The organism is Pseudoalteromonas luteoviolacea NCIMB 1942 (assembly GCF_001625595.1).
GTDB lineage: Bacteria > Pseudomonadota > Gammaproteobacteria > Enterobacterales > Alteromonadaceae > Pseudoalteromonas > Pseudoalteromonas luteoviolacea_A.
The window spans coordinates 1-57671 of sequence record NZ_AUXT01000025.1 but is presented as its reverse complement, the minus strand read 5'-3'; the positions used below and the strand labels follow the sequence as shown (position 1 = coordinate 57671).

51 protein-coding genes (1 of these 51 running past the window's edge) are annotated in these 57671 nt (G+C 43.5%); 21 read left to right on the top strand and 30 right to left on the bottom strand.

The window, feature by feature from the left end; translation table 11 throughout:
• Window positions 1-962, top strand: the 3' portion of a protein-coding gene (locus N482_RS02875; RefSeq protein WP_063375653.1) for a PLP-dependent aminotransferase family protein. Its footprint begins 487 nt before the window's first position; only the last 962 of its 1449 coding nucleotides appear in the window; its start codon lies off the left edge, out of view; the stop codon is at window positions 960-962.
• Between the two features lie 17 nt (window positions 963-979).
• Here the strand turns inward: N482_RS02875 and N482_RS02870 are convergent, their stop codons facing one another.
• Window positions 980-1762 (bottom strand): DUF2884 family protein, encoded by a 783-nt coding sequence (locus N482_RS02870; RefSeq protein ID WP_063375652.1) that lies wholly within the window; start codon window positions 1760-1762, stop codon window positions 980-982.
• A 353-nt stretch (window positions 1763-2115) separates the two neighbouring features.
• On the opposite strand from N482_RS02870, the gene N482_RS02865 reads away from it, so the two are divergent.
• The gene (locus tag N482_RS02865; protein WP_063375651.1) at window positions 2116-2298 is read left to right on the top strand and encodes a PA3496 family putative envelope integrity protein; all 183 of its coding nucleotides are present in this window, start codon (window positions 2116-2118) and stop codon (window positions 2296-2298) included.
• Window positions 2299-2384: 86 nt separating this feature from the next.
• Here N482_RS02865 and N482_RS02860 read toward each other — a convergent pair whose 3' ends face one another.
• Window positions 2385-2837 (bottom strand): c-type cytochrome, encoded by a 453-nt coding sequence (locus N482_RS02860; protein WP_063375650.1) that lies wholly within the window; start codon window positions 2835-2837, stop codon window positions 2385-2387.
• A gap of 363 nt (window positions 2838-3200) precedes the next feature.
• Between N482_RS02860 and N482_RS02855 the strand changes: the two genes are divergently transcribed.
• A complete protein-coding gene (locus N482_RS02855) occupies window positions 3201-7229 on the top strand; it encodes a S8 family serine peptidase (RefSeq protein ID WP_063375649.1) in 4029 nt (1342 codons plus the stop codon).
• Between the two features lie 180 nt (window positions 7230-7409).
• Here N482_RS02855 and N482_RS02850 read toward each other — a convergent pair whose 3' ends face one another.
• Window positions 7410-7877, bottom strand: coding sequence for a DUF2721 domain-containing protein (locus N482_RS02850; RefSeq protein ID WP_063375648.1), 468 nt, complete (start codon window positions 7875-7877; stop codon window positions 7410-7412).
• Window positions 7868-8377 (bottom strand): TlpA family protein disulfide reductase, encoded by a 510-nt coding sequence (locus N482_RS02845; RefSeq protein WP_063375647.1) that lies wholly within the window; start codon window positions 8375-8377, stop codon window positions 7868-7870. Before N482_RS02845 ends, N482_RS02850 begins: the two co-directional genes overlap by 10 nt.
• A gap of 100 nt (window positions 8378-8477) precedes the next feature.
• Between N482_RS02845 and N482_RS02840 the strand changes: the two genes are divergently transcribed.
• Window positions 8478-8903, top strand: coding sequence for a YqaA family protein (locus N482_RS02840; RefSeq protein ID WP_063375646.1), 426 nt, complete (start codon window positions 8478-8480; stop codon window positions 8901-8903).
• Window positions 8904-8934: 31 nt separating this feature from the next.
• Here the strand turns inward: N482_RS02840 and folX are convergent, their stop codons facing one another.
• The 6 genes from folX to N482_RS02810 form a co-directional block, all read right to left on the bottom strand.
• Complete coding sequence (gene folX, locus N482_RS02835; RefSeq protein WP_063375659.1) at window positions 8935-9306, bottom strand: dihydroneopterin triphosphate 2'-epimerase; 372 nt, start codon at window positions 9304-9306, stop codon at window positions 8935-8937.
• 19 nt (window positions 9307-9325) lie between these two features.
• Window positions 9326-9883 carry a GTP cyclohydrolase I FolE gene (gene folE / locus N482_RS02830; protein ID WP_063355864.1) on the bottom strand — a complete coding sequence of 186 codons (558 nt, stop codon included), beginning with the start codon at window positions 9881-9883 and terminating at the stop codon, window positions 9326-9328.
• A gap of 52 nt (window positions 9884-9935) precedes the next feature.
• Window positions 9936-10643 (bottom strand): dihydromonapterin reductase, encoded by a 708-nt coding sequence (folM, locus tag N482_RS02825; RefSeq protein WP_063375645.1) that lies wholly within the window; start codon window positions 10641-10643, stop codon window positions 9936-9938.
• Window positions 10644-10886: 243 nt separating this feature from the next.
• Window positions 10887-11723 carry an ammonia-dependent NAD(+) synthetase gene (gene nadE / locus N482_RS02820; protein ID WP_063375644.1) on the bottom strand — a complete coding sequence of 279 codons (837 nt, stop codon included), beginning with the start codon at window positions 11721-11723 and terminating at the stop codon, window positions 10887-10889.
• A 90-nt stretch (window positions 11724-11813) separates the two neighbouring features.
• Entirely contained in the window at window positions 11814-12428 is a 615-nt protein-coding gene (locus N482_RS02815) for a YceH family protein (RefSeq protein WP_063375643.1), read from the bottom strand.
• Window positions 12429-12534: 106 nt separating this feature from the next.
• Window positions 12535-15864: an ATP-binding protein gene (locus tag N482_RS02810; RefSeq protein WP_063375642.1), complete on the bottom strand. Its 3330-nt coding sequence runs from the start codon at window positions 15862-15864 to the stop codon at window positions 12535-12537.
• A gap of 165 nt (window positions 15865-16029) precedes the next feature.
• On the opposite strand from N482_RS02810, the gene N482_RS02805 reads away from it, so the two are divergent.
• Window positions 16030-18342 carry a penicillin acylase family protein gene (locus tag N482_RS02805; RefSeq protein ID WP_063375641.1) on the top strand — a complete coding sequence of 771 codons (2313 nt, stop codon included), beginning with the start codon at window positions 16030-16032 and terminating at the stop codon, window positions 18340-18342.
• A gap of 15 nt (window positions 18343-18357) precedes the next feature.
• Here N482_RS02805 and N482_RS02800 read toward each other — a convergent pair whose 3' ends face one another.
• Together N482_RS02800 and N482_RS02795 are read right to left on the bottom strand one after the other, a co-directional pair.
• A complete protein-coding gene (locus tag N482_RS02800) occupies window positions 18358-19428 on the bottom strand; it encodes a GGDEF domain-containing protein (RefSeq protein ID WP_063375640.1) in 1071 nt (356 codons plus the stop codon).
• A gap of 97 nt (window positions 19429-19525) precedes the next feature.
• Window positions 19526-20398 carry a DMT family transporter gene (locus tag N482_RS02795; protein ID WP_063375639.1) on the bottom strand — a complete coding sequence of 291 codons (873 nt, stop codon included), beginning with the start codon at window positions 20396-20398 and terminating at the stop codon, window positions 19526-19528.
• Window positions 20399-20682: 284 nt separating this feature from the next.
• Here N482_RS02795 and N482_RS02790 point away from each other — a divergent pair, with 284 nt between their 5' ends.
• Window positions 20683-21066 (top strand): MAPEG family protein, encoded by a 384-nt coding sequence (locus tag N482_RS02790; RefSeq protein ID WP_063375638.1) that lies wholly within the window; start codon window positions 20683-20685, stop codon window positions 21064-21066.
• On the opposite strand, the gene N482_RS02785 is transcribed toward N482_RS02790, so the two are convergent.
• A complete protein-coding gene (locus N482_RS02785) occupies window positions 21055-21774 on the bottom strand; it encodes a pseudouridine synthase (protein ID WP_231100773.1) in 720 nt (239 codons plus the stop codon). The two genes, N482_RS02790 and N482_RS02785, sit on opposite strands and share 12 nt — an antisense overlap.
• A gap of 127 nt (window positions 21775-21901) precedes the next feature.
• Between N482_RS02785 and N482_RS02780 the strand changes: the two genes are divergently transcribed.
• The 3 genes from N482_RS02780 (at window position 21902) to N482_RS02770 (ending at window position 24027) form a co-directional block, all read left to right on the top strand.
• Complete coding sequence (locus N482_RS02780; RefSeq protein ID WP_063375637.1) at window positions 21902-22207, top strand: DUF6482 family protein; 306 nt, start codon at window positions 21902-21904, stop codon at window positions 22205-22207.
• Between the two features lie 149 nt (window positions 22208-22356).
• A complete protein-coding gene (locus tag N482_RS02775) occupies window positions 22357-23196 on the top strand; it encodes a glycosyltransferase (RefSeq protein ID WP_063375636.1) in 840 nt (279 codons plus the stop codon).
• Between the two features lie 117 nt (window positions 23197-23313).
• Window positions 23314-24027 (top strand): hypothetical protein, encoded by a 714-nt coding sequence (locus N482_RS02770; protein ID WP_155730451.1) that lies wholly within the window; start codon window positions 23314-23316, stop codon window positions 24025-24027.
• Window positions 24028-24066: 39 nt separating this feature from the next.
• On the opposite strand, the gene N482_RS02765 is transcribed toward N482_RS02770, so the two are convergent.
• The 8 genes from N482_RS02765 to lptM form a co-directional block, all read right to left on the bottom strand.
• The gene (locus N482_RS02765; protein ID WP_063375634.1) at window positions 24067-25221 is read right to left on the bottom strand and encodes a retropepsin-like aspartic protease; all 1155 of its coding nucleotides are present in this window, start codon (window positions 25219-25221) and stop codon (window positions 24067-24069) included.
• 26 nt (window positions 25222-25247) lie between these two features.
• A complete protein-coding gene (locus N482_RS02760) occupies window positions 25248-26129 on the bottom strand; it encodes a dTDP-4-dehydrorhamnose reductase family protein (RefSeq protein WP_063375633.1) in 882 nt (293 codons plus the stop codon).
• Between the two features lie 374 nt (window positions 26130-26503).
• Window positions 26504-27205, bottom strand: a complete 702-nt coding sequence (locus N482_RS02755) for an HAD-IA family hydrolase (RefSeq protein ID WP_063375632.1) — start codon at window positions 27203-27205, stop codon at window positions 26504-26506.
• An 84-nt stretch (window positions 27206-27289) separates the two neighbouring features.
• On the bottom strand, window positions 27290-28216 hold the full coding sequence (locus N482_RS02750; RefSeq protein ID WP_063375631.1) for a tyrosine recombinase XerC: 927 nt from the start codon (window positions 28214-28216) through the stop codon (window positions 27290-27292).
• Window positions 28213-28839 (bottom strand): DUF484 family protein, encoded by a 627-nt coding sequence (locus N482_RS02745; RefSeq protein WP_063375630.1) that lies wholly within the window; start codon window positions 28837-28839, stop codon window positions 28213-28215. Before N482_RS02745 ends, N482_RS02750 begins: the two co-directional genes overlap by 4 nt.
• Complete coding sequence (gene dapF / locus N482_RS02740; protein WP_063375629.1) at window positions 28836-29666, bottom strand: diaminopimelate epimerase; 831 nt, start codon at window positions 29664-29666, stop codon at window positions 28836-28838. Before dapF ends, N482_RS02745 begins: the two co-directional genes overlap by 4 nt.
• A gap of 46 nt (window positions 29667-29712) precedes the next feature.
• Window positions 29713-30969: a diaminopimelate decarboxylase gene (lysA, locus tag N482_RS02735; protein ID WP_063375628.1), complete on the bottom strand. Its 1257-nt coding sequence runs from the start codon at window positions 30967-30969 to the stop codon at window positions 29713-29715.
• A 3-nt stretch (window positions 30970-30972) separates the two neighbouring features.
• Complete coding sequence (gene lptM / locus N482_RS23980) at window positions 30973-31149, bottom strand: LPS translocon maturation chaperone LptM (RefSeq protein WP_081227678.1); 177 nt, start codon at window positions 31147-31149, stop codon at window positions 30973-30975.
• 132 nt (window positions 31150-31281) lie between these two features.
• On the opposite strand from lptM, the gene cyaY reads away from it, so the two are divergent.
• The 7 genes from cyaY to add all read left to right on the top strand — a co-directional run bounded on the left by cyaY (window position 31282) and on the right by add (window position 38246).
• Window positions 31282-31602 carry an iron donor protein CyaY gene (gene cyaY / locus N482_RS02730; RefSeq protein ID WP_063372123.1) on the top strand — a complete coding sequence of 107 codons (321 nt, stop codon included), beginning with the start codon at window positions 31282-31284 and terminating at the stop codon, window positions 31600-31602.
• A complete protein-coding gene (locus tag N482_RS02725) occupies window positions 31602-32255 on the top strand; it encodes an alpha/beta hydrolase (protein ID WP_063375627.1) in 654 nt (217 codons plus the stop codon). Before cyaY ends, N482_RS02725 begins: the two co-directional genes overlap by 1 nt.
• A gap of 18 nt (window positions 32256-32273) precedes the next feature.
• Window positions 32274-33137, top strand: coding sequence for a DUF2914 domain-containing protein (locus N482_RS02720; RefSeq protein ID WP_063375626.1), 864 nt, complete (start codon window positions 32274-32276; stop codon window positions 33135-33137).
• Window positions 33138-33156: 19 nt separating this feature from the next.
• Entirely contained in the window at window positions 33157-34095 is a 939-nt protein-coding gene (gene hemC / locus N482_RS02715; protein ID WP_063375625.1) for a hydroxymethylbilane synthase, read from the top strand.
• Window position 34096: 1 nt separating this feature from the next.
• The gene (locus N482_RS02710) at window positions 34097-35923 is read left to right on the top strand and encodes a uroporphyrinogen-III C-methyltransferase (protein WP_063375624.1); all 1827 of its coding nucleotides are present in this window, start codon (window positions 34097-34099) and stop codon (window positions 35921-35923) included.
• Window positions 35920-37044 carry a heme biosynthesis HemY N-terminal domain-containing protein gene (locus tag N482_RS02705; RefSeq protein ID WP_063375623.1) on the top strand — a complete coding sequence of 375 codons (1125 nt, stop codon included), beginning with the start codon at window positions 35920-35922 and terminating at the stop codon, window positions 37042-37044. The genes N482_RS02710 and N482_RS02705 overlap by 4 nt, the downstream gene beginning before the upstream one ends.
• A 206-nt stretch (window positions 37045-37250) precedes the next feature.
• Window positions 37251-38246: an adenosine deaminase gene (add, locus tag N482_RS02700; RefSeq protein WP_063375622.1), complete on the top strand. Its 996-nt coding sequence runs from the start codon at window positions 37251-37253 to the stop codon at window positions 38244-38246.
• 16 nt (window positions 38247-38262) lie between these two features.
• Here add and N482_RS02695 read toward each other — a convergent pair whose 3' ends face one another.
• The 3 genes from N482_RS02695 to ubiD form a co-directional block, all read right to left on the bottom strand.
• Entirely contained in the window at window positions 38263-38673 is a 411-nt protein-coding gene (locus tag N482_RS02695) for a CBS domain-containing protein (RefSeq protein WP_063375621.1), read from the bottom strand.
• A 132-nt stretch (window positions 38674-38805) separates the two neighbouring features.
• Window positions 38806-39519 carry an NAD(P)H-flavin reductase gene (gene fre, locus N482_RS02690; RefSeq protein WP_063375620.1) on the bottom strand — a complete coding sequence of 238 codons (714 nt, stop codon included), beginning with the start codon at window positions 39517-39519 and terminating at the stop codon, window positions 38806-38808.
• 137 nt (window positions 39520-39656) lie between these two features.
• Entirely contained in the window at window positions 39657-41132 is a 1476-nt protein-coding gene (gene ubiD / locus N482_RS02685; protein ID WP_063375619.1) for a 4-hydroxy-3-polyprenylbenzoate decarboxylase, read from the bottom strand.
• Between the two features lie 284 nt (window positions 41133-41416).
• On the opposite strand from ubiD, the gene N482_RS02680 reads away from it, so the two are divergent.
• Window positions 41417-44035 (top strand): EAL domain-containing protein, encoded by a 2619-nt coding sequence (locus N482_RS02680; protein ID WP_081227676.1) that lies wholly within the window; start codon window positions 41417-41419, stop codon window positions 44033-44035.
• Here the strand turns inward: N482_RS02680 and N482_RS02675 are convergent.
• Both N482_RS02675 and N482_RS02670 read right to left on the bottom strand, forming a co-directional pair.
• A complete protein-coding gene (locus N482_RS02675; RefSeq protein WP_063375618.1) occupies window positions 44020-44796 on the bottom strand; it encodes a tetratricopeptide repeat protein in 777 nt (258 codons plus the stop codon). The genes N482_RS02680 and N482_RS02675 overlap by 16 nt on opposite strands.
• 86 nt (window positions 44797-44882) lie before the next feature.
• Entirely contained in the window at window positions 44883-46292 is a 1410-nt protein-coding gene (locus N482_RS02670) for a M20/M25/M40 family metallo-hydrolase (protein WP_063375617.1), read from the bottom strand.
• A 224-nt stretch (window positions 46293-46516) separates the two neighbouring features.
• On the opposite strand from N482_RS02670, the gene dbpA reads away from it, so the two are divergent.
• Window positions 46517-47899, top strand: coding sequence for an ATP-dependent RNA helicase DbpA (gene dbpA / locus N482_RS02665; RefSeq protein WP_063375616.1), 1383 nt, complete (start codon window positions 46517-46519; stop codon window positions 47897-47899).
• Window positions 47900-47913: 14 nt separating this feature from the next.
• Here dbpA and N482_RS02660 read toward each other — a convergent pair whose 3' ends face one another.
• The gene (locus N482_RS02660) at window positions 47914-48528 is read right to left on the bottom strand and encodes a DNA-J related domain-containing protein (RefSeq protein WP_081227675.1); all 615 of its coding nucleotides are present in this window, start codon (window positions 48526-48528) and stop codon (window positions 47914-47916) included.
• 67 nt (window positions 48529-48595) lie between these two features.
• Between N482_RS02660 and N482_RS02655 the strand changes: the two genes are divergently transcribed.
• The gene (locus N482_RS02655) at window positions 48596-51445 is read left to right on the top strand and encodes an ATP-binding protein (RefSeq protein ID WP_196765290.1); all 2850 of its coding nucleotides are present in this window, start codon (window positions 48596-48598) and stop codon (window positions 51443-51445) included.
• Here the strand turns inward: N482_RS02655 and N482_RS02650 are convergent.
• The 3 genes from N482_RS02650 to trxA form a co-directional block, all read right to left on the bottom strand.
• Complete coding sequence (locus tag N482_RS02650; protein ID WP_063375615.1) at window positions 51422-52699, bottom strand: methyl-accepting chemotaxis protein; 1278 nt, start codon at window positions 52697-52699, stop codon at window positions 51422-51424. The two genes, N482_RS02655 and N482_RS02650, sit on opposite strands and share 24 nt — an antisense overlap.
• Window positions 52700-52836: 137 nt before the next feature.
• Window positions 52837-54096 (bottom strand): transcription termination factor Rho, encoded by a 1260-nt coding sequence (gene rho, locus N482_RS02645; protein WP_063375614.1) that lies wholly within the window; start codon window positions 54094-54096, stop codon window positions 52837-52839.
• Window positions 54097-54303: 207 nt separating this feature from the next.
• Window positions 54304-54630, bottom strand: a complete 327-nt coding sequence (trxA, locus tag N482_RS02640) for a thioredoxin TrxA (RefSeq protein ID WP_063375613.1) — start codon at window positions 54628-54630, stop codon at window positions 54304-54306.
• Between the two features lie 92 nt (window positions 54631-54722).
• On the opposite strand from trxA, the gene rhlB reads away from it, so the two are divergent.
• Together rhlB and gppA are read left to right on the top strand one after the other, a co-directional pair.
• Window positions 54723-56006: an ATP-dependent RNA helicase RhlB gene (gene rhlB, locus N482_RS02635; RefSeq protein ID WP_063375612.1), complete on the top strand. Its 1284-nt coding sequence runs from the start codon at window positions 54723-54725 to the stop codon at window positions 56004-56006.
• Between the two features lie 30 nt (window positions 56007-56036).
• Window positions 56037-57539 carry a guanosine-5'-triphosphate,3'-diphosphate diphosphatase gene (gene gppA, locus N482_RS02630; RefSeq protein ID WP_063375611.1) on the top strand — a complete coding sequence of 501 codons (1503 nt, stop codon included), beginning with the start codon at window positions 56037-56039 and terminating at the stop codon, window positions 57537-57539.
• Window positions 57540-57671 lie beyond the last annotated feature (132 nt).

The following is a 57671-nucleotide window of genomic DNA, read 5'->3' as shown; positions in this document are numbered from 1 at the left end:
TGCATATGGGCCTCACTATTTCCACAGATGACATTGTGATCACGAATGGGGCGCAAGAAGCGTTAGCCATAGCTTTACAGTGCGTGACAAAACCCGGAGAGGTGGTGGCGATTGAATCTCCTTGCTATTTCGGCATCATCGAGCTTATCGAAAATTTAGGCTTGCGTGCCCTTGAGATCCCTGTCTGTCCAGACGATGGATTATGGTTAGAAGACCTAGAAAAGGCGCTAGATGAGCATGCTGTAAGCGCTTGTATATGCTCAACAAGTATCAACAATCCACTTGGAAGTGTTATGCCCGAGAGCAGGCGTAAAGCTCTGTTAGATATACTGGTGTCTAAAAACGTGACACTGATTGAAGATGATGTTTATGGCGACCTTCACTTCTCTAAATATCGAGGTAAACCAGCGCAATATTATGCGTCAGCTGGTCAAGTCATTACCTGTGACTCCTTTTCGAAAACGGCAGCACCCAGTTACCGTGTAGGTTGGATGGTAGCACCTGGCTTTGTGGCTCAGGCAAGGCGTATTAAACGCGCTTTGAGCTGTTCTTCCTCTTTGATTAATCAGTGGGTCCTAGCTGATTATTTGGCATCTGGAGATTATGAACGTCACTTGCGAAAGCTGAGGCTACGATTGATGGATAACAAACAAAAAATGCTCAGTTGTATTCGTCAATTTTTCCCTCAGGATGTGCGTGTTAGCGATCCGGGCGGCGGATGTGTCGTTTGGCTTGAACTGGGCGTTGGTTTTGACGGTGGTAAATTGTTCTCTCTCGCTATGGCACAGGGGGTTAGTTTAACGCCCGGTCAGTTATTTAGTGCTTCTGAGCGCTTTCAAAATTGCATCCGCATTAGCTATGGGTTGCCTTGGAACGAGCACGTGGAAGCGCATTTAAAAAAGCTCGGTCAGCTAATTGCACAAATGAAAAGTGGCGAGCAACAAATATGTGCCCGCCACTGATTTGGTTGGAAGTGTTGCTAATTTGCTGTGAAGCGCATGAGACTGTAGCTGGATAGCGCCGGAATGGCATGGGATAAAGATGCTTCTTGCTCAGCGATTTGCTCAAAATTATTACACAGTGACTCTGCTCGCTGCTCTAAATGCTCAGCTTGGGCTGTGACTTTTTCTTCTATTTGCTTGCCCATATTTTCCATACGCTGTTCAAAAGCTTGCATGTTGCCATTGTTCATTTCAGAACCAATGGTGACAAGCAAAGAGCCGATGGACTCAAACATGGCGCTTTTCACTGCGCTTTCGATACGCTCTTCGAATTGACGCTCAAAGTTTTCACTAAAGTTGTCAAATGCCTGCTCTCCCATGACAAAGCTACCTTGCTGGTAAAAGGTTGCTTGGATCTCCTGATTGACTTCATCGAGCACTGTGGAGAGCTTGTCTAATCCATCTAAATCAAATGCGATAGCGACTTCATTGAGTGCTACTTCGGCTACTTCTACTGCATCAGTCGCCATTGCTGCGACTTTTGGTAGCTCTACGCGCAATGTATCTGCGTAGAGAGTTAAAGCTCTTTTCTGCTGTTCTGTCACGTCCATTTGCTGGCCATTAATGAAGGTGTGACCATCAGCATCAATGGTGAGTGATTGCGAGCTGGATGTTGTGATGGCAACTTCGGTTGGTGTAATTGCAACATTATTTTGAAATTCAACTTGGCAATTATCGACAGTGAAAGCAATGTGATTGTCATCATGTGCCAGCGCCGGCGTGGTTGATAGAATGGCTGTAACTAGTAGCGCTTGTTTCATTGTGGAATCCTTATACGTTGATGATAGATAAGGAATATCAAGTTCAGTGCCAATATGGCTAATCAATATAAATCAATGGCTTATGTAGCATCCTCTTTTTTTTAGTTGAAACTGGGTATATATATTAACCACTAGTTGGTGATGTTGACTAATAATTAGTCTAATTGGTTTTTTAAATCGTCACGATAAAAATCATTCACTGTCAAAATCGCTTATTTAAGACTAAATAACGTTATGTGTAATAGTGCGCCGATGGGATGAAGTTTGCACTTAATGTGACATTGTGTGCATAGAGTCAATGACAGTGCCAGCCTTTTGGAAGCTGGCACTGTTTGGTTGAATAGGAGTCTATCATGGGTAAAACATATTCCTATGATCCTTTGGACGAAGAATATCAGGCTGAGCTTGGTGCTTTAAGCGATAAAGATGCCAACAAACAGCGACAAAAAGTGCGTAAGAAATTGGATGATTACTTAGAGCAGAAACGTTTGAGGCGTAACTTAGGAGATGATGACTTTGACTACTTTGATGAGTAGTTACCCCAATTTGAACAAGAGAGAAAGGTGTAGACTTTTTACTCTCTTGTTCACGTATGTAACGTACTTTGTCTGTGGGTGTTTATTTAGTCTTTAAATGACTTGTGACAGTCTTTACAGCCCTTCGCCCAATTTCTAAACGCTTTAGCGATCACTTTTTTATCTCCAGACTCAGATGCAACTGCTAATGCTTCAGCGTATTTTGCAAAGTCGGCCGCTTTTTTATCGAATGTAGCTCTATCACTCCATACGGCGGGTAATGCGCTTGTGTCACCTTTGTTTGAATCTGGAGTAAATGCTTCCCAAGGCATTTTGGAGAGTTGAGCTGCATTGTGGGCGCGTTCGGAGAATCGTTTTGTATCAAAAGGAATTTTGCCTTTTAACATGTCACCCATATCACCAATTTGGTAACGAATTAATTGGAAGCTGGCTTTGCGGTATTCAATTGCATCTTTGCTGTTTTCAAACATTGTACTGGCAGCTTGGCTATTGAAGCTGAGTCCGACTAGCAGACCCAACAATGTTAATGGTTTTTTCATAAGTGCCCCTAAATAAATAATTCCACACCTTTTTAAGGGTTTCTGTGTAAATTAGCAAGGGAAATGTGGTTAATGATTGGTAACCATAGATTGTGTAAAAATTGACATGTTGCTAAATGGAATCTTGGTGGTGTACTTTGTTTACAGGAAATTTATTTATCATTCATTTACTTTCTTTTACATTGAATTTTATTCATATAAAACAGCGGTTTATTAATCTGTGAAAAGTTAAATTGCAATATTTGTAACTTAATTGTATTTCTATTATTGCAATTAACCATGTAGTCACATTATATTGATGATTGATTCTACTCTCTAAATATAAATAAACACCAAATTAAACAACAAGTCCTAGGGGAAACTATGGCCAAGTATTCATTTAAAGCGACAGCGGTAGCGATGGCTGTCTCAGGTGCTCTTACAGCAGCGTCAGTAAGTGCTGCATCACTAGAGACCAATACTCGTTCAGTTAACACACAAGCAGCTAGTATTGAGCAATCTGCTAAGCAAGAACATAGAGCTGAAGCCTTTCTAGTTGTACTTAAACAAGAAACTGCTGCAGACCTGATGGTGCAAGGTAACTATTCTACAAGCGATGCACGTGACACAGTAGCTTCTGTTGAGGCAGTTCAATCAGCAGTTAAACGTGAGTTTGCTCAATTAAATGCAAACATTAATGTTGTTGGTTCAACTAAATTACTAGCATCAACGCTTATAGTTGAAGCGTCAGATGCTGCGCTAGAACAAATCAAACAAAATCCTAAAGTTGCTCGTGTATTACCTCTTTACGATTATGAGTTACATGTTGCTGATGCAAATGATTACATCAAGGGCGCGCCAGTAAACTTGGCTGGTTTCACAGGTAAAGGTCAAAAAGTAGCAGTACTTGATACTGGTATTGACTACACGCACAAAGTATTCAACCCTGCGGCGGGAACAAAAGAAGCATATGAAGCTGCTCAAGCAGATCCTACAGCCGTAACATGGCCACAAGGTCAGGTGAAAGGCGGTTACGACTTTATGCGTAACGATGCGGACCCGATTGAAAATGATCCTGAAACCCCAACTGACGATGATGCACCAACATCTCATGGTACATCTGTATCTCACTCTGTAACAGGTATTGCTCCAGATGTTGAGCTGTACGTTTACTCAGTGTGTGGCGGCGGTTGCCCATTCGCTGCGCAGCTAGGTGCACTTGAAGCAGCCATGGATCCAAATGGTGACGGCGATATCAGCGACCGTGTTGACGTAATTAACATGTCACTGGGTGGTGAGTTCGGTTCAACGGACCGTGTAGACGGTACTCAGTTCTTAATCCACCAAGCAGTTAAAATGGGCACAAACGTTGTTATCTCAGCGGGTAACGATGGTAACCACCCATTCCGTATCGGTGGTCCAAGTACAACACCTAATGCACTATCTGTAGGCGCAATGGGTCACCCAACTATCAATGACCTATTCGCACTAGGTACGCTTGATGGTAAGTCTATTGAAGTAGGTACTGCTGGTTTTGGTCCTCAAGACCCGTTCTCATTCTCTAATGCAGACACAGAGTTAGTATACCCTGAATCAAACCAAAATGGTTGTGAAGCATTTGGTGACGATGTTGACTTTACTGATAAAGCGGTATTAATTGACCGTGGTGCATGTGCATTCGTAACAAAAGCATTGAGTGCTCAAGCTAAAGGTGCAAAGTACGTAATCATTGCAAACAACGTTGCTGGTGGTGCTCCAGGCCTCGGTGGTACGAGTGATGAAGTAACTATCCCAACTATCTCTGTTACACAAGATGACGGTGCTGCAATTAAAGCTGTACTTGCATCTGGTCAACAGCCAGTATTTACATTTGGTATCGAGTCTCACCTAGCAATCGATACTGTTGCTGACTTCTCTTCACGTGGCCCTTCTATGGACGGTCTACTTAAGCCAGAAATCACAGCGCCAGGTGTAAACATCCAGGTTGCAGCGACGGGTACTCAAGATCAATTAGCGGGCGCTACTGGTACTTCATTCTCTGGCCCAATCACAGCGGGTGCTGTTGCCCTAGTTCGTGAAGCACGACCAGAACTAAGTGCAGCGCAAGTGAAGGCTGTATTAATGAATACTGCAAACCTAAATGTATTCATGGAGCCTAAGTCAATCAACCCTAATGCAGAACTAGCGCCAATCAGCTTAATCGGTGCAGGTCTAGTAGATGTTGAGAAAGCTGTCGCATCACAAACCGTTGCATGGGTACATCACGGTGACTACGATACTACACAAGCTGCTCTTTCATTTGGTTTCGATGTACTAGAAGAAACAACAACTTACACTAAAGTTGTATTTGTTAAGAACTTCGCAGGTGAAGAGAAAACTTATAACCTTCGTACAGCAGACCGCTATGCAAGCGATACAGCGCTAGGCGCGACAAGCTGGGAAATCCCTGCTTCTGTAACTGTTGGTGCAGGTGAAACAGCTTCTTTCGAAGTTAAGCTAACAATTGACCCAAGTAAGCTGCCTGAGTGGAGCCTAGCTAACCCGCAAAGCGCAAATGACCTTGCTGCACGTGCAGCGTCGCTAACGCTTTCTGAGCTAGATGGTGCGTTAATCTTTGACGACCAATCTACAGCGGATACTGATCACGACATTCACATGGTATACCACGTACTTCCTCGCGCGAATGAAGGCGTAGAAGTGACTGTACTTGAAGAAGGCGATAAGCGTGTTCAGGTAACAAACAATGGTTTCACAACATTTAATGTTGTAACAGACCAGCTTGTTGCCGTAGGCCAAGAAGCATCAGCAGAAGATAAACAATTCAATATCCTAAGTTCTTCATTCAACGTATACGGCAGCAGCACATGTGATTCTGGCGCATTCTTCACGGCGTCAATGGCACTACGTGACGAACTAACTATGCACCGTCAAGCTGGCTACCGTATGGTACTAGATGTTAACTACGATGGCGTATATGACTTCTTCCTACAAAACTACAGCGATGTAGGTCGTAGCGCAGAAGTTATTGGTCGTGCGCGTACGCTAAGTGGTCAAATCGTAGATGGTGAAGACCAGTGGAGATTCCTAAGTGCAATGTTCCACGAAGGTGGTACTAACACAATTACTTTCTCTGGTTGTACTGACTTAATCGGTCTAGATACTTCTAACCTTGGTGATGACATCATGATCCAAGCACAAGTAGGTATCGGTAACTACCAGTCTGGTATCTTCGAAGTAACAGACACTGTAACTGGTCACACAACATTCGCTACAGCACCTGCTTCTCTAGTTGATGCAGATGGTAATGCAGTTGAGTCTCTAGCACCTGGTGCATCTGCATTTGTAGATAGCTACAAGCCATTTACTCTAGCTTCTGATGACCAAATCCTAGCGAATATAACAGCAGACATGTTACCAGCTGTTGTTGTTCCAGTAATCGCTGACGTTGAGTTAGAAGTTTCTGAAGATGCTCAAGCGGGTCATGTAATCGGTCAGCTAGAGCTAACAGAGCAAGACGGTGGAGCTGCACTATCTTCTTTCGAAGTTGTAGCACAGTCTCATGATGGTATCGCTGTATCTACGTCTGGTGAAGTAACAGTTTCTGAAGCTGGCGCGCCTGACTATGACGCAGGTGTTATGTCGGTAGAATTAACAGTAGTTGCTCATGATGAGAAAGGCTTCAAATCAGAAGAAACAAACATCATTGTTGACGTAATGAACGCGGTTGACGAAGAAGCCGAGAAAACGCCAGCTGTTGCTGAAGGCCAAGAGTTTGACGTAAAAGAAAACGTTGAAGCTGGTACAGAAGTTGGCATGCTTGAGTTCATGGACCAAGACAACAATGTTGCTTCATTCAAACTTGAAGGCTCTAGCGTATTTGCAATCGATGCTGAAGGTAAAATCACTGTTGCTGGTGAAGTTGACTTCGACCTAGGTGCAAAACAAGAAGTGATGGTAACTGCGGTTGATGCAGATGGCCTTGAGTCAGAAGCGGTAACAGTTGTATTCAATGTTGAAGAAGATCAGCTTGAAGGCAAGCCAATGATTGAAGAAAGTCAGAGCTTCAACATTGAAGAAAACAGCCCAGTAGGCACTGCAATTGGCACAATTGCATTCTCAGACTTCGACAACGACGTAACTGAGTTTGTAATCACTGGTACAACACTTGTGTCTGTAAATGCAGAAGGTCAACTTGCTGTTGCAGGTAACCTAGACTTCGAATTTGACCGTCAGTTCAGCTTCGACATCATGGCGAAAGACGCTAAAGGCAAGTACTCAGATAAAGTACGTGTTGAAGTGCGCCTAATCGATGTTGCAGAAGACAACGGTGATGACGATGATTCAGGTTCACTAGCTTGGTTAACACTGCTAGCTGCTCCATTTGCTGCACTACGTCGTCGCAAGCAAAAGTAATCTGCTAATCATTAGCAATCACGAATAGAAACACCGGCTGTTGCCGGTGTTTTTTTATGCTCAATACTTTCAGTGAAGGCAACCATGGCGTCATTGAGCGTGAAGCTCCATAAGTGTTAGATGTGATTGTGGGCTACGTTAAGTCTCATTTAGCGCCAACCGCTCTTACAAATGATGAACTCAGCCAATATCTTTAAATATCATTCCACGCCTCATGCTCCTTGTGGCCAGCATGACTTCAGCCAGTAAAGATATAAAAGCACCGATCAGCAAAAGCATTGCTGCAATAAAGCAACTAGAGACTGTGATACCCAGTGACCAGGTATATAAGTGAGAGATAAATAACAGTACTACAACTGCGCAAACCATAAGTGCACTTAATACGCTCATGCTAAAGGCAATGTGGATACAACGAGAGCGTTTTAAAAGTGCTCGCATTTCCTGAGTAAGGGTAAAGTGTAATGCTTCATCTGGGTTAGCATTGAGCTTTCTGTCGAGAAGTCGTGCTCGGTCAGTGATCCTAGCTAATCGGTTAGACAGCACGCCTAAAAAGGCAGCTATACCCGTCAGTAAAAAAACTGGTGCGACGGCCGTTTGAATGACTTTCGCCATAGTAAGTATATTGACGACATCAGAAGTTAGTTCCATGTGATTTGCTCGATGATATTTCCGCTTTCTCCAATTAAAGTTTTGACCACGCGGTTATTTTCATCAAGTAGAATCAGTCGAGGGATACCTTTATTGGCGTACTGACTGTAAATTTTTCGGTCTTCATCAGTGATCAATGGCACGGTGACACGATAGTTTTTGGCAAACTCTGCGAGTGAATTGCTGTTTTCTTCTCTACCTATGGCCAATATGGTGAGGGTATCGTCATTTACAAGCGGTGAGGCATTCAGCTCACTGAATGTACGTTTTGAGTCTGAGCACCATGTAGCAAAGAGAATGATGAGCTTATTACCTGCTTGTTGTGTTAAGTCAATCTTTCTGCCAGAGATATCTTGAAAGTGGGTATGTTTAAAAGTCTCTCCGACACCGATGTAGGTTTCATATGTAGGGTTAGGGGTATTTGATTCCGTCGTTCCACAGGCTGCAATAGAGAGGCAAATTGCGCCTATAAACGCCGTATTTATACGTCTTTTTATCATTGTTATTGTCCTTATGTTAGGCTGAGCATATTTACGCGTATTTTTGGGAACAAGGCAAGTTTTGTCATGTGCTTTGTGGCTAGCGGGCTTTTCTTAACTTATGGTTTATCTGAGTATTTTATTTAGTGCATTTGTCTCAGCAACGCTTTTACCTGCATCGTCAGAGCTATTGCTATCTGGGATGGTTGCAAAACAAATGGGGTCGGTACTAATGTTGTGGGGTTGTGCAACGTTGGGAAACGTGTTGGGTAGTTGTGTGAATTATTATTTGGGCACTCGGGTTGAAGTTTTGAGTCACTATCGCTGGTTTCCCGTATCTGAAAGCAGCTTGTCAAAGGCCAGAAAGCACTATCAAAAGTTTGGTCCGCTAAGCTTATTGTTTGCGTGGTTGCCAATAATCGGTGATCCACTCACTCTTGTGGCAGGCGTATTTAAAGTAAGACTACGTGTGTTTTTACTTTTAGTGACATTGGGAAAAGGACTGAGATACGCGCTTGTTATTGCGTTAGCGATGAAGATGTTTTAGCACGACACCATTTGGCATCGTGCTCAGGCTTTTACTGATTAAGCGCTTTGGTCCACTCCAATGTGAGTGAGACTGAGTCGGCAAAGCGTAGAGCATGGGGTTTGTCTACGCGAACTTTGGCAAAGGTGACAGCTGGATGCTGATGACATTGCTCTAGTATATCCGCGACCAGTTTTTCAAGCAGTAAAAAGTGCCCATCTTCAACTAGTTTAATCACTGCCTTTGTGATGGTCTTATAGTTTAGGGCGTGGTCAACTTCATCCTGTTGCAAGCACTCAGTATCAGCTGGGTAGTGGATTTCAATGTTGATAACTACATCTTGTTTTTTCTCACGTTCTTCTTCATTAAACCCAATAAAGGTTCTTAGCCTGAGATTAGTGATATTGATTATCGCGTTATGCATCATGGCATACCCTTGCAATTTAGCCGTTCTTTACAAGCTGTAAAAACTCGTTTCTTGTTTTTGCATCTTCTCTAAAGTTGCCCAGCATGACAGATGTGCGCATCTGTGAGTTTTGCTTTTCAACACCACGCATCATCATGCACATGTGTTTTGCTTCCACGATTACGCCAACACCGCGTGCGCCTGTAACTTCTTCAACAGCCTTTGCTATTTGATGAGTTAATTGCTCTTGAATTTGGAAGCGACGAGCAAACATGTCTACTATACGAGCAAACTTAGACAAGCCTAACACCTTACCATCTGGAATGTAAGCGATATGACAGCGGCCCACAAAGGGAAGCAGATGATGTTCACACATAGAGTACAACTCAATGTCTTGGATCAATACCATGTCATCGGCATCTGAAGTAAAGACGGCATTATTCGTTATCTCGGATAGTGTTTGCCTATAACCTTGTGTTAAATACTCCATTGCTTTAGCTGCACGTTTTGGCGTATCTAACAAGCCTTCTCTTTCTATATCTTCACCAACCGCGTTGATGATCTGTTTGTAACTGTTCTTTAATTCATCATGCATAATATGACTCGCATTCTTTTTGAGAGCGCTCCCACTGTCTGCGCTCCGATGTTTACTTTAAGTGTCTGCCGCCATCAACGGCAAGTGTTCTACCTGTTATATAGCTGCTGTTTAACAAAAGCTCTATAGTTGAAATTACTTCTTGGCACCCCGGTTCTATTCCCATCAGCGACTTCTTGAGCGTTTTTGCTCTGTAATCGGCATCATCATGATCATTGAAAATAATCAGTGAGGGTGCGATAGAGTTGACCTTGATCTGCGGTGCATACTTAGCTGCGAAAGAACGACTTAGGTTGTCTAATGCCGCTTTACTCGCAGCGTAAGCAATGTGCTTAGGGCTGCCTTTTTCCGCAACATAATCGGTAATATGAATGATATCAGCCACTTCATTTGAGGCTTCAAGCAAAGGTGCCAGCGCTAAGTTGAGTAAATAGGGCACTTTGGCGTGGATACGCATCATGTTATCAAATAGAGCATCATGATCGGGGTTGAGTTTTTCACAGTCCCAGCTGGAGGCGTTATGGATCACTGCACGCAGTCGTGTCGTATGTGCTTTCACTTGTGTAACAAGAGAATCCCGTGCATTAGGCTTATCAAAATCTATTTGGAGGCACGTTACACCCTGCGCTTCCAGTGCTTGAACAGCGTCATGCTTGGTTCTGTAAGTTATGATGACCGGCATATCTTGTTCAATAAAATATTTCGCTATAGCAAGGCCGATGCGCTGAGCACCACCCGTTATCAAAATTGGGGCTTTCATGGATTTTCCTTTGTTTAATAGCACTTTTCAGAGCTTTATGCCTGCATTGCGTTCAGCCAGCGCAGGGGTCTTTTCCATTTTCTCGTCTTTTACTAGCTGCTACATACGAGTAAAAAAGACTTAGTGATCACTAAATTAGCATGAGTTTTTATTGGCTGTACATAACTTGTGTTATAAACCTGTTAATTTAATGAACGTAGACAGCCTCCGAATATTGTAAATCAGACAGAGGCTGGGAATGGTTTATTCTTCGTCGTAAATGGTTGGGATTGGTTGGCGCTTATGCTGAGTGCGTTGATAAATGGTGATTAATTTCTCAGTTACCTCGTCAGAAACGGGTTTACCTTCAAGAAAATCGTCAATATTGTCATAACTTAGTCCCAAAGCGGCTTCATCAGCTAGCCCTGGTCTATCACATTCTAGGTCTGCTGTTGGTACTTTATGTACCAGTTGTGCTGGTGCACCTAAGTGCTCTGCTAATGCTCTTACTTGGCGCTTAGACAAACCAAATAGAGGCGCTAAGTCACATGCACCGTCACCAAATTTGGTATAAAACCCAGTTATGTTTTCTGCACTGTGATCGGTTCCAACCACCAAGCCTTGGCTCAACCCAGCAATTTCGTACTGAGCAACCATACGCTGACGCGCCTTAACATTGCCCTTAACAAAGTCTATTTGTGCCTGCTCAGGTAAGTCTAAATGCGCTTCTTGCATAGCTAACATGGCTTGTTCATGTAAGGCGTCTGCGGCTGGTTTGATATTGACAGCAAGCCTTTGGGTTGGCTGGATAAAGTCCAGAGCTTGTTGCGCTTCTTTTTCATCCGCTTGAGTACCATAAGGTAAACGCATCGCAATAAACTGGTACGTTTTATCGTTTTGCTCTTGGTTTAATTCATCTACAGCCAGCTGGCAAAGGCGTCCGCATGTCGATGAGTCAACTCCGCCACTAATACCGAGTACCAAACTGGTACAGTGGGATAACAGTAAACGCTGTTTAATAAACTGCACGCGTCGCGTCACTTGCTCGGCAACATCAATTGTAGGTTGAACTTTCATTTCGGCAATAATTGCTTCACGCATTGGAAATCCTCTGGCCTAATTTTATTTTGTGTATTGCAGTTTAAATGATCCTAAAGTCTCGGAGCAATGGCGTTTTTAGTGATATGTTGCTCAAAGTCCAAGATGTTGCTTAATTAAGTTTAATTCAGCTTTCAGTTGGTTTATTTCATCCAGTAATGCGGTCAATTCCTTTGGTTCATCTAGAGGCTCTTCTGCGCTGCTTTGCTCTTCGGTGTCGCCAAACAGGTGTTGATAGCGGCTTTCGCGCTTTCCTGGCTCTCTGGGCAACTTTACAACCAACTCTTGCGCTTGTAACTCAGAGAGTGCTTGTTCCACCTGTGCAACATCACTGAAATCAGCTAGGCGGCCGCTTCGAGTTCTTAATTCCCCAGGCGTTTGAGGACCACGCAAGAGCATTAAACAGACAATGGCACGCTGTTGTTCATTTAGTTGTAAGCTGCTGAATTCAGTATTACAGAAGCGGTGTGTATACTTTGATACTCGGCCTGAGAGTGCTTCGTCACACATCACTAACCGACGATTTTTTAGTTGATCAAGGCCATCAAGCACTTCTGCTTCGCTTAAGGATAAAACCGGATCGCGATTAGACTTTTGATTGCAGGCGTTGGTCAATGCATTAACCGATAAAGGGTATTGATCTGGGGTGGTTGTTTCTTTCTCTAGTAGGCACCCAATTAGCCTTTGTTCAATATTGCTGAGTTTCATAGATTTCCTTTTTTAATACTTTATACAACTTGAAACACATGCTTGATGCGCAGTCACTAAGCAAAAAATGCTTAGAAAAGCGCTAGATGCGTCCCCAAAACTAAACTTACTCTATGCTATTTATTGATATTTTCCTAGCGGTACTGGTCCACTCGTGTAGTGCTTTAGTCAACAGCTCAAAGTTAATTGGTTTGCTTAAGTAGGCATCCATTCCAGCCTCAAGACACTTTTGCTTGTCTCCTTCCATGGCATTGGCCGTAAGGGCTATGATCACGGCATCTTGATGTGGCTCTCCACACACACCTTTGCGTATTTCTCGTGTTGCTGTGTACCCATCCATTTCAGGCATTTGGCAGTCCATCAAAATCACGTCATATGTATTTTCGGTATTTTGTAGCATTTCTAATGCGACACGACCATTAATCGCGCAATCGACTTTAGCCCCCAGTTTACTCAAAAAGCTCAGCGCCACAGTTTGATTGATTTTATTATCTTCTACTAGCAGCACTTTACAGCCCAGTTTTATGTCAGGCATATTCGATGATTGAGCATTGTCATTTTGTAATAAAGCGAGTGCATTAGCTGGGGTCAGTGGTGCCAGTAAAGTATTACTGCTATTGAATTGAGGGCGACCAGAGAGTTCGTCTAAGGTGTGGCATAAGATTGCGTATTTGAGTTTATTTTTCTTTATTAAGTTTAATAGTGCTTGTGAATCTAACTCTGAGCTTTGTGTCAAAATCGATGCTGTAATGATAAAAGCGGGCTGTAAATTGTGCTGTGATTTGACAAAATCGAGCGCTTCAGGCACGTGTACAAAATGTTCTGTCGGGATCCGCCATGCATTGAGCATATGGCGTGCGCTCAGTTCGGTCTGAGAATGTTGATCAATGATCACGAGGCAATTGCTGGTACTGTCTATTGCTTCGATAGGTTTTGCGTCTTGTAATTCGATATAAAATGTAAAGGTACTACCTACATCTAGTTTGCTGTAGGCATGCAGTGCACCACCCAGCAACTCGCACAGTTGTTTGGCGATGGTTAGACCTAGCCCTGTGCCACCAAATTTACGCGTTGTTGATAGGTCGGCCTGAGTAAATGACTCAAAGATTTTATCAAGTTGTATCTTACTTATGCCAATACCTGTGTCTTCAACACTGCACCACAAACGCGTATTTGAATTTGTTTGCTCGGTGTAACAGGTCAGAGTGATCTTACCATTTTCGGTAAACTTAATGGCGTTACTGATTAAATTGTTGAGCACTTGCTTGAGCCGATGAGGGTCGGTTTTAGCGAATTGGCACTGCATGTTGCGGCTGTCTAAAAAGAGCTCGGTGTGCTGTTCAATCGCTTTAGGTGCAAACGCCGCAAAACAGTCACTGATAATTTGCACAAGGTCAACCTCGACTAAGTCGACGGTCATTTTCCCCGCTTCAATTTTCGAAAAGTCTAAAATATCATTGATGATAGTTAGCAATGACTCTGCTGAGCTTTGTGCAAGCCCTAAATGTCGCTTTTGCCCATCATTTAAATTTGAGCTGCCCAGTACGTCCAGCATGCCCAGTATGCCATTCATCGGTGTTCGAATTTCGTGACTCATACTTGCAAGGAATGTCGCTTTGACTTTTGCTGACTGTTCAGCGAGCTCTTTATCCATGATTGCCTTGTGTTGCGCCTGCTGTTGCTGTTGGCTGCTATATAAGCTCGCTATCATGGCTGCAATGGCTTTGAGAAATCTTCGGTCACTTTGCGTCCATTGGGGGTAAGAGGTATTAAACTCAGCACTAAGTACGCCAAATATATTGTCTTTAAAGAGTATCGGCATAAACACAATGGCATCGATTTCAAACGGTGAGAGGTACTGCTCTGCTATTGTGCGGGTGATGCTATGGCTCGTTGCGGCCCAAGCCTCTATCGGTGTTTTTTCTAAAAGTGCGTTGAATAAAGCAGGCTGTGATGCTTTTCGCCAAGGTGGGAAATGCTGGAGTCTATCTTTTTTGGTGTTGCTGAAGCACACAGGATATAAGTGTGTTTGTTCATGATTAAATAGCCATATACTGGCTCTATTAGCATTTACACCTTGGCATACGATATCTATACAGAGCTCCTGAGCGCGATCTAAGTGGTTATTTAGTATCGCTTCATGTGTACTCAATTGCACCAGTAATTCATTGTTTTTAGCAACTTTCTCATGCTCAACTTCCATGGCTTTACGGTCATGAATGTTTTGAATTGAGCCAAAAACCTCGAGTGTTTTAGCGCCAGCTCTTTTGGTTTGTGCTTTTATCAAAACCCAACAAGGGGGCTTGTCTTTAGGGACGATTAAAAACTCTCCTTCAAATGGCGCTCCTTTTTTGATTGCAGTTCCCATTTCGTCTTGAAACTTTTTCCGCTGGGCTCCCCCTTTAAAAAACTCAGTACTACCCATCCAAGATGGTTGATAATGTTGAGGTACATTGAATATTTGTTGCGTGACGGTAGACCAGCTAATTTCATGGTTGCTCAGATCTACCGACCAGGCACCTACTTGTGCAAGCGATCCCATACTTGTGAGAGAGTTGGCCTGATCTTCAAGCTGCCTTAAAAGCCGCGTAAAAAATACAAACGCGATGATAAAAAATATGACGATGATGACAAGCGCCAGACGAAATGGCCAAAGTGCGGAGTCTTCGCCCGACCACCCGAAACGCGGTGCCGCATAAAGGACCCAAGAGCCTGAGGGGACATTGATATTGAATGCCAGTGGGTTGAGGCGGTGGATGTCATGTGAACCGTAAAAGTAGGCGCCTTGCTCACCACGTGCGTGCTGACCTTGAATAGCGATTTGATAATTGTCTTCCAGTTCGTTTATACGCGCACTGGCGTACAGCTTATCCATATCGATTACCACGGATAATAAGCCCCAAAATGACTTCTCTGTTGTAAATACTGGGACTCTGGCAATAAGTGCTTCGCCTCCTTGCATCAATTCTAAGGGGCCAGCTAACACTATTTTACCACTCTCTTTGGCTTGTAATGCTTCTGTTCCTTGTGTTGGGTGAGTAAGGTAATTAAGGCCAATTGCGCGTTCGTTGCCCTTAAGTGGGTAGACAAACTGGATGACCATATCTGGCGCCGCACCCAAGTTTTTCAATATATCGTCAGAATCAAATAAAGGTGCAGCAATATGCTCAAACTCTTGCTGGGTGAGTGTATTGTTATTGCCCAAAGCAATCGCCAAGCCCCTGACAAGCTGTATGTTGGCCGCAAGCTTTCCCTCTATGCGTGTGCGATATACATTTACATGTTCGTAAGTACTATTTTTCTGTACTTCAATCATGTGTTTATGATTAACACGATCGATATACCATCCTGTGGCCACAATAACAGCGAGCAATAGGGTTACGCTGAGTTTTGAGAGAAATGCTTTCCTTTGCGGTACAACCGTCTCTGTTTGCATATCTTTTCAATAGATTCCATGAATCTATTAACTATAGTTGTCTGAGCTTGAAGTCGCCAAATACAGAGAAGCTTTAATTGGTATTCAATTTGATGCAACTTTACTATTATTGTTGGATTCAATACAGTACATAACGGTTGGCATTTTTAATGTTAAGGAAAGTTTATGCTGAAATGGTTAAAAGTTTTGATCTCTATTGTGGTGCTCGCAGGGTTGGCACTAACAGCCACTATATATGGTGTGTTATCCCTGAGCTTACCCACGTTAGATGGCCGAGGGTATAGTGATGTTTTACATGCTCCGACAAAGTTAAGCCGCGATAAGCTCGGCCATGTAGTTATTACAGCTACAAGTCGTTCTGATGTGGCCTACGCTATGGGGTATACGCACGGCCAAGACCGCTTCTTCCAAATGGACTTATTGCGCAGAAATGCAGCTGGTGAATTGAGTGAACTATTTGGAGAAGCTGCGCTTTCCCTGGATAAGTCAATGCGCTTCCATCAATTTCGCCAGCGCAGTGAACAAATTATTGCAGCAATGGATTCCCATGAGCGTACATTGCTGGAAAATTATGCAAATGGTGTCAATGATGGGCGTGCACAGTCAGGTACGACTAGCTTTGAATACTTGTTGTTAGGTGCAGAAGCAAAACCATGGCAGCCAGCTGACTCAATGCTGGCGATTTTCAGCATGTACTTGGACTTGCAGGCAGATACTTTTGAAAGAGATAAAGCGCTAATTCATCTTGAAGCACTGTATGGCCAAGATATGGTTGACTTTATTATTCAGCCTAGCACCTTTCAAGCTGCTTTGGACGGTAGCCAAATTGATAGGCCAGTCGTCGCCATCCCTGACCTTCCTAGCGATATCAAAATTGCTCAGTATCGAAATATCAAACCTATTCCTATTCATGGCAGTAATAACTGGGCTGTAACAGGCGATTTAACTGCGACAGGTTCAGCAATGGTGTCAGATGATATGCATTTAGGCTTAGATGTTCCCGCTGTTTGGTATCGCGTACAACTTAATTACAACAGTCAAGCAGGGGAAAAGGTGCAGGTAACTGGGGTGAGCTTGCCAGGGGTACCTGCGATGGTTGTTGGGAGTAATGATCACGTTGCTTGGGGGTTCACAAATGGATATCTAGATACGGCCGACTGGGTTGAGTTGGCCGAAGAAGATGAAACTAGAGAAGAATCTCAGACGATACTTTTACCAGATGGTCAGTCACATCAATATGACTTAATGGTTAGCCAATTTGGACCTGTTAAGTCAATTAATGGCAAAAAATATGCGTTGCAGTGGGTTGCGCATCAGCCTTATGCCGTTAACTTAAACCTTCTTCGTTTTGAATCAGCCAAGTCTGTAGAGCACGTTTTAGATGCGGCGAGCAATGTGGGGATCCCTGTTCAAAACTTGATGGTGGTTGACAGTAAAGGTAGTGCCGCATGGCAACCTACGGGAGCTTTACCTTCTCGGGTATTTCCCAATGATCTCGCGGTCGCTTCGGCACGTGCTGAAGCTGAGTTATGGCAAATAAATGAACTGAACCGCCCACGAGTCATGAATCCCGAAAATGGTAAGTTGTGGACAGCTAACTCCCGAGTTATGTCTGCGTTGGATCATCGCCGTTTTGGTGATGGTGGTTATGCACTCGGTGCGCGAGCGCAACAAATCCGAGATCGTCTAATGGAGAGACAGGCATTTAGTGAAGCGGACTTTAACGCTCTTCAATTAGATAATGAGGCCATATTTCTGATGCCTTGGTACAATCTTCTAACAGATACGCTTTTAACTGCGCAGGCGCAAGGACAAGACCATGTTCAGACTTTGGTTCATCTAGAGAATTGGCAAGGGTGTGCATGTAGTGACTCTGTTGGATATACATTGGTAAAGAACTTTCGTGCCAGTGTCATTGATATTGTATTTGCCAAAATAGAACAGCGACTCCAGCAAGAAGGTGAGACCTTGAGCTACCTGACACGTTATTTTGAACCTGCGCTATGGCAGCTAATTGAAAAGCAACCTGAAAGTTGGCGCAATGGCTATGACTCCTGGCAGGCATTATTAGAAGGAGCACACGCTCGAAGCAAACAAGGGCTGGCCAAAAAGTATGGCAGTAATATGGCGGATTGGCAGTGGGGCAAAGTAAATGCATTGATGGTACAGCATCCGTTTAGCAAGCAAATGCCAATGCTGAGTCGTTTCTTAGATATGCCGATAATACCTGGCTTTGGGGATACTTTTATGCCAGCCGTACAGAGTAAAGGTTTTGGTGCATCGCAACGATTTATTGCTCAGCCTGGACACTTACATAAAGCAGTAATGACAGTAGCTGGTGGACAAAGTGGCCACCCACTTTCTCCGTATTATCGAAGCGGATTCGAAGCCTATGCAGAGGGACAGTTAACTCCATTACTTCCGGGTGAAGTCGTTCATACCATTGAGCTGTTACCAATCAATGGTGAACAGCAGTAAAGTAATAACAACAAACTAGCCCAAGTTGGTTGTTTGGCTAGGGGCAGTGGCTGTTGTACAGTTACGACCTTTAGCCTTACTGGCGTACAGTGCATCATCGGCAAGTTGTACTGCCACGCTAAATGGGATTGCTGGATGCCACTGGGCAATACCAAAACTCATCGTGACTTTGAGTGTTTCCCCGTAAAAATCATGCATCGCGATATCTCGGCGAATATTTTCAGCGCGAGCTTGTGCTTGCTCAAGATCACAATTTATCAGTACAAGTAAGAACTCCTCCCCACCCCAGCGTACTGCAATATCTGAATGGAGGGCGTATCTAGACAGCCTTAATGCAACATCTATCAATACTTCATCGCCCGCATCATGACCAAACTTATCATTTACCGCTTTGAAGTGATCAATGTCAGCCATGATCACACACATTTGGCGAGAGGTTGCTAAACAATCTTCTTGCGCATTGTTGATCAATTCTTTGGCGTAACGACGATTAAATAGGCTTGTAAGGGGATCTTTTGCTGCAAGAGTCGCTAATTGGTAGCGATGTGAGAAAGTGATTTCGCGAATATGGCCAATCGTATAGATGGAAGGTAAGCCGCAGATGAGAACATTTATAAAATGAATATAAGGTGCCAATTCACTGAATATAAAAGTGTTGGGGACGTTATCGAATAGCTCGAATAACATGGCAAAAGCAACCACTAAGCCCAGTGCGAGTACTGAAGCCAATTTTAGCTTAAGTCTGATATCAAGCAGGATCAAACTAGCAATGGTCCAAAGGTAATATTGAAACCCGTATGCCATACCGAGTGTGGCACATACCAAGATGGAATGTAGCGTGACTTCTAAACAAAACAGGTGCAATGAGATATGGCTTTTTTGTTGTTGTAGATAATAAATGCCCAGCAACCATAGCGCGACGCTACCAATATTGATAAATGCCAAAAAGTACACATCACAATACCAAAAAAAGAAAATCAAAAAAGTGTGAAGCGCACAACAATAGCAGGCTAGCTGTTTAAACAGTCTGTTTTTGACCTGCTCAACCGCATCGGGTTTACTGAAATAATGTTGACTCGTTGGCACACAAATCCTAACTATTTTGGATGGAGTTATACTCCAGTATAGGTGAAGGATCCCACAGTGAAAAATAACGCTTTTAGTTTGCTTTGGTGATTATCTGTTAGCTCGCCATGACTAAAATGGCGGCGATGGCGATTAAAATAAGTCCAAACGTATCGCGCATCTTGGGCGGAGATTTTAGCCAGATAGTTGCAATGAGAATAGTGATGAATACTTCAATTTGTCCGAGTGTTTTAACGTACGCTACGTGTTGTAAGCTCATTGCACTAAACCAGCCAATAGAGCCAATACAGCTTGCTAAGCTGACCAGTAAAATCAGTGGTAAGTGTTGTCGAATTACACGCCAAGAAGTTGGCTCTTTGACTGTAACGTATAGGCATAATATAAATGTTTGGCAGCTCAATACCCAGAAGAGCACCCAACCAGCACTGTGGGGGAAAGGCAAGGCACTCGCCAAACTGGCTTCTCTGACCCACAGTGATGTAAGCGCAAAGCATGTGCCACAAGCTAGGCCTAAAGCCGCTGTTTTACAGTTGAAGTTTTGCAGGCTAAACCCACTCAGAATGAGTACTGCAACACCACCAATAAGTACTCCTAACCAGCCCAGTAATGTGAGCGCAGAGCCAAAAAAGACCATGCCCAATACAGCCGCAACCAACGCTTCGCTCTTTGCAAGGCCGGCACCAATAGCGAAGCTCTTTTGCTTAAATAAAATAACCATCAGCGCAGTCGCAACAATTTGCATAATGCTAGCTGCAACAATATAGCTGACCAAACTGTTGCTGGCCTCGAGCTGAGGGGCTGGTTGAAATGAGTAGAGTAAGTATACATATAACCCGGCCAGTGGGAGCGCAAAAAGAAAGCGAGCGAGCGTGACGGTAGCGACGCTGGCATGTGCACTTAGCTGACTTTGCAACGCATTGCGCCATGCCTGACTAAACGCAGCTAGGCAGGTAAAAAAGATCCATCCCATAGTTGACTCTAAACGTGAAGCTTAAAAATAAGTTACTATTTCCATTGATGGTTTTCGAATGAAAAATAGTGATATTGGGCATTTTTCTGAGCAATATGAGTGTGTGCGACAATCTGTCACAGTGCGACTTTAGGAAAATAAACCTATACTTAGTGCGATGTTACTCGTAAAGCCACTTGATGTCATTTGGTGGCTTTACTCATTTGTATACGCATATTTTTTACCCTTTCATCACATGTCAAAATGCGCTTTAATAACTGAGAATGCAATCAAAAGGACCTTTCATGGATGTGATAATTAGCTGCGCCTTGGTCAGTATATTGTTACCTTACTTTGCGAAAATCCCAGTCATTATTGAGATGCACAAGGCCGGTGGTTACAACAATAAGCAGCCTAGGGTGCAGCAACATCAGCTAACGGGACTAGGTGCGCGTGCGGTTGCTGCACACTACAATTGTTTTGAATCACTCGCTGTTTTTGCTGTGGCCCTTGCTGTTGTACTGGGGACCAATCACACTTCCAATGGTGTTCAGTGGTTAGCGATGGCTCATATTGGCGCGCGGATACTTTATTGTGTTTTTTACTGGTGCGACTGGGATTTACTGCGCTCAATAACTTGGTCGATAGGGCTCATCAGCCCCATCACAATGGTGGCGTTAAGCTTGTAAATCCTCTAGTTTCAGGGCATCCAAAGAGATTTGGCAAACATCACCTTCGGCGAGGGTATCGGGGTCAAGTACGAGATTGGCAATACGGATACGATTGAGATCAACGACACGTCTACCACAAAACTTCGTCATTTTTCTAATTTGGCGATTCAGTCCTTGTTTTAAAATGATAGAAAAGGTTTTGGGGGCGATTTGGCTTACGATACAAGGTAACGTGAGTTGGCCATCCACAGGAACGCCTTGTGCCATTTGTTGGCAAAACTGTGGATCTATATCTCTATCTACCGTGACAATATATTCTTTTTCTTGGTGATGATCAGGGTGGATCAGTGAATTGCATAGCTCGCCGTCATTGGTAAGCAAAAGTAAGCCCCTGCTGTCTTTGTCAAGCCGACCAACCGGATACACTCTTGGCCCACTGGGTAAGTAGTGGATTAAACTGCAAGGGTCATTTTCATTGAGCTTGCAATCGACCCCTACCGGTTTGTGGTAAAGATAAAGTAGTTTTTCGGCTAACCCCGCAACGAGTTCACCACAGACGGTGACTTTGTCTTGGTCGTTAACATGATCTATATGATTGGCAGGCCTATCATTTACTTGCACGTGCCCTTGGTCAATAAGCCTTGATGCCTGACGCCTAGAGCATACACCACAATGGCTTAAATACTTTGCTAGGCGCATAGGAGGAGTATGGTGTGATTTAGGCATAAACTACTAACTTCAGCAAAATAAACGATGAGTATATCAAATGTCTGCGCGTGATTAATGGGTTTCTATTGATGGGATTAAACCGCATCTGGAGCGTTGTCGTATATCATTACTTTGGAACAAGATTATGAAGATAACACTGGCAGCGCTGTGTGATATGCAGCCGGTCACTAAATTTGTCGCGAACTCTTTAGATGTTGCCTTGTACAACCTAATCGCTTGTGTAGGGGATGCTGAGTATCTTGTCGTGGATAGCAAAGGTGAAGCCATTCGCGCCAGAAACCCCTTGGCATTACAAAAATTGGTACAGCATATCGACTATCATCAAATGACACTTCGCCATCAAAGTGCCTATGATGAAATGATTGGCCAGCCAGCGCGTAAAGGCAGTAACCAACTTGAAGTGCCGTTTGGTGATAATAAACTCTACTAGAATGCGCTCGAATCGCTAGGATCAACTATGTTTAATTTTTTCCATTTTTAGTTGAACTAATCATGGTGGTAGCCGTCAATAGAGGGGTCACTACGGCTAAAATGGGCACAACTTTAATAGATATTAAAGAGCGAATATAGGGGAGTAGATTGAACAAAGTAATTGTTACACTCGCGATAGGCGACAACCCCATGTATCAAGCGGCTATTCATAGTTTTCGTCATTATGCTAAGAAAGTAGGGGCTGATTTAGTTGTTGCAGATGCATTAACTTTTAAAGTTGATATTCAATCTCCCAAATTTGGCGCAAATCCCGCTTGGGCTGAAAAGTTGCGTATCGGTCAGTTACTAGCAGAGTATGATCGTGTTTTATATTTAGACGCTGATATTTTAGTGCACCCCGATACCGAGGATATTTTTCAAAAATATAACGATTTAGATACCGTGTATATGCTCAATGAAGGAGAGATTTGCCCCCGTCACCATGAGAAATTGTTAATAGAAAATGTGTTGGGTGAGATTGATTGGCCAACTTTTAACAATAAACCTGTCTACTATAATGTGGGTGTGATATTAGCATCAAAAGGATGTCGTTTATTCGAATTTGCAACGCTTTCAAGACTACAGCTGGTCTGTAATGAGGTTCGATTTTACGAGCAAACACTGTTTAACTATGAACTGTTTGGTAACCAACTTAAACACCGAGCGCTTAGCGAAGACTTTAACCGAATGGATATGTTTGGAAAGCAAGGTTATCGTCGAGCAGGCTTTATTCACTATGCTGGCAAAGGTTATGCAAAGAATAATCGCCGGCGTGATGTACAATTTTTAAAAGATTTTGCTCATTTGTATCAAGGTTTAATAGACGAGCATGAAATTATGCGGCTCAAGCACCTTGCTTGGCAGCAGTTTTTAAATAAAGTGTATCAAAAGTACCCCCTACCCAATGCGCTTATCTGTTTCTTGAGTACGCTCTTTGTGCCGAGATAATTGAGCTTATAAAACAAATTTACAAAGCTTTTTGACTTAAATTCACACTTTATTAAAACAATCATAGATATTAAAGTTACACTTAAACTAACTTAGGTTAAATTGGTGTTACTTGTTGTGGAGATCAATAAATTACAGCTGGATTTAAATCAGTGTACTGATCTCGTGCGAGTAGGTGAGCAACATGAGCGTGGTCACCTGATCCCCGCACGTGCTATCGCAAAAACGAAAACACTGCTGTCTTTAGGGGCAGATGAAAACTGGGCTTTTGATAAAGCTTTTCAGCAGTTAAACCCCGATTGCAAAGTCGTGGGTGTGGACTACCAGTTGAGCTTGTCTTCTATTGTGAGTAGTGCGTTGAGCTGTGGGGTTAAGTCCCTACAAAGTGTTTTGTTTGGTCGATTAAAACAAAGTAAGCATCACATAAAAGCGCTACTTAACCGCGTTTTACTGTATGCCTTTTACAGTAGTGGCAACCGACTATTGCGTCGTCGAGTGAGTGATCATACTAATGAAGTGGATATTAGTTTAGAAACACTTATTGCTGTATACGGTACTATTGAAGACAATGCGACTATGCTGAATATCAGTATGTCGTGTGATGAATATCATATGGTTGACGACATTATTAAGTTAGAGAGTATGTTGAGTGTTGTAACAATTGAATTGTCGCCAATACCAGACTGCATGTCTAAGGTCACTCAATTTATCGAGCGTATGTCTGAGCATTTTGAAGTTGTGCACATCTCTGGCGGTGGGATAGGTGAAGTGAGCCAAACGCCGCTTGAATTGACTTTTATGAATAAAAGACTCTCAACCTCAAGCAAGTAGCTCGACACCTTACATATTTCAGCCAAGAATTGACCAAACCTATTGTCGAGGCTTGAGAATTAGCTGGGCATTTTGCTGGTCAATTTCAAACTTAAAATGGCGCAAAAAATTCATCCCCAGTAACCCTGGTCCTTGAGTGGAAGAGGTCATAACACCGAATTCGAAAGGTGTTTGCTGTTTAGACCCAATTTGGATCCCAGCACTTTGATAAAAAGGTATTTCGACCACCCCATTTGCTGTACTTACCCGTCGCGAAGTTAAAAAACTGACACCGTAGCCCAGCAGGTCAAATTGCGCCGAAGTGAGGGCTGTCGTACTAGCACCTGTGTCTATCATTAAGTCTATCTGTTGTCCGGCTATTTTGGCCTGCAATATATAATGCTCGCCATGTCGCACAAGCGGGATTGTTTCAACTTGCTGATGTTTGCTGTTGAGCTCTGCGAGTAGCGGTGCAATCAATTGATGTTGTTGCTGCTGTTTACTCAATTGGGTCAGTAATAACTCTGCTTCTAAATTATTGTCTAGTGCTAAGTAGGCCTTGGCAATATGCGCAATTAAAACGAGGTTTTCAGGCTGCTCACTAAGCCAAAGTTGACCTTTTTCAATTAACTCATGCCAATTATTTTGCTCTAGTAATTCACTTAACTCGATACTGATTAGTTCAGTGATGACCTTTTTTAGATACTCATGCTCTGGGTACTGTTGAAAAAGTCGTATAAAACGGTAAATTGCCTCAACTCGCTCCCCTTGTGCCACAAAAATCTCTGCCTCAAATTGTAATGCGAGAAAGTCATTAGGCACGATGGCAAGATAGTTTTGCACAAATAAAAGATACTCAGCGAGTGCCGTAGACGTTGCGCTGTTTAGAGTGTTTTTTAGCTTATTGATCCAGTTATGAATGGTGCTGATTGATTGTGTATGCGAGGTTGATGTTCGCCACTGGGCAAGGGCTTCCATTAGGTCGCCATCCGCGAAGCTCTGCTCAGCAGGGTTACTTTGAGCTTGGGCAAGAAGTGATTGAGTTGGTGGTTGCTCAATTGTTTCTGTCGTGTAACTGGCAACAGTATTCGTAACCAATAACGTTTCCACATCATCACTAAACACTTTTTGCAAGAATGAGTTAGGTCGTTGCCAATCTAAGTAGATATTCAATGACAGGGAGCATAGTAGGATTAGATTGATTATTGATCGCATCGTTACGGGCTCCCTAATTATATGTTTTACTGTTCGAGGTGAGGCGCTAATACTTGCTTGATAGCGTTAGCAAAGTCACGGGTGAATTGAATGTCGAGTGCTGCTAACCGAGAGTCTTTTAAGGCACAATTATAGGGCCTCGTTGCGTTTTGTGTTGGTTCTGGGACAGAAACAAGATCCGCAGGATCCTTGCCAACAACATTTGCAATATGTTTGGCCATGCCATATTTGGTCATGGATTGGTTGTCGGAGACATGGAAAATCCCGCCAATGTTTGACTCCGGCTGCTGTATTAGTGCTTGTAACGTTAAAGCGATGTCCTCAACATGGGTTGGGAACCGAATTGCCCAATCATCATGTTTACTATTTGGTTGTTCAAGTATCTGTTGAGCAATGACCGTGACGGCAGATTCTGCGAGATATTCTACCTCACCGTACAACACGGGCACGCGGATAATGGTATGTAGTGCGCTATTGCTCAGAATAGTTTGCTCTGCTTGGGCTTTACTTTGACCATAAAAATTGACTGGTGAATGACATGCATTTTCAAGGTAAGGTGCCGATGTACCATCAAAAACATAGTCAGTACTGACGAATATAAAGTGAATTTTACGCGCTTTACATTGGTTAGCGAGAAACTCAGCTGCTTTCACATTCAATGCAATAGTGGCCTGATGATCGTTTTCACAGATATCTGGTTTTCTCTCGGCGGCGGCATGGATTAACACATCGGGTTGGTGCTTGTCTAAAAAGTCGACAATGGCCGTTTCTTGGTTCAAATCGAGTTGCTCAATAGGCGGTTTTGCTCTGCTAAAACCTGTGCCAATTACCGTATTTGAATGTGCGAGCACTTGCATGAGCGTGCGCCCCAGTAAACCTGTAGCACCAGTAACAACTATCTTTTTCATAATCAGAGCTTAACCTCATCATCTTTTTTTTTCATCTTAACCTTGGAAGGCCGCTTATAAAAAGTAATATCGATAATTTCCTTATTGGATTGAGCACCCCTTCGTTATTTAGATTGTAGGGTGTACAGGTAAAAGGAACAAATAATATTTACGAAACAATAAATGTATGCGGTATATGCACGATTAGCTGTTCAGCTTTAAATTAACAGCAAAAAACAATGATGGTGTTTAATATTGTGAGGCGTAAATCATTGCTTGCTCTAAATTATGCGTATTCATTTTCAGGCGTGCGAATGATCGGAGAGAGGGGCTGTATATTTTAAGCGGGCATAGCCCGCGAGTATTTTGGTGTAATTCGTCGCTGCTAACCTAGACTATTTTAAAAAGGCGAGTTGGTGAATATCTTGGATCTCAATGTCCGCTAACCCTTTGTATTTATAGGTAGCTTGCTGATTGTTGAGCCATACGCTTTGGCACCCAGCTAAATTAGCACCTTGTACATCGGTGTCCAAGCTATCCCCTATATGCAATATCTCTGATGGATTGACCTTGAGGTCATGACATGCACGTTCAAACAAGGCTGCGTCAGGCTTTGCTTTTCCATCAAGGCCTGCAAGGTACACGTGCTCAAATACGCCTGCAAGATTAAACTTTTCAACTTCCACATTACCATTGGTAATCGCAATAAGCGTATATTTTTTTTCTAGCTCCCGTAGTAATGATAAGACTGATTGGTCTACAGTTATGTTGCTGCGTGCAGTGGCGAATGCTTGATAGGCATTGGATGAATATCTTGCTACTTCTTCTTTTGTTAACGCTAGTTGTGACATGCCATATTCAAGCGCTACTTTTCTCCAGTTTGTGACATCGTCTTGTAAATGCGGCTGAGTTTCACCAATATGCCGTCTGCACTTAAGCCAGTAGTCATCCTGTTGATTGGCCCACTCAGGAATTGACTGTAAGTAGCTTTGCATTGCTTGTATGGCATTTAGAATAATAGGGTGGTTATTGTAAAGTGTGTCATCTAAATCAAAGCTTAAAACCTTGATAGGAGAAATGGCTCTATTAAATCGCATAGTACTCTTTGTGCTCGGTGCTGTGTAATTCTATTGTACGCGAAAACAGTGATTACGGAGCAAAATGAAGCTGCCTATTGTGCACTATTTCTTTTGTCTGGCACGTGGGTGGGCTTGGTCATATACTTTTGCCAAGTGCTGAAAGTCTACGTGAGTATATACTTGCGTAGCAGATAAACTGCTGTGGCCAAGCATTTCCTGAATGGCCCGAAGATCGCCACTGGATTCTAACAAATGGCTAGCAAATGAGTGTCGCAACTTGTGTGGATGGACATTTGCTGAGATACCTTGCTTTATGCCCCATTCTTTCATGCGTGCCCTAACGTGTCGTACAGAGATGCGCGTTTTTCGTTTGCTCACAAACAAAGCCAGTTCTTCATCGTGGGCAAAAAGTGGTCGAAACTTAAGCCAAGTATCAATGGCTTCGAGGGCTTTTTTCCCAACGGGGATAACTCGTTCTTTACTGCCTTTACCGAGCACGCGTATTTCACCTTCGCGAATGTCGTGCAAGTTTGTGTTTACCAGCTCACTTACGCGCAAACCGCTGGAATACATGAGCTCCATCATGGCTTTATCTCGCACCGCAAGTGCATCATCTGCATCAATTTCGAGTAATTGCAGCATCTGGTCGACATCGAGGTTTTTAGGTAAAGGCTTTTGAAATTTTGGCCCTTTTTGACCTGCCGCGGGATTGTGAAGCTGAGGGTTCTCGGTATGCTTGGTTTTTAAAAATTTATACAGGCTTCGAATGCAGCTGAGCTTGAGATTGATGCTTCTGGGGTTGTATTGCTTGCTGCGCAAGTGCATGGAAAAACGACGTACTTGCTCACTACTGACAGAAAACCAATCATGGCAATGTTCTGCGAAAAAGTATGCGGCTAATTGTAGCTGGGTTTGGTATTGGCGCACCGTGTGTGGGGAATATTGTCTCTCATAGTGCAAGTAAGCCATGAACTCTGTAATGGGTTGCTGCCATTGTTTTGCCAGTGTGTTGGCAGCACCTTCATTCATGCGAGTTCTTTTAAACGCAGTTGTAAGGACGACACCAACTCATTGACAAATAAGTTGCCATTATCAGGTGAGAAGTGATCTGCGCAGTCGCTTGCAAAAGCGAGTATTGCAGTTGGGTTGTCACTTGGACCGAGTAGGTAAAGCGCAACAGAGCGACAATCAAAGCCACTGAATAACAGCTTTTGTTCTTGCCTATCTAGACGACCAAGATAGCGAGGTAGTTTACTTAAACGTCTATTTACTAGCCCTTCTAATGTTGTATCGTACGGTATTAGTTGGCATACGTTTATCTTTGGCGACTGTGTCAGAGTATCCGCCAAAATGTCAGCAAGTTCTTGAAAGCTCTGGCAGTACCAAAGCGCACGCTGGCAATCATTAAAGAGTTTAAATATCAGCTCATTTTCTCTGGCTGAGTCCATCATGCGCTCTATTTGTGCTTGTAACTTAGCATTTTCTTCACGCAGTAGGCGCTGTTGCATCAGTGCAAGGTTTGGTGCGCCATATTGCTGGATATGTAAATTAAGATCGAGTAGTAAGTATGGATGCTCAATTAAGAAGCTTGGATTCTTTTGCAAAAAAGCCATGACTTCTGTATCTGTGATCAAAGGGTCTTTCTTACTCATATAGCGACTTGTCCATCAAAAACATGTTCAGCAGGGCCTGTCATTTTTACTGGTTTATTAACCCCGCTCCAGCGGACCTGTAAAGTCCCACCAGGCAGATCAACACGCACGGTATCGGCCAACTTCCCTTGTTTAATACCAACAGCGACTGCACCGCATGCACCACTGCCACAGGCTAAGGTCTCATTTACCCCTCGTTCCCAAACTCTGAGTTTGATATGCTCGCGATCGATAATTTGCATAAAGCCAACATTCGCGCGTTTAGGAAAGCGTTCATGGGTTTCTAACAATGGCCCCAAAGTATCAACATCTGCATGCTCAATGTCTTCAACTTCGATAACACAATGCGGGTTGCCCATCGAAACTGCGCCACAAAAAACAGTATGCTCACCGGCTCTCAAAATATAGGTCAATTCGCTTTGTTGCGCTTTAAATGGGATTTCTTGAGGGGCAAATTGTGGTATGCCCATGTTCACCGTGACTTGCCCGTCTTTTTCAGTATAAAGCGTAATGTCTCCACCTTTGGTTGAAACACTGACTTTGTGTTTATTGGTGAGGCCTTTCATACGCACGAAACGCGCGAAACAGCGCGCGCCATTTCCACATTGCTCCACTTCGGTGCCATCACTATTAAAAATACGGTAGTGAAAATCCAAATCAGGAGAATAAGGGGGCTCAACCAGTAGTAACTGATCGAAACCAATGCCAAAGTGCCTATCAGCGAGCTTTCGGATCTGGTCACGAGATAAAAAGACGTTTTGTGTGACATTATCTATCACTACAAAGTCGTTTCCTAAGCCGTGCATCTTTGAAAAATTTACAAACATATTACCTTACTATTGAGTCACTGAGTGCGATAAAAATACGCAATTATTATTCTGAAAGTAACGCTTCACCGTGCCATAGAGATTCTAGGGACTCTCGTGCTCTTACTAAGTGCGCGGTGTCACCATCTACCATTATTTCTGCAACTCTCGGTCTTGAATTATAGTTTGAACTCATGGTAAAGCCATATGCGCCAGCACTGCGTTGTGCGAGTAAATCACCCGGTTGAATCGCGAGTACTCTGTCTTTACCGATAAAGTCACCAGTTTCACAAACCGGCCCTACAACATCATAGGTATGTTGAGGTGTGTCATCCATTCTTGGGTTAACGGCGATGATTTCTTGCCATGCTTGATATAAAGAGGGACGCAGCATATCATTCATGCCGGCATCTACAATTGCAAAATGTTTCTCTTTGGTCGGCTTCAAATACTCGACTTTGGTGACCAACAGACCTGCATTGGCAGCAATGGCGCGGCCTGGTTCGAAAATTAATTCTAACTCCGAATAGGCGTCAAGGCGCTCAATGACTTGAGCTGCATAGGCGCTGGGGTGTGGTGGTTTTTCACTATCATAAGGAACCCCTAAACCACCGCCAATATCGAGATGTTGTAATTCGATACCTGCACTTTTCAGCATATCTACCAAGGCCAATACTTTATCTAAAGCAGCCAAGAATGGTTCAACTTCTGTTAGTTGTGAACCAATATGAAAATCAACCCCTACGACTTTAATGCCTGGTAGAGTACAGGCGAGTTGGTAGACGTCAAATGCTTGTTTGATGTCGATACCAAATTTGTTCTCTTTCAACCCTGTAGAAATATAAGGGTGTGTTTTGGCATCAATATCTGGGTTAACTCGAATCGACACGGGTGCCAAAGTCTGCATTTGAGAGGCGATGTCAGAGATACGCTCCAGCTCCGCTTTAGACTCTACATTGAAACATTTAATTTGCTTCTCTAGCGCAAAGGTGATTTCTTCAGCGGTTTTCGCGACACCAGAAAAAACTACCTTACTTGGATCTCCACCTGCTTTTAATATCCTAGCGAGTTCACCTTGTGAAACAATATCAAAGCCAGCCCCTAACTTAGCCAATACATTCAATACGGCTAAATTGCTATTAGCCTTGACTGCGTAGCATACTAGGTGAGGATGTGTTGCAGCAGCATCAGTAAATGCGCGATAGTGACGTTCCAACGTTTTGCGTGAATAAACATAGCAAGGTGTACCATATTCGTTGGCAATGTCTTTTACAGCAACTTGCTCGGCAAAAAGTTCGTTATTTTGATACTGGAAAAAGTCCATTTATCACTCCTTTTCGTCAGTTTTTGCTTTATCTTGTGCTTCGGGTTGTGGCTGAGAAGTACGGTTTTTATCTGCATCTTCAGGTAAATACAGTGGACCACGTTGCCCACAAGCTGATAACGTTAAGGTGCTAGTCAATACTAGAGCCAGTAAGCTAAATTGAGTGTATGTCGCTTTCATTAGATTAATGATGTCAGTGCCTTTATAATCGCAGAGTAACAGAATTCGCGAAAAAAGCAGCTTTTGCGGTCGAAATTTATTCCCTAATTGGGGAAGGTTGGGCTGTACATTACCGGAATTAAGGAGTTAGCCATGACAGATCATGAATATCATCAATTAGCCGAGGCACTGATGCTGACGATCGAAGAGCAAATTGACGATTGTGATGCAGATTTAGATTATGAATCTGCCTCTGGTATTCTCGAAATTATCTTTGCTGATAAATCTAAGATTATTATCAACAAACAAGCACCTTTGCATCAAGTTTGGGTAGCAACAAAATTTAATGGGCATCACTTTGAACTGCGTGATGATAAATGGATAGATAACCGCTCGGGAGCTGAGTTTTGGCAATTCATGTCAGATGCGGCGACTCGTCAGGCGGGTCAAAAAGTAGAGTGGCAACACGACTGATGTTAGAATTTGTAGAATACGCTGCACAGCAGCAACACAAGGCAACGGTGATTTGGTTACATGGATTAGGTGACTCGGGCAATGGTTTTTTGCCTATCGCACCTGAACTTGCTTTGCCGGACGAATTGGGTGTTCGATTTGTCTTTCCTCATGCTCCTGTGCAACCAGTTACCATAAATGGTGGTATGGAAATGCGCGCTTGGTATGACATTAAAAGCATGGATCTTGAAAATCGTGCCGATGAAGCGGGTGTAAGAGAGTCCGCAGCTTTGGTATCAAGTCTGATCGAAAAAGAAATTGCAGTAGGTATTCCCGCAGATAAAATTATTCTTGCAGGCTTTTCTCAAGGTGGCGTAATTAGCTTGCACTTAGCGCCTCGTTTACCTTTCCAAGTAGCAGGTGTCATGGCGTTATCGACATATATGTGTGCGCCACAAAAGTTGGCTGACGAAGCGCAGCAAAGTGCACTCAACATATTTATGGCACATGGTAGGCATGATCCAGTTGTACCTATGCAGGCGGGAAAAACAGCTTATGAAGCACTTGTGAATCAAGGGTATGATGTAAGTTGGCAAGATTATCCTATGGAGCACCAAGTATGTTTGGAAGAGCTCAAGGCGATTAGAGCGTGGTTAATCTCGCGCTTGTCATAGTGAAATTAGGACAGACGAATGACTCAACGTATAGTGATCAAAACCAAAGTGACTGATGCTCAATCGCAGCCAAAACAGGCCAATTCTGTGAGCTATCAATATCACTGGCGGCGGATCTTTACTGTATTGGCCATGATGAGTTTTGGGGTTATGGCGTTGTCTTATGGCGTTTTTAAATCGGTATATGCAGATGACCTAACATCATTACCGAGTGAGCCGGCAATAATAGCACCACAAGTTGTTGACGCGACAGACACACAAGTATCCGAGTTATCAGCGTCTGCTATCCAAATTTCAGAGACTGTGATTGAAGAGCCCCAAGTGCCAGCGCTCATTTCGCAGAACAGTGAATCTACAGGGCTCGAGCAGTCAGCTACGCTTGTTGCCAATGTGGCAAGCGGTGATGAAGACATACTGGAGATTGCATCAGAAAATACTGAACAAACGCAAACCTCACCGCCTCAGTTACAAGAAGAGGCTTCTGTTACGCGATTTGCAGACGACGCGCAAATTGCGAGTGTAGCGCTAAACGCCAAAGTGGATACCAGTCATATCAGCCGTGCAGTGCTAACTTCTGGTATTGAAAATCGTGAACCTGTCAATGTGTTAAAACACCTTGTAGAGCAAAATCGGTTTGAGGAAAAGCTCTATTTCTTTACCGAGATCAAAGGGCTTCAGGGTGAAGTGGTGCAACATTTATGGTTTCACCAAGAGCAACTAATGGCAGAGATCACTCTGGCTATTAGTGCACCGAGGTTTCGTACTTACTCGAGTAAAAATATAATGCCAAGCCAAACGGGCCAGTGGCGAGTTGAAGTTATCACACAAAATGGTCAGTTGTTGGCACAGAAATCATTTCGAATTTTAGCAAAGGCTCCATAGAGAGCCGACAAGGCAAAACATGACAGAAACAAACAATATTGTTCGCATCGCTACGCGCAAAAGTGCGCTGGCGCTTTGGCAGGCTGAATATGTAAAAGCGCAACTAGAGCATTATCATTCAGGCCTTGTTGTAGAATTAGTGCCCATGTCTACCAAAGGCGACAAGATTTTAGATACACCTCTGGCAAAAATCGGTGGCAAGGGGCTGTTTGTCAAAGAGCTTGAGCAGGCCATGCTAGCAGGCCGAGTAGACATCGCCGTGCACTCAATGAAAGATGTGCCAGTGGACTTTCCTGAAGGCCTTACATTACACACAATATGTGAGCGAGAAGATCCGCGTGATGCGTTTGTTTCTAATCAATATCAACATATTGATGAGTTGCCAGAGGGAGCCGTCGTTGGCACTTCAAGCTTACGCAGGCAGTGTCAAATCCGAGAGATGAGGCCCGATTTACAAATTAAAGATTTACGCGGCAATGTAAATACTCGACTGGCCAAGCTAGATGCCGGCGAATTTGATGCCATTATATTGGCGGCGGCAGGCCTAATTCGATTAGAAATGGCCGAACGTATCGCCAGCTATGTGTCTGTTGAGCAATCTTTACCAGCAAATGGTCAAGGTGCGGTAGGTATCGAGTGTCGCAGTGATGATGCGCGGGTGCAAAGTTTACTTGCTCCACTAGAGCATGCTCCAACACGTGCAAGAGTATTAGCTGAGCGCGCAATGAATCGTCGCCTTGAAGGTGGTTGTCAGGTTCCAATTGGTGCGTACGCTGAGCTACAAGGCGACCAGATCTACCTTAGAGGGTTAGTCGGCGCAGTGGATGGCAGCACTATTTTACGCGCTGAAAAAACGGGTGCGTTACAGCAAGCTGAGGCATTGGGCGTTGAATTGGCTGAATCTCTGCTAGCGCAAGGTGCAGATAAGATTTTAGCCGAGGTGTACAGAGACGCTTAATGTGAAATTTGCCATAACTCGGCCGCAAGGAAAAGGGGAAGCACTTGCCACTGAGCTGGAAAAAAAGGGCGTTTTAGCACTGTGTACACCTGCGTTGAAGCTCAATAGTGTTGAAGTTTCACAGGCCCAACTCATAGAGGTCTGTGAAGCCGAAATACTCATTTTTATCTCACAAGATGCAGTGCTTAATTTCGCGGTGCAGCTAGAAAAGTTCGCAATGACACTTCCTGCGAGTAACCATGTGCTCGCAGTCGGGCAACAAACCGCAGAAGCTATCCAACATCACTTTGCTCGCAGTGCCACTGTGCCCACAAAACAAGACTCAGAAGGTCTGGTTGCTTTACCAGAGTTACAACATGTCGAACAGGCTAGAGTCGCATTGATTAAAGGGCGGGGTGGTAGGGCTCACATTGCGAAAACGCTTAAATCGCGGCAAGCGATACTAAACAGTTGTTGCGTGTATGAACGGCTTCCGGCTAAGGCAGCGGCCGATGACTGGTTAGACCACTGGATGGAAGCGCAAATTGACGGTATAGTGGTCACCAGTAATGCAGCCGTTGATGCGATATTTAATTGTCATCAGTCGGCGCTTTTTCGTTGGCTAAAGACACGACATTTTGTCGTGGTGAGCGAGCGCACCGCGCAATATTTAAAAATACAGTTTAAAATAACCGATAAACAGATCACCTTGAGTGATGGTGCTGATAACCAGTCCCTCTTAATGGCCATCTGTAAATTAACTTCCCAACAGGGCAGCGCAATGACGGAAAAAAACCAAGAAGCAACAACGTCTGTATCAAATCAGAATATGGAAGTAGCACCAGACAATGTATCACACGGTCCTCAAGCGAAGCTTAGTAAGACCGCAGTTGTTGCGCTGTTGGTCGCGCTTAGTGGCATAGGTGCCACAGCTGGGCTGTTTCTTTATGATAAACAACAAGAAGCACTGCAACTTGCTGCGTTGTCAAACCTTCAGCAGCAAAACCAGCAGTTGCAGGTTGACCTCAATAATGCGCTGGCCGCTCTTAATCAACTTCAATCACAGTGGCCACAGCAAAAACAAGCCATTGCTAACCAGTTAGCCGAACAACAATCACAAGTCACAGCAAGTTTGCAACAAGTGCTCTTAAAAGCGCGTCAACAAGTGGGTGGGGCGTTAAGCTCTGAGCTACGTTCACTCGCCCGTTATGCCGAATTTAAAGCCGTGAGTGAGCGAGACTATTTAGGCTCAGTTATGGTCCTTAAACGCCTGCAGCAAGCGTTGTCACAAGAAAGCGGCACGGATGCATTATTGCTTGCCATTAGTTCTGATATTGCCAAGCTGCAAGCGCAGCCACAGCCAAATACCGAGGCTGTATATATGGAGCTAGCTGGATTATTGTCACAAATTGATAGCCTGCCATTGAAAACAATTGAAAAGCCAAAAGAGGCTGTACAGCATAACGCAGAGCTCAGTACTGACGTGAATGACTGGCGAGCTAACTTGTCTCGCAGTTGGCAAAGAATTCGCTCGGACTTTCTGACGATTAGGCAACACGATAAGCCGGTCATTGATCCTCTGTTAGATGCGCAAGAGCAACAGCTCATTCGCAGTCAATTGCGCAGTTATCTACAGCAAGCGCAAAGTGCCTTTTTGGATGGGCAGAGTAGTGTTTATTATGCTGCATTAGAAGGTGCTGAGGATACACTCAGTCGTTATTTTAAACTTAATAGCGCCGCGAGTGATAGCTTGGTGGAGTCGCTAAAACAACTGAAGCGCAGTGAGCTCGGGACACATCACGATGTGCAATTGGCAACACCAACGGCATTGAAGGAGTGGTTGCAATGATCCGATTAATTGGTGTGCTCTTACTGTTTTTTGCAGTGCTTGCGAGCTCTCATTTACTCATAGATGAAAAGGGCTATGTACTGGTTTCATTTAATCAATATACCGTTGAAAGCACATTGGTCTCTTTATTGTTCATGTTAATGGCCGGTATGTTTGTACTTTGGCTAATTGCGAGGGTTTCCAAAGTGTTTTGGCGAGCTTTTGGGGGGCTATCAAAGCGTCGTTTCAAGAAGCGTCAGCAACGAGAAGAGGATGCCTTTGAGCAAAGTGTTTGGGCGCTTATTAATAGCCAACCTGATAGTCTTGGTTACACGCTGCAATTATCTGAGTTTCCAAGTAAATGGCGTGATCAGCAATTGGCCATTCAAGCTAAGGCGGCGTTGCATGCGGGTAAGAAAGTCGTTGCGCGTGAATATTTGCAACAGCTATCTGAAGCTGCTCAAAGTAAGGTAAGCGAACTTTGGTTGGCTGCAGAGCAAGACAGTCAAGCACTTAGTACCTTAGCGCCCCACGCGCAAATGAAAAAAGCAACGCCGACGGAGCTAAACGCGTATATCAGAGCATTACTACAGGCAAAAGATTGGGATACATTGCAATCGACGATTGAACAACGACATAAGCAATTGCATTGGTCTGATGTGCAGTGGTCGCAGTTTTTCGTATCTTACTTTGAAGCTATTTTACGCCATAGTGGCAAAGATATTCACGCATTGCACAGCGCGTTGCCGAGGGCATTGCGGGCGCAGAGCCAAGAAGCTTATATACGCACTTGTGTGCGCTTTGGTCAGCTTGAAATGGTCAGGAAGGGGCTCCTTAAAATGCTCAACAAGTCTCAGTTTTTGGCGCTTGCAGAGACATTACAGTTTGCTGGCGGAGGTGATATTGAGGTGCGTAAAGCCATTCAAGTACAGCTAAAGAAACATCCTGAGCATACCGAGCTATTGTTTTGTTTGGCGTGTATGGCCAATGGTGAGGGCGATCATGGCCTCGCTGCCCAAATATTCGACTCACTCTCAAACTCACCCTGGCAATCGCTTTGGCAGCATCAAGCTGAGATTGCATTTGCAAAAACTGGTCAGTTTGAAAAAGCATATTTGCTGCTCAGCAGTGCTGGGCAATAAAACAACGAGACCAGTGTGCTCCCGCACTGGTCTACTACTTCCCCCTCTTTTTCACTTTGATTTATCGAATCCTTTGCCTGACAATTTAAGTGCTTGTATTTTGATCAATAGTGGTCTGTTTAGTTGAACTTTGCGGATAATTGTCCTTGTATCTAAACTTAAGCTGCGTATGATCTGAAAAATTTTATCTGCAAACCGAGTGCCTTATGATCAATACCAAACTACCTTTACTTGATTTACACCGTCACTTAGACGGTAACGTGCGTGCTGAGACGATTTTAGAACTCGGTCAGAAATTTAACATGCCACTACCAGCTAATGACGTGGAAGGTCTGATCCCTCATGTTCAGGTGATTGACAATGCGCCGAACTTAATGGCGTTTCTAGCAAAGTTAGACTGGGGTGTTAAGGTGCTAGGTGACTATGATGCTTGTCATCGCATTGCAGTAGAAAATGTTGAGGATGCTATCGCACAAAAAATGGATTATACCGAGCTGCGTTTTAGCCCTTATTACATGGCGAAAACACATAACCTGCATCCGCAAGGTGTGGTTGAGGCCGTTGTAGACGGTGTTAAACGTGCAGCGCAAGGGCGTGATATTAAAGTGAACTTGATTGGTATCATGTCTCGCACTTTCGGTGTTGAAAAATGTCAGCATGAACTGGATGCATTATTGGCATTCAAAGAGAGTTTGGTAGCTGTTGATCTGGCGGGTGATGAGTTGGGCTTTCCTGGTGAGTTATTTATTGAGCACTTTAGGCAGGTTAGAGATGCATACTTAAGTGCTACTATCCATGCTGGAGAGGCTGAAGGTGCGAGCAGTATCTGGCAAGCGATTAAAGAGCTTGGCGCCACCCGTATCGGCCATGGTGTTAAAGCCATTGAAGATCCAGCGCTGATGGACTACCTAAGAGATAACGGCATCGGTATTGAATCTTGCTTAACCAGTAACTTGCAAACGAGTACAGTATCAAGTATCGAAACCCACCCACTAAAACAGTTCTTGGATCACGGTATCTTAGCAACCATCAATACGGACGATCCCGCAGTGCAGGGCATTGAGTTAGATAACGAGTTTACCAAAGCAGCGCCACTTGCTGGTTTAAGTGAGGCTAACATTCAAAAAGCGCAAAAAAATGCAGTTGAAATTGCGTTCTTAAATGATGCTGACAAGCAGGCTTTACTACAAAAATATATGTGATTTTTGGCTGGGCTGCTCAGTGTTTTGAGCAGCTTAAATAATTATCTCTCAGCGCATTGATCACGTGGCTACGTGTGACAATCGCAATCACTTTGTCAGCCTGAATAACCGGGTATATTTTGGGCTTATCTTGTTGCATCTGAGTGGCTAAGTCCAGCACAGTTGTATTCTTGCTTACCGCTAGCGGTTCTGTTGTCATCAGTTCTGATATTTGAGTTGCACCATCACAAAAGTAGCTGCTTTGTAGTAAAGGCGCGAGCAATTGCTGTTCAGAGATAAAGCCAACTAAAGCACCATGTTTGTCTTGCACGGGAGCACCGAATAAATCAAACTTTTGCAGCTGTTCTATTGCTTCTGTAATTTCAGTTTCTGGGGTGATAACTGGGAATTGGAAAGACATGATGTCTTCAATAAATTGGTTTGCCATGGTATGTCTCCTGTCTTGTGTTAGGAGTAGTATGCGCAAAACCGATTTATTTTTAAAATTGATTATTTATATTATTTCGATTGTTTTTTTAGATTGAACGCGCAACTTAAATATTGCGCGCTCTATTTTGCATTACTTGATAAATGCAAAGGCATCTGCGTACATGAAGTCGCTGCTGGCACCATGATTGATAAAATCATCGCGGACGATGCCAATCATGTTAAAGCGGCCAGCCATATATACGCTATATGGTTCTAAAGAGATGATGTCTTTCATAACTGCCTGATGCACGTAGCCGATATGGCCTTGCCAAGTATCAGTTGCGTTTTCAACGACAGGGATAAATTGGAAGTTCTTTTTGCTCGCAGCCCACGCTTCCATTTCTGCTTTTGCATAGAGCGCAGATTCTTCTTTTACGCCCCAATAGAATAAGACCGGTTGCTCGTAATTAATTTCTGCAAGATGGTCAGCCATAGACTTTACGTATGAAAACCCAGTACCGCCGGCTAACAAGACGATTGGTCTTGCTTGCTCAGGACGCACTTGTGACACACCAAGTCCCACTTCTAAATCTACATCAATGCCATCTGTATGGGCTGTTTTCAGATGCTCCAATGCTTGCATAGCGTATGAGTCAGCACCTGAAGCGCCAATATGTAGCTCTAGCTCTTGTTTATTCGATGGGCTGCTCGCAATCGAAAATGCACGCTTGTCTTTTTCACCAAGTACCAGTTGTAAATAGTGGCCAGCGGAAAATTCTGCGTCTTGCTGTGGCTTTAACAGCACCTTGTAAACAAATTCTGTGAGAGGAGAAATAGCCTCTACACGCGCTTTTAATATCTGCATTTCAAACCTTTTTATTAAGCACCTTGGCGAAAGTATGCGCACTGTAACATATTTAGTCGCGATATTGTTATATCGCGTTGCTTGGAAATTACCTGAAAGTAAAACAAACTTTGCTAAAAGTGCACAATACTAAAATGTTATTGCTTATCCATAATGCCTAAGCTGTCCCAAATATCATCGACTTTGCGTTTGACATCTTCGTCCATCATAATGGGTACACCCCATTCTCTGTCCGTTTCGCCTGGCCATTTATTGGTTGCATCCATTCCCATTTTAGAGCCAAGTCCAGATACAGGCGACGCAAAATCGAGATAATCAATTGGCGTGCTTTCTATCATAGTTGTGTCTCTCGCAGGATCCATACGGGTCGTTATGGCCCAGATTACGTCATTCCAGTCACGAGCATTTACATCATCATCACAGACGATCACGAATTTAGTATACATAAACTGGCGCAGGAAAGACCAAACTCCCATCATCACGCGTTTCGCATGGCCAGGATATTGTTTTTTCATCGTGACTACCGCCATACGATAGGAACATCCCTCAGGAGGGAGGTAAAAGTCGACAATTTCAGGGAACTGCTTTTGTAAAATTGGCACAAAGACTTCGTTAAGTGCCACACCAAGAATCGCCGGCTCATCTGGTGGGCGGCCTGTGTAAGTGCTGTGATAAATCGGGTTTTCACGATGCGTAATGTGAGTTACTGTCATGACTGGGAAATCATCCACTTCATTGTAGTAACCAGTGTGATCCCCATAAGGCCCCTCTGGTGCGGTTTCTCCTTGTTCAATATATCCTTCAAGTACTATTTCGGCACTGGCTGGTACTTGTAAGTCATTTGAAATGGATTTGACGACTTCGGTCTTGCTGCCGCGCAGAAGCCCTGCAAATGCGTACTCGCTGAGCGTATCTGGCACTGGTGTTACCGCGCCTAAAATGGTCGCTGGATCGGCACCTAATGCCACAGATACTGGATAGGGTTCACCGGGGTGTTCTTTACACCACTCTTGAAAATCTAATGCACCGCCTCGATGAGATAACCAGCGCATGATGATTTTATTTTTGCCAAGTAACTGTTGACGGTAAATTCCTAAGTTCTGACGCTTTTTATGTGGCCCTTTGGTCACTGTTAGGCCCCATGTAATCAGTGGCGCAGCGTCACCCGGCCAACAATGCTGAATAGGAAGCTTAGTTAAATCGACATCGTCACCACTTAATACAACTTGCTGACAAGGCGCTTTCTTTAGCTCTTTTGCAGGCATATTGAGTACTTGCTTAAAAACCGGAATTTGGCCTATGGCTTCTTTAATGCCTTTTGGTGGTTCAGGTTCTTTGAGAAATGCCAAGAGCTTACCAACTTCACGAAGCTCGCTGACATCGGTCTGACCCATGCCCATTGCGACGCGTTTCGGCGTGCCAAATAAATTTGCAAGGACGGGAATATCAAACCCTTCTGGGTTTTCAAATAGAATTGCAGGACCACCGGCACGTAAGGTGCGATCTGCTATTTCAGTCATTTCTAACTTGGTTGAAATGGGTTGACTGACGCGGACAAGTTCACCTTGCTTTTCAAGCAATTCGATGAACTCTCTTAAGTCTTTATATTTCATTTTAGCCTATTACGCAGTGAGTAAGCCTATCTGTGACAACAATTATATCAACTCCCCACCTTCTGAACATACTCTAAGCGAGGAATAATGGTATTAATCGATTTGGTTGGTTGCTACAGAGAAGTCTGTAATTAACAAGGTATTGGTGTTCGTTATACGTTACTGTCGCGTTTCTCGATTTGTTATCAATTACCTTTTTACCTTTGATTGTGACTCTTATGTTTCCTTGATTTGGCCTTTGGGCTATAGTCAGAGTGAGTCGACGGGTATCTATTGGAGGCGACTTGAAGACAATAACAACAATAGTTTACCTAGCATTATGCTTACTAGTGGTAGCCTTTACTCCGAAATCTTTGGCGCAGGGTTTGCCTACCGAGGTATTCGATAATCACAGTGCAGTTATGTTGCTGATTGAACCTACCAGTGGCAGGATTGTGCGTGCCAACCAATCCGCTGCAGACTTTTACGGCTACAGTAAAGCACAATTAGAAAACTTATATATTCAAGAGATTAATCAGTTTACACCTCAACAAGTTGAGAAAGAGCGACTATCAGCATTAAATGAAGGACGTAATTATTTCATTTTTCAACACCGGTTGGCGAACGGAGAAAACCGTACGGTGTCCGTTTATTCATCGCCTTTTATGGATGCAAACGGAGAGGCCTTACTTTTCTCGGTGATCCAAGATGTCAGTGCGCGGCGCAAGTTAGAGCATGCGCTGTGGCATTATCAAAGTAATTTGGAACAGCAAGTTGCGTTACAAACAAAAGAAATAAAACATGCCAGCACTGTACAAGTCTTTTTACTCAGTAGTGTAATCGCCATTTTTATAGGCACGACGGTGATCCTAGGTTGGGGGTTTTTGCGTTTGCGCAAAACCAAGCGCCGCTTGGAATATCAAAGAGCACGCCTAAATGCGATTTTTGATGCTATTGGCGAATATCTCATTTTTACCGATCCAGATGAAAAAGTGGTTTCTGCAAACCGTGCAGCTTATCAAGACCTAGGAAAATTAGATGGCCAATTGATCTCTGATGCATTAGGCGATTGCACGTGCGTAGAGGCAACTCAGTTTGAGCCTCGGGAGTGTAAGTTGGATACGAATTTTGGCACCCTAGATGTTGAAATAAGTAAAACGGATGTATTGGACAACAATGGTGGTTTATATGGCCACATTTACCTTCTACAAAACATTACTCAGCGTTTGGTTGATGAGCAAGAACAACGTCTTGCCAGCACCGTCTTCTCGACGACAAGTGAAGGTGTGTTAGTGTCTGACAAGCATAATCGCATTCAGATGGTCAACAAGGCATTTACGGAGATCACGGGCTTTAGCGGACCTGAAGTAATGGGAAAAACACCGGCAATTTTTAATTCTGGTCGTCACGATACCGCTTATTTTACTCAGCTATACGACGCTTTAAGTTCACGCGGCCACTGGGAAGGTGAAATATGGAACAAGCGTAAAAACGGTGAGGTTTATCCAAGTTGGTTACAAGTCTCAGCCGTGTTTGATCAACATGGCGATATAGATATGTATGTGGCGCTATTTAACGATATCACCTCGCGAAAACGCAATGAGCAATTGATGTGGCAGCAGGCAAATTTTGATAATTTGACGGGGCTGGCTAATCGTCATCACTATCACGCTAAATTTGATATTGCATTGACGCAGGCTGAGCGTAAACAGTCTCGTGTAGCGGTGTGTTTCATCGACCTAGACCGCTTCAAAGCGGTAAATGATACGCTGGGACATCATATTGGTGATTTATTGCTGATTGAGGCTGCGAATCGGCTCCGAGAATGCACAAGAAATTCTGATACAGTTGCGCGCTTGGGAGGTGATGAATTTGCCTTGTTATTACCAGAAATGGAAATGATCGGGGATATGGAAAAAGTCGCTGAAAAGATCCTCAGTGCGTTGAGTGAGCCATTCCATCTAGAAGGTCATGAGGCGTATGTATCAGGTAGCATGGGCATCACATTTTATCCAGATGATGGTGAAGATAGAAAGGTGCTATTAAGAAATGCTGACAGCGCCATGTACAAAGCAAAAGAAAATGGTCGCAATTGTTTTCAATTCTTTACGGCGGCTATGCATGAACATGCCAAAGCCCGCAGCCAGTTAGAAGGGGCGCTGCATCGCGCGCTAGCTAACCAAGAGCTGAGAGTGGTTTACCAACCGATTGTAGGCCAGGGGAATAAACTGGGGTGTGAGGCATTGTTGCGGTGGCATAATGAAGCGCTCGGTGAAGTGTCTCCAGCTGACTTTATTCCTATTAGTGAAGAGCTTGGGCTCATACTGGCGATGGGTGAATGGGTGCTGTATCAGGCTTGTGCACAAGCTCGTTCATGGCTTACGAAAACTGACAGACCTTTCTTTGTGTCTGTAAACGTATCTAGCACCCAGTTTAAACGCCAGAATATTGTAAGCTTGGTAGATAAAGTACTTAAAGATACTGGTCTACCAGCGACTTGCCTAACGCTTGAAATTACAGAGACTGTACTAGCCGATAATTCAGATGAGATAGAATTGCAGTTGGAGCAATTACGACACATGGGGGTTGGGCTGGCTATTGATGATTTTGGTACGGGCTATTCGTCGCTAGGTTATCTAAAAAGATTTCCTTTATCTAAGCTCAAGATTGACCGCGCATTTATCAAAGACTTGCCCGAAGATGAAGAAGACAAGACGCTTATCAGCGCCATAGTGTCTATGGCCAGTAAATTAAAACTCACAGTGATCGCTGAGGGGGTTGAGACCCCAGCTCAACTAGAGTTACTGCAACAGTTAGGGTGTGATTACACTCAAGGATATTTGCATGCCAAACCAAGCGATGCGAGTGATTTTGAGCGATTCCTAGTGCAGCATTCTCGGTCGCAGGCTCACTCACAAACTTGATGCAATTGGCAAAGAGAAGCCAACGCTTCGTGTGCTTTTAGGTTACCCTGTGCTTTTGCTTTAATGAGCAATTCAAAGGCTCGGGGTAAGTCTTGCTCTCCGCCTTCTCCTGCAATTAGCATAGTCGCAAGGTTATACATGCCCCACTGATCTTGGCTGCTTGCGGCTGCTTCAAATGACTGGCGCGCTGCAATCAAATCTCCCTGTTGATATAAACTAATTCCTTGGCTATTTTGCGGTGAAAATTGTGCTCTTTGATGTTTAGGGAAATGCGGTAGAGCACGCTGTTTAACGATGCCGCCTAGTACATAGATATCATTCGGCCGATATGCTGCATAGATCCCACCACTTTGATACAAGTCTAAAATTTCGCTGCGCGTTAAACGCCAGGGTTCTGCTTTGAAGTAGTCATCTAGCATCAGGTTATCGAGTTGGATAGCACGTTTTGCATCGCGTTTTCTCGCATAGGTGTAACGACCCTGTTTCAAGGTAACTAGATCTGTGTCTACGGCTATCACTTGTACCACTCTAAATTGAGGTTGATACACTCGGTCACTTTGGATTCTGCCAAAGTCGACCATGATGACATCGTCAACTTTAGGCGCATGTAACCACATCGATTGTTGTGTTTGTGTTTGCTGATGCTGCGCAATCCAATAGCCACAGAAGCCGACAAGCAAAAAGGCAATGATGATGGCCTTATAGCGGCTGATAGATGCAGTGATCACATCATGGGTACGAAACAGGGCGCTTTTTATCATTGGCATCTCCTTGGTGAGCTACACCGTAATTTTTATTATGTGTGTCAAAACCAAGATAACATGGCTTAGTTTTGACACAAAGAGGCCTATTTACCCGACATTGCAGTTTTTGCATTGGCTGCCATAAGCGCAAATACTGCGTAGGCTGCTGTATTTTGCTTTAGTTTATCTGGGTCAACTTTATCGAGTGTATCATCGGCTGTATGGTGATAGTCAAAGTAGTCGGTGCCCACTTGATGTAAATCGAAAATTGGTGCCGATGTCATCTGCTTGAATGGGATCAGATCTGGCCCTCCACGCGCTGCGTTTTTGCGAATGTATTTAATGCCCAGCGGCTTTAACTGTTTCGCAATGTCGCGTACGGCAGGGAGGGAAGCTGCATTCACATTAGACTCAAAAGCGTACACGACATCAGCGCCAAAGTCTGACTCGGCGGCTGCGACGATATTACTTAAGCGCTCTTCGTAATGTTTAAAATAGGCTTTGGCACCCCATAATCCGAGTTCCTCAGCTGCAAATAACACAACACGAATACTGCGTTCAGGTCGAGTGTGATCGGCGATGTGCTTTGCCGCAGCCATGGTTAATGCGACGCCGGCACCATCGTCTAGGGCGCCAGTTCCTAAATCCCAAGAGTCGAGGTGGCTGCCTAGAAGTACATATTGTTCTGGGTACTTGGAACCGGTGATTTCACCAATGACGTTGTAACTTGTCCCTTCGCCTAAATCTTCCGTTTGAATATTCATTTCTACTTTGACCGGTTTACCAAGTGCCACAAGGCGTGCGAGCTGGTCGGCATCAGGGTTTGCAACCGCTGTTGCGGGAATTTTACTGACTCCTTCAGTGTAATGGCTGCCCCCTGTATGGGCGAACCTATGATGGCTGGTACTGACCGAGCGCATCATATAGGCAATTGCCCCTTTCTTGGCAGCTTCTACCGCGCCTTTGTTACGGGCTTTTACAGCTGGACCATACCCATTGCCGTCAATGTCTCTGTTCATACGATAATTGATAAATGCAATTTTACCTTTCAAACTCCCTGCTGGCGCTGCAATTAACTCGTCAAAAGTCTCAAATAATACAACTTCACCTGATAAGCCTTGCTTGGGGGTACTTATACTATTACCGAGTGCCGTGAGGTGCAGGGGCTGCTTGCTTGGTGTCAAAATGAATCCAGATTCATGGTAACGTCTCCACTCTGGGAATTTGGATGGTTCCAACCACACTTTATCAAAACCGAGCTGTTGAAACTTTTGTTTAGCCCATGAAACCGCCATTTTGTCGTTTTCTGTACCTGGCAAGCGAGGGCCAACTTCGGTGGTTAAAGACTTAACGAGTTGCCAACTTAAGTCGCTGTTGCGCGCGTGATCACGTACTTTAGCAACGGTGTCTAATTCTGCCTGAGTAAATTCCTGAGCTACTGTGGTGTAGCTCGTACAGAGTGCAAATAGTGGTAATATGCTGGTTTTAATCAAAGTACGAAATGCACGTTTCATAATGTTCCTTAATCGGTAGTGATGTGGTTATTTTGACACCGAAATCCACGCTTTAAAACGTTAATAGGATGAAATGCATAAGAGCGCGCTGTTGTGAATTGTTAGAAAAAGTGAAACTGAGAGAGCGGAAGCTTCAAGCGCGTGTTATTGAGATGATTGCATAGTATACCAAAGGTAGGGGTTTTTGATAAAATCAGCGAACTTTGATTTGTCAGGAATACCATGTGAACTCGCCTTTTACTCAATTATCACTGCGTGCAGAGTTACTATCGGCACTTAACAAAGCTGGTTTCAGCAAAATGACGCCGATTCAAGCACAAAGCCTACCTGAGCTGCTAATGGGCAAAGATATCGTTGCGCAAGCAAAAACTGGTTCAGGCAAAACATTGGCTTTTAGCTTGGCAATGTTGCAGCAATTAGACACATCATTGCAGCAGATCCAAGGACTTGTTTTAGCACCTACCAGAGAGCTTGCCAATCAAGTTGCTGAAGAAGTACGAAAGCTTGCTAGAGAGTTGGGCAATGTGAAAGTGTTGACTATTTGTGGAGGTGAGCCTATCGGGCCACAAATAAGTTCGCTGGAACATGGTGCGCACATTGTGGTTGGTACACCTGGTCGAGTCGAAGAACATTTATTTAAGGGGACCTTAGACTTAACTCAAGTGAGCCACTTTACTTTGGATGAAGCGGACCAAATGTTAGATATGGGGTTCATTGATGCTATTGAAAGTATTACTGTTTACCTCCCTGAAACACGTCAGACAATGATGTTTAGTGCAACTTATCCTAAAGACATTGAACAATTGTCGCAGCGTTTTATGCGTGCGCCCACTTTGGTTAAAGGTGAAATCGAAACGCTTAATCGACAGATCAAACAACAGTTTTTCCTGCTAAAAAACAACAAGCTCAGGTTCAACACTTTAAGGTTGCTATTACTGCAACATAAACCAGAAAGTTGCATTGTATTTTGTAATACCAAAGTTGAAACCAAAAAGCTTTTCAGTGAGTTACAAGAAACTGGCTTGCAAGTGGTCGTGCTGCATGGAGATTTAGCACAAATCGAGCGCCAAAGGGTGTTACTCAGGTTTGCAAATAAAAGTGCTTCAGTGCTGGTGGCGACGGATGTTGCGGCCCGCGGTTTGGATATTGAAGATATCGATATGGTGGTGAATTACCATATGGCGCTCGAGCCACAAACACATGTACATCGGGTAGGGCGCACAGGCCGTGGCGGAAAAAAAGGTTTTGCCTGTTCATTGTATGGTGAAAACGAAACCTTTAAAGTGAAGCAGCTCAGCGAGCTATATGAACGAGAATTTAATCCATCACCAACGCCTCCACTGAGCCTGCTTGATAAGCCGGCGTATAAACCCCGTATGGTGACTGTCATGATAGATGCGGGCAAAAAGCAAAAAGTACGAGCAGGAGACATTGTTGGGTGTCTAACGGGTGAAAATGGTATTGGCTCAGCGCATATCGGCACTATTACAGTGCAAGACAATCAAGCGTATATTGCTATTTATAGAGATGCCGTGAAGCCTGCTATTCGTAAATTACATGCCGATAAAATCAAAGGTAAACGCATTAAAGCTAAGCGATTGGCGTAGAGGCCTCTTTTTAATTATAGCGCCATTTTTAGCTGGTCATACTCGAGTTTAATTTGATTAAATTCGACACCACTACCGCCTTTATCAGGGTGGCAAGACAAAGCAAGTCTTCGCCACTTTTTTTGCAATGTAGGCAAGTCGTACTTATCGGGTAGGTGCCACTTTTTTACCAATGTTTCACGCGTTTGGGCACTGGGGTGGGTTGTTTGGACGCTTAAATAGTTTTGCCAAAATTCACTTAATAGTGCCTCAATTTCTTTTTTGCTGGTGTCATAATTGTTCCAATCTAAATAATAACTTTTAAGTGGATCGTTATGTGATGGTAAGTTACCGTGATCTGAACTAACCGTTTCCTGATCCATATTAAGGTGTTCTATATAGATATCTAATGCAGAGATATGCACAAGATGGTGTGTGTCGCACAGTTCGTTTTGTAATTGATATAGCCCATTCATTATTAAAAAGTTTCTTTTAAACAGATCTTTATGGCTATCTTTATCTAACTCAGGCAATGCACCGAGGGTTTTTAGCTGCTCCGCGAGCTCATGAACTTTTAAATGTGGGGTCGCAGATATAATGTCAAAAATAATATTGAGAATTGGGTTGAGCATTGTTCGACCTGTAAACATAGTGTATCTTCATGACCATAAATATTGTCGATTAATTATTACGCTATTGCAAATCGGGATGGCATGGATGGCTTTAATACATAAGTGCTTGATAGTGATCTTTACTTTGGGACTGAGCATTTTCGGCTATGGATCAGAACAGGGTAGTTCAGTACAAACACTAGAGCAACAAATACAGAATATTGCGCAACTTGAGAGATGGCAAGAGCAACAGATGGTGGGTGAGCAATTGTTAAACCATCCTAAACTTTCTCTTTTGCAAAAAGTCTCTCTTTTTGAACTGTTAGGAAAAGTGGCCTTTCAGCGTGGAGAGCTGCGCCAAGGTATTCAGTTTTTTAAGCGAATGGAAGTGGAGCTAAATGAACTACAAGACCTCACACGACAATTTACAGCGGTTAAAATGCAGGGAATTGGTTGGTATCATTTAGGCGAATTTGCTGCATCGGAAAAGGATTATACTCGTGCATTGGAGCTCGCCAAAAGCCATCAGCCTCCAATTGAAGTCGCGCATATTCAGAATAACTTAGGTCTGGCATATGTGAAAATGCATGACCTGATGAGTGCTTTGTCTCATTACTTGGATGCGTATGAGCTGTACAAACAACACGGTGATGAGCAAGATCAGGCTGATATTATTCTTAACATTTCAGGTGTGTATATACGCCTTCTGAGGTATAAAAAAGCCGAAGAATTACTTCAAAAGGCTATCAGTCTTTTTGAAAAGCTTGGGGACAGCTATGGCATCGCGCTGTCGCAGGCTAATTTAGGTGTGCTATATACCCAAACGGCACGCTTTGAGCTGGCGAGCACTTATTTGCAAAAAGCCATTGATTACTATGAAGCGGTCAATGACGTTAAACACTTATCATATGAATATAGTAATTTAGCAAAAGTGAGTATTGCTGTTGGTGATATGTCACTGGCTGAAACGCAGGTCAACTTCGCCATTTATTATGCAGAAAAAGCTGAAAATGACTCAAACATGTCTGAAGCTTTGTATGTGCAAGCCCAAGTTTTTTTAGTTAAAGGTCAAGTCGCGGAGGCCAAAGAGGCCGCGCAGCAAAGCTTAGAAATGAATCAAGCTTTAGGTGCTGAACTACGCGAAAAAAGGGCTTTATCTATCATTGCATTAGCCGAGTCTGCACAAGGTGATACGGCACAAGCGCTGCGCACTTTGACAGATTACGATCATGCGACCTTCCAATTATTGAATCAGGCTCTGTTAGAGAAAGCGGAAAAGTATCAAAAGCGGTTTGAAGAAAGTGAGTTAAGCCAAGAGTTGGCTCAACTTAAACAAGCACAGCAGTTACAAGAGCTAAGAACAAAGCAGCATCAGCAATTGATGTGGATGAGTGGGTTGGTGGTTGGCTTTGCTTTATTAGCTTTGGTGGCGTGGTATCGTCGTACGATTGAACGCAAAGCTAAACTAGACTTGAGTAATGAAGTTGCACAGCGCACAGCTGAGCTGCAAAAAACCGCAGATCAATTGCGTAGTGCGAACCAAGTAAAAAGCCAATTTCTCGCCAACATAAGCCATGAAATACGTACACCGTTGACCGCTATTTTGGGATACAGTGAAAACATGCTCCATGAGCATCATGACAATGAAGCGCTAAAAGCATCCTTGACCGTACTTATGCGACAGGGAAGACACTTAAAAGAGCTTATCAGCGATGTATTGGACCTAAGTAAAATTGAGGCAGAACAACTTGAACTAGAGCTCACAGAGTTTAAAGTGGAGTCGCTCTTGTCTGACATCACCGATATGTTCCACCACCCTTGTTTGGAAAAATCCTTAGAGCTGATTGTTGATCATCGGTTGGAGACCCCTTATCGCGTATGTTTGGATTACGTCAGAGTAAAACAGGTCTTAATCAATTTACTGAGTAACGCAATTAAGTTTACCCACCATGGACACGTTGAATTATTGGCTGAACCCCAGAATGATGGGATCCTCTTTAGTGTAAGTGATACAGGAATAGGCATGTCAGTTGCTCAGCTCGAAAAGATTTTTGAGCATTTTCAGCAAGGCGACAATAGTATAACGCGACGCTTTGGTGGCTCTGGACTCGGGCTTAGTTTATCGCAGCAACTTGCTGCAATGATGGGGGGAACAATTAGGGTTACCAGCGAATTACACGTTGGTAGTCGGTTTGCTTTTTGGGTGCCGTGCACTCGGCTCAATCAACAAGATGAACAGGAGCCCTGCAAGCAAATTAAAGAGCTTGGCACGCACGCGTTTTCTGGACAGGTCTTACTTGCAGAAGATCATGATGACAATCGCATTTTGTTCGAACGTATATTGTCAAACCTAGGCTTACAAGTTGAGTCAGCATCGGATGGTAAGCAGGCGGTAGAAAAATGTTTAAGCAGCTACCCAGACCTCGTACTGATGGATATTCAAATGCCCCATATGGATGGACTTGAGGCATTAAGTTTATTACGCCAAGCGGGTTATGAAGGGCCTATATATGCCCTAACAGCGAATGTCATGGAACATGAAATTAAGTATTATTTAGACAGTGGCTTTGATGGACATTTAAGTAAACCATTGGAGCAAGGTAAACTAGTCTCAGTTTTGAATGCCACATTGAACAACGATTACAATCGGCAAACAGATACCGACATCAGTCTAGATATGGCTGACTTGAAACAGAGCTTTGCTTCAACGCTTGAACAAGAGCGTTATAAGCTGATCGATTTATGGCAGGAGGAAGATTATGCCGGGTTACAGTTTCACTGCCATAAATTGGCGGGCGCCGCTGCGATATTTGGATTCTTGCCGATTGCAGATATTGCGAAACAATTCGAAGCAGCTTTAAAGCAACAAAATTCAGCTCAATACCAAGACCTATTTTTGATCTTGTGTGATGAACTCAAAGTGCAAGCTTACTCAGAACAACTCGATATCTCCTGAATCACTTAAATCAGCAGAGGGCGCTTCTTTTGACTGTTCAATCACTGATTCGCTACTATGAGAACGACTTTTGTCAACGCGAGGGTCTAAATCAGGTTCAGGTTTTTCTGTTTTAAAAATACTTAATTTCTCGTTGATACTACTAAAGAGGTTGATTAAATCAGTGCTGGATACTGCTTGAATTTTAGAGCTTGAAAGGGCGTCTGAATTCAATTCAACCATTGATTCAATGCTCGCTTGGGCTTCATCAGACACCACTTTTTGCTGTTTAACTTGGCTGTGAATACTGTGCGACATCGCATTGATGTCGAGCATCGCATGCTCGATTTGATCAACCTCTTTGGTTGATTCATCAGAGAGTTGAACGGTTCTATCTGTTTCTTCTAAAGCAAGCAGCATTAATGAGTGGGCACTGTCAGTGCCTGCTTGGATTTTACTGACCATTGCTCGCACTTCTTGAGTAGATTGGCTGGTACGCGCAGCTAAACTGCGTACTTCGTCAGCAACGACCGCAAATCCACGACCTTGTTCTCCTGCTCGAGCGGCTTCAATAGCAGCATTTAAGGCAAGTAAGTTAGTTTGATCTGCAATGGAATTGATAACATCTATGACTGCGCTAATCGCATCACTGTCTGCTTTGAGCGCTTCAATTTGTTTACTGGTTTGTCGAATGTGTTCCGCGAGGCTAATTAGGCTTTCTTGACTTTTATCGGTATCGATACGTGTTTTTTTGACCGCTTCGGTCGCCTCTTCAACAGAGCAGTAAATTTTATCTAAATTTTCATCTAACTCTCTTGAAACGATAAGCATACGATTGATGGAGCTGGCCAGATCTTCACCATGTGCATGTTGGATGGTGGCCTTTTGAGTCATAGATGCATAGGTGTCCCTGAGATCATCGGCCATCGGCGCAAGTCGAGCTGAGCAGGTGTATACTTCACAAATAATGTGTTCAATGGTGGCTATCCCTGCATTGAGTGCAAGACATGCCTTAGGGAGTTGCTTGTCTCGTTCATCAAACCGATAGGTTAGGTCAATATTAGCATCAGCGAGCAAGGCGCTGACCAAGTTATCTAGGTAATTGCCTTTACTGCTGTATTTCGAGATCAATAGGTAAACTACAAGAGCGCTCAGAACGATTAAAGTGCATAACGTAAGTGTTGCTGATAATGAAAAATCGAAATATAAAGCGCAAAGTACTGTAATGGTTAGATTAGCGCACGTGGTACTGATCACTCCGACGTTTAAACGCATATACCTAAGTCTCCCTTCTATGGTCTTAAAAATTAGAAGTTTTTTTCCAATTAGACTAATAGGTATAGACTAGTTCAAAGTGAATTCCAAGGTTTTAAAGGGTAAAAAAAAACCTGCATTTGCAGGTTTTTTTATGATTATTTTCGCTTCATGGAGTCGAAAAATTCATCGTTCGTTTTACTCATCGAGAGTTTGTCGATAAGGAATTCCATCGCGTCTATTTCGCTCATTTCATGCACGATTTTACGCAAGATCCACATCTTCTGTAGCTCGTCTGGCTTAGTTAGCAGCTCTTCGCGGCGTGTACCAGAGCGGTTAAAGTCAATAGCAGGAAATACACGTTTTTCAGCAATCTTGCGATGCAAGTGCAATTCCATGTTACCTGTACCTTTAAACTCTTCGTAGATAACCTCATCCATTTTAGAACCAGTATCGATAAGTGCCGTTGCGATAATGGTTAAGCTACCTCCTTCTTCAACATTACGCGCAGCACCGAAGAAACGCTTAGGCTTGTGCAGTGCGTTGGCGTCTACACCACCTGTAAGTACTTTACCTGATGAAGGGATTACGGTGTTGTAAGCACGTGCTAAACGCGTGATCGAGTCTAGTAAGATCACTACATCTTTTTTGTGCTCCACTAAGCGCTTAGCCTTCTCGATTACCATTTCGGCTACTTGCACGTGACGGCTAGCAGGTTCATCGAATGTTGAAGCAACAACTTCACCTTGAACCAAGCGCTGCATCTCTGTTACTTCTTCTGGACGCTCGTCAATGAGCAGTACCATTAGAGTTGCATCTGGATTGTTGTAAGAAATAGATTGTGCAATATTCTGAAGCAACATCGTTTTACCTGCTTTTGGCGGAGCAACGATGAGTGCACGCTGACCTTTACCAATTGGAGATGCAAGGTCTAATACACGCGCTGTGATATCTTCAGTACTACCGTTACCACGCTGCATAACTAAACGTTCGTTAGCATGGATAGGTGTTAAGTTTTCGAACAAGATTTTAGTTCGAGAGTTTTCAGGCTTATCAAAGTTAACTTCGTTAACTTTTAATAAAGCAAAATAGCGTTCGCCATCTTTAGGTGGACGGATAAGACCGCTAATTGAATCACCAGTACGCAAGCTAAAGCGTCTGATTTGACTCGGCGATACATAGATGTCATCCGGTCCTGCTAGGTAAGAAGCTTCGGAAGAGCGTAAAAAGCCAAAGCCGTCTTGGAGAATTTCTAAAACACCGCCGCCATAGATGTTTTCGCCGCTTTTTGCATGGGCTTTCAAGATAGCGAAAATGATATCTTGTTTTCTAAGACGGGCTACGTTTTCGAGTCCCATTGACTCGGCAAGTTTTACAAGCTCATTTATTGACTTGTCTTTAAGTTCGCGTAAATGCATATTGGTGGGTTCTTTAATTAACGTTGTTTTCTCGTCGCACGAGGGATTGAGTTGAAATTCGATAAAAAGGTTTGTGGCTCTATAAGTTAGCAGCTAGCCATCGAGTCGTCCAGTCTTTATACAAAAAATTAATCCATTAATCTTTAAATTTCGCTGGCAAGCAAAATGAGAAAGCCCAAATTACTGAGTTATTTGGGCTTTGAGTTTTTAAACGTTGTCGTTTAAAAACTCAACAAGCTGAGTCTTAGAAAGTGCGCCAACTTTAGTAGCAGCAACCGCACCGTCTTTGAATAGAAGTAGTGTCGGAATACCGCGGATACCAAACTTTCCAGGCGTGCCTGAGTTTTGGTCGATATTTAGTTTGGCGATAGTTACCTTACCTTCAAACTCATCAGCTACTTCATCAAGAATTGGCGCAATCATTTTACAAGGACCACACCACTCAGCCCAAAAGTCAACAAGAACAGGTTTGTCTGAGTTAAGTACGTCAGCTTCAAAGCTGTCGTCAGTTAATTGGATAATTTTGTCGCTCATTACATTCTCCGTTAGAAATTAGGCGAATTATTTAGTGCGTATTTAAACACTCTTGTTTCTTATTGCAAGTTTAAACGTTATGCTTTATTGCTATGACTAAGACACATTTGACCAATACCAAATTTTCAGACTTTGCTTTAGCACCGGAAGTGGTCGCCGGTTTGACAGCGAATGGCTTCGAACATTGTACGCCAATTCAAGCAAAGTGTATGCCTTACATATGTGAAGGCAGGGACATTGCGGGTCAGGCGCAAACAGGAACCGGTAAGACACTGGCATTCCTTACTGCGACTTGTCATCGTTTAATGCAAAATAAACCTGAACAGCAATCATCTGTACAACCCAGAGCCATTATTATGGCGCCGACTAGAGAGTTGGCAATACAGATCCACAAAGATGCAAAAGTTATCGCACCACACTGTAATTTAAAGTTAGGCTTAGTATATGGTGGCGAAGAATATGAAAAACAACGGGCGCAACTAGAAAAAGGCGTTGATATTTTAATTGGTACCACCGGTAGACTTATCGACTTCTATAAACAAGGCGCGTTTAACCTCAATAGTATAGAGGTTGTGGTACTTGATGAAGCAGACCGAATGTTTGACTTGGGCTTCATTAAAGATATTCGTTATCTATTTAATCGTATGCCTGGAACGCAAGAGCGTTTGAACTTACTGTTTTCTGCGACCCTATCTTACCGAGTGCAGGAGCTGGCCTTTGAGCATATGCACAATCCGATCCATGTTCAGATTGAACCTGATGTTAAAACTGGCAAACGCATCCAAGAAGAATTATTTCACCCCTCACAAGAGGACAAATTACCTTTACTTTTAACTCTAATAGAGGAAGATTGGCCCGATAAGGCAATTGTCTTTGCAAACACAAAGCACAGTTGTGAGAATGTTTACGAGTGGTTGAAGGTTGATGGTCATCGTGTTGGTTTACTTACGGGTGATGTAAATCAGAAGAAACGTTTGTCTATTTTGACTAAATTTACTAAAGGGGAATTGGATTTACTTGTAGCGACTGATGTTGCTGCTCGAGGATTGCATATCCCTGAAGTAAGCCACGTATTTAATTTCGACTTACCGGATGACAGAGAAGATTACGTGCATCGTATCGGTCGAACTGGTCGAGCTGGTGCATCGGGGCATGCAATTAGTTTTGCTTGTGAGCAATATGCATACAATCTACAAGAGATTGAGGAATATATAGCACACTCTATTCCTGTTTCTCACTACGACAAAACAGCATTACTTGATGACCTCAAGCCACCAGTAAAACAACATCGCAGAAATTATCAATCTGGTCAGAGAAAGCGTGGCAATACTCGCAGACAAGGCAGTTATCAAAAATCAGCGTCTAAGCATAATTAGATGTAGTAAGGGTAAGTAGAGGTTACGAGCGTGGGATATAACTCACCACAAAATAATGTATATGCTGTAATAGACTTGGGCTCAAACAGCTTCCACATGCTTTTAGCAAAGCATATGGCTGGTGGAGTCCATACAATTGGCAGGGTAAAGCGTAAAGTTAGGCTCGCCGCCGGGCTCAATGAGCAAAATGTGCTTTCTCAAGAAGCAATGGAAAGGGGTTGGGAATGTTTATCACTTTTTGCGGAGCGGCTACAGGATATTCCACCGCAAAACATTAAAATTGTTGCAACTGCGACATTGCGCCTAGCTCAAAATGCAGAACAGTTTAAGGTGCGAGCTGAGGAAATTCTCAATCATAAAATTGAGATAATAAGCGGCGAGTTGGAAGCTTGCACTATCTATAAAGGTGTTGCTCATACTTCTTCATGTCATGGTAAGCAGCTTGTAGTTGATATCGGTGGAGCAAGTACAGAAGTTGTAATTGGTCGTGGGTTTGACGCACATATATATTACAGCCTAAATATGGGCTGCGTTACTTACCTTGAAAAGTATTTCAAAAATGGCTTACTGAGCGAAGAGAACTTTGCGCAAGCGATAACGGCTGCAAAAGAAGTGATAGCCCCTCATGCAGGAGAGTTTCAACAAGTTGGTTGGGAGTTGGCCATAGGTGCCTCAGGCACGGTTCAAGCGATACAAGAAATCTTTGCGGCTCTAGGTCTTGATGAGTACCTAGTGTTATCTAAGCTCAGTCAAATTAAATCAATGGCGATTGACTGCGAGACAATATCTAAACTTGATCTGCCTGGTTTGAGTGAAGAGCGTCGACTTGTTTTTGTATCTGGTCTTGCAATTTTGATTGCGCTATTTGAGTCGCTTGAAATCGAACGCATGGGCTTAGCCGGTGGGGCGCTACGTGAAGGTGTGCTCTATGGCATGATTGACGATTTGAGTGTTGCTGATATTCGTAAGCGAACTTTGAATTGTTTTATGGCTCGATATCATGTTGACAACTTGCAAGCACAGCGTGTCTTTGAGATGAGTAATAGCTTTCTCAAGCAGCTTAAAGGGTACTGGTCGATTAATACACAGTTTGGCTCTGATGCTTTACGTGCTGCAACAGTCGTTCACGAGCTGGGCTTACTGATCGATTATAAAGAATACCATAAGCATAGTGCTTATATTCTTAACAATAGTGTTATGCCCGGTTATACCAAAGCTCAAAAGCAATTGATTGCGGCCATGGTAAGTAATCACCGACTGGATATTGATGCCGATAGCTTTGCCCGACTTGGTTCTAATCAACGTCTGGCGGAAGTGCTAATTAGGTTATTGCGCATTGGGGTTATTTTATCTATGCGCCGTCAAGATGATGTGCTGCCTGAACTATTCCTCACAGCAAGTGAACCTGAAACACTAACTTTAACTGTGCCGAAAGCTTGGTTGGAAACACACCCTTTAATGCGCACAGAGTTGGAACAAGAAGCAAAGTATCAAGAGAAGTGTGGTTGGTTATTGGAAATTGAATGTGATTAAGTGCTGAATAGTACGTTTAATCAACAAAAAATGGTGTTTTGTCTGTAAATTGAGCATTTGCAAGTGTTTTTATATGTTTAGTCAAAAAAACGCTTGCGCCATTTTGAAATATCCCTATAATGCGCACCCACT

Coding starts and splice junctions, on each gene's coding strand:
- N482_RS02725 (WP_063375627.1), top strand. CDS start 31,602: ATGTTAGAATTTGTAGAATACGCTGCACAGCAGCAACACAAGGCAACG.
- N482_RS02705 (WP_063375623.1), top strand. CDS start 35,920: ATGATCCGATTAATTGGTGTGCTCTTACTGTTTTTTGCAGTGCTTGCG.
- N482_RS02670 (WP_063375617.1), bottom strand. CDS start 46,292: ATGAAACGTGCATTTCGTACTTTGATTAAAACCAGCATATTACCACTA.
- N482_RS02870 (WP_063375652.1), bottom strand. CDS start 1,762: ATGAAACAAGCGCTACTAGTTACAGCCATTCTATCAACCACGCCGGCG.
- cyaY (WP_063372123.1), top strand. CDS start 31,282: ATGACAGATCATGAATATCATCAATTAGCCGAGGCACTGATGCTGACG.
- lptM (WP_081227678.1), bottom strand. CDS start 31,149: ATGAAAGCGACATACACTCAATTTAGCTTACTGGCTCTAGTATTGACT.
- N482_RS02760 (WP_063375633.1), bottom strand. CDS start 26,129: ATGAAAAAGATAGTTGTTACTGGTGCTACAGGTTTACTGGGGCGCACG.
- lysA (WP_063375628.1), bottom strand. CDS start 30,969: ATGGACTTTTTCCAGTATCAAAATAACGAACTTTTTGCCGAGCAAGTT.
- folM (WP_063375645.1), bottom strand. CDS start 10,643: ATGAAAGCCCCAATTTTGATAACGGGTGGTGCTCAGCGCATCGGCCTT.
- N482_RS02695 (WP_063375621.1), bottom strand. CDS start 38,673: ATGGCAAACCAATTTATTGAAGACATCATGTCTTTCCAATTCCCAGTT.
- N482_RS02790 (WP_063375638.1), top strand. CDS start 20,683: ATGGATGTGATAATTAGCTGCGCCTTGGTCAGTATATTGTTACCTTAC.
- N482_RS02805 (WP_063375641.1), top strand. CDS start 16,030: ATGCTGAAATGGTTAAAAGTTTTGATCTCTATTGTGGTGCTCGCAGGG.
- N482_RS02845 (WP_063375647.1), bottom strand. CDS start 8,377: ATGATAAAAAGACGTATAAATACGGCGTTTATAGGCGCAATTTGCCTC.
- N482_RS02840 (WP_063375646.1), top strand. CDS start 8,478: ATGGTTTATCTGAGTATTTTATTTAGTGCATTTGTCTCAGCAACGCTT.
- N482_RS02850 (WP_063375648.1), bottom strand. CDS start 7,877: ATGGAACTAACTTCTGATGTCGTCAATATACTTACTATGGCGAAAGTC.
- N482_RS02755 (WP_063375632.1), bottom strand. CDS start 27,205: ATGCGATTTAATAGAGCCATTTCTCCTATCAAGGTTTTAAGCTTTGAT.
- folX (WP_063375659.1), bottom strand. CDS start 9,306: ATGCATAACGCGATAATCAATATCACTAATCTCAGGCTAAGAACCTTT.
- N482_RS02745 (WP_063375630.1), bottom strand. CDS start 28,839: ATGAGTAAGAAAGACCCTTTGATCACAGATACAGAAGTCATGGCTTTT.
- N482_RS02780 (WP_063375637.1), top strand. CDS start 21,902: ATGAAGATAACACTGGCAGCGCTGTGTGATATGCAGCCGGTCACTAAA.
- N482_RS02675 (WP_063375618.1), bottom strand. CDS start 44,796: ATGATAAAAAGCGCCCTGTTTCGTACCCATGATGTGATCACTGCATCT.
- N482_RS02810 (WP_063375642.1), bottom strand. CDS start 15,864: ATGCAAACAGAGACGGTTGTACCGCAAAGGAAAGCATTTCTCTCAAAA.
- N482_RS02660 (WP_081227675.1), bottom strand. CDS start 48,528: ATGTTTACAGGTCGAACAATGCTCAACCCAATTCTCAATATTATTTTT.
- ubiD (WP_063375619.1), bottom strand. CDS start 41,132: ATGAAATATAAAGACTTAAGAGAGTTCATCGAATTGCTTGAAAAGCAA.
- N482_RS02815 (WP_063375643.1), bottom strand. CDS start 12,428: ATGAAACTCAGCAATATTGAACAAAGGCTAATTGGGTGCCTACTAGAG.
- nadE (WP_063375644.1), bottom strand. CDS start 11,723: ATGCGTGAAGCAATTATTGCCGAAATGAAAGTTCAACCTACAATTGAT.
- rho (WP_063375614.1), bottom strand. CDS start 54,096: ATGCATTTACGCGAACTTAAAGACAAGTCAATAAATGAGCTTGTAAAA.
- N482_RS02650 (WP_063375615.1), bottom strand. CDS start 52,699: ATGCGTTTAAACGTCGGAGTGATCAGTACCACGTGCGCTAATCTAACC.
- N482_RS02785 (WP_231100773.1), bottom strand. CDS start 21,774: ATGCCTAAATCACACCATACTCCTCCTATGCGCCTAGCAAAGTATTTA.
- N482_RS02795 (WP_063375639.1), bottom strand. CDS start 20,398: ATGGGATGGATCTTTTTTACCTGCCTAGCTGCGTTTAGTCAGGCATGG.
- rhlB (WP_063375612.1), top strand. CDS start 54,723: ATGACTAAGACACATTTGACCAATACCAAATTTTCAGACTTTGCTTTA.
- add (WP_063375622.1), top strand. CDS start 37,251: ATGATCAATACCAAACTACCTTTACTTGATTTACACCGTCACTTAGAC.
- N482_RS02865 (WP_063375651.1), top strand. CDS start 2,116: ATGGGTAAAACATATTCCTATGATCCTTTGGACGAAGAATATCAGGCT.
- folE (WP_063355864.1), bottom strand. CDS start 9,883: ATGCATGATGAATTAAAGAACAGTTACAAACAGATCATCAACGCGGTT.
- N482_RS02860 (WP_063375650.1), bottom strand. CDS start 2,837: ATGAAAAAACCATTAACATTGTTGGGTCTGCTAGTCGGACTCAGCTTC.
- N482_RS02750 (WP_063375631.1), bottom strand. CDS start 28,216: ATGAATGAAGGTGCTGCCAACACACTGGCAAAACAATGGCAGCAACCC.
- trxA (WP_063375613.1), bottom strand. CDS start 54,630: ATGAGCGACAAAATTATCCAATTAACTGACGACAGCTTTGAAGCTGAC.
- fre (WP_063375620.1), bottom strand. CDS start 39,519: ATGCAGATATTAAAAGCGCGTGTAGAGGCTATTTCTCCTCTCACAGAA.
- N482_RS02765 (WP_063375634.1), bottom strand. CDS start 25,221: ATGCGATCAATAATCAATCTAATCCTACTATGCTCCCTGTCATTGAAT.
- dapF (WP_063375629.1), bottom strand. CDS start 29,666: ATGTTTGTAAATTTTTCAAAGATGCACGGCTTAGGAAACGACTTTGTA.
- N482_RS02720 (WP_063375626.1), top strand. CDS start 32,274: ATGACTCAACGTATAGTGATCAAAACCAAAGTGACTGATGCTCAATCG.
- N482_RS02655 (WP_196765290.1), top strand. CDS start 48,596: ATGGCTTTAATACATAAGTGCTTGATAGTGATCTTTACTTTGGGACTG.
- hemC (WP_063375625.1), top strand. CDS start 33,157: ATGACAGAAACAAACAATATTGTTCGCATCGCTACGCGCAAAAGTGCG.
- N482_RS02855 (WP_063375649.1), top strand. CDS start 3,201: ATGGCCAAGTATTCATTTAAAGCGACAGCGGTAGCGATGGCTGTCTCA.